Origin of the sequence: Sinobacterium norvegicum (assembly GCF_923077115.1) — a bacterium.
In the GTDB taxonomy this organism is placed as follows: Bacteria; Pseudomonadota; Gammaproteobacteria; order Pseudomonadales; family Sinobacteriaceae; genus Sinobacterium; species Sinobacterium norvegicum.
The window spans coordinates 691,441-749,111 of the sequence record NZ_CAKLPX010000001.1; the positions used below are offsets into that span (position 1 = coordinate 691,441).

At 50.2% G+C, this 57,671-nt stretch carries 40 protein-coding genes and 1 tRNA gene (2 of these 41 only partly in view); 10 read left to right on the forward strand and 31 right to left on the reverse strand.

Translation table 11 applies throughout. The annotated features are described in order from the left end of the window. The 5 genes from L9P87_RS03040 to L9P87_RS03060 all read right to left on the reverse strand — a co-directional run. On the reverse strand, positions 1 to 787 hold the 5' portion of the coding sequence (locus L9P87_RS03040) for a SpoIIE family protein phosphatase (protein ID WP_237443201.1). Its footprint begins 398 nt before the window's first position; 787 of the gene's 1,185 nt are visible here — the first part of the coding sequence; its start codon is at positions 785 to 787; the stop codon falls past the left edge of the window. Between the two features lie 129 nt (positions 788 to 916). Beyond that, positions 917 to 1,675: an MlaA family lipoprotein gene (locus L9P87_RS03045; RefSeq protein WP_237443202.1), complete on the reverse strand. Its 759-nt coding sequence runs from the start codon at positions 1,673 to 1,675 to the stop codon at positions 917 to 919. A gap of 202 nt (positions 1,676 to 1,877) precedes the next feature. After that, on the reverse strand, positions 1,878 to 2,237 hold the full coding sequence (locus L9P87_RS03050) for a hypothetical protein (protein WP_237443203.1): 360 nt from the start codon (positions 2,235 to 2,237) through the stop codon (positions 1,878 to 1,880). A gap of 136 nt (positions 2,238 to 2,373) precedes the next feature. After that, positions 2,374 to 6,309, reverse strand: coding sequence for an ATP-dependent RNA helicase HrpA (gene hrpA, locus L9P87_RS03055; RefSeq protein ID WP_237443204.1), 3,936 nt, complete (start codon positions 6,307 to 6,309; stop codon positions 2,374 to 2,376). Positions 6,310 to 6,454: 145 nt separating this feature from the next. Then, positions 6,455 to 8,113 carry an AMP-binding protein gene (locus L9P87_RS03060; protein WP_237443205.1) on the reverse strand — a complete coding sequence of 553 codons (1,659 nt, stop codon included), beginning with the start codon at positions 8,111 to 8,113 and terminating at the stop codon, positions 6,455 to 6,457. 336 nt (positions 8,114 to 8,449) lie between these two features. On the opposite strand from L9P87_RS03060, the gene L9P87_RS03065 reads away from it, so the two are divergent. Then, complete coding sequence (locus tag L9P87_RS03065; protein ID WP_237443206.1) at positions 8,450 to 8,923, forward strand: MaoC/PaaZ C-terminal domain-containing protein; 474 nt, start codon at positions 8,450 to 8,452, stop codon at positions 8,921 to 8,923. Positions 8,924 to 8,979: 56 nt separating this feature from the next. Here L9P87_RS03065 and L9P87_RS03070 read toward each other — a convergent pair whose 3' ends face one another. Further along, the gene (locus tag L9P87_RS03070) at positions 8,980 to 9,465 is read right to left on the reverse strand and encodes a hypothetical protein (RefSeq protein ID WP_237443207.1); all 486 of its coding nucleotides are present in this window, start codon (positions 9,463 to 9,465) and stop codon (positions 8,980 to 8,982) included. A 399-nt stretch (positions 9,466 to 9,864) separates the two neighbouring features. Between L9P87_RS03070 and L9P87_RS03075 the strand changes: the two genes are divergently transcribed. From L9P87_RS03075 to L9P87_RS03085, 3 genes are all read left to right on the forward strand, one after another. Continuing rightward, positions 9,865 to 10,962 (forward strand): coiled-coil domain-containing protein, encoded by a 1,098-nt coding sequence (locus L9P87_RS03075; protein ID WP_237443208.1) that lies wholly within the window; start codon positions 9,865 to 9,867, stop codon positions 10,960 to 10,962. Between the two features lie 137 nt (positions 10,963 to 11,099). Then, on the forward strand, positions 11,100 to 13,160 hold the full coding sequence (mnmC, locus tag L9P87_RS03080; RefSeq protein WP_237443209.1) for a bifunctional tRNA (5-methylaminomethyl-2-thiouridine)(34)-methyltransferase MnmC2/FAD-dependent 5-carboxymethylaminomethyl-2-thiouridine(34) oxidoreductase MnmC1: 2,061 nt from the start codon (positions 11,100 to 11,102) through the stop codon (positions 13,158 to 13,160). Then, positions 13,160 to 13,972, forward strand: a complete 813-nt coding sequence (locus L9P87_RS03085; protein ID WP_237443210.1) for a glutaminyl-peptide cyclotransferase — start codon at positions 13,160 to 13,162, stop codon at positions 13,970 to 13,972. Before mnmC ends, L9P87_RS03085 begins: the two co-directional genes overlap by 1 nt. A gap of 8 nt (positions 13,973 to 13,980) precedes the next feature. Here L9P87_RS03085 and L9P87_RS03090 read toward each other — a convergent pair whose 3' ends face one another. Beyond that, the gene (locus tag L9P87_RS03090; RefSeq protein WP_237443211.1) at positions 13,981 to 15,057 is read right to left on the reverse strand and encodes a GGDEF domain-containing protein; all 1,077 of its coding nucleotides are present in this window, start codon (positions 15,055 to 15,057) and stop codon (positions 13,981 to 13,983) included. Between the two features lie 388 nt (positions 15,058 to 15,445). On the opposite strand from L9P87_RS03090, the gene L9P87_RS03095 reads away from it, so the two are divergent. Next, the gene (locus L9P87_RS03095) at positions 15,446 to 16,066 is read left to right on the forward strand and encodes a tRNA-uridine aminocarboxypropyltransferase (protein ID WP_237443212.1); all 621 of its coding nucleotides are present in this window, start codon (positions 15,446 to 15,448) and stop codon (positions 16,064 to 16,066) included. A gap of 203 nt (positions 16,067 to 16,269) precedes the next feature. After that, a complete protein-coding gene (locus tag L9P87_RS03100; protein ID WP_237443213.1) occupies positions 16,270 to 19,212 on the forward strand; it encodes an insulinase family protein in 2,943 nt (980 codons plus the stop codon). Positions 19,213 to 19,268: 56 nt separating this feature from the next. Here L9P87_RS03100 and L9P87_RS03105 read toward each other — a convergent pair whose 3' ends face one another. Genes L9P87_RS03105 through L9P87_RS03135 form a run of 7 tightly spaced genes read right to left on the reverse strand, consistent with a single transcriptional unit; the run spans position 19,269 to position 32,333 of the window. Next, positions 19,269 to 19,994: a UPF0149 family protein gene (locus L9P87_RS03105; protein WP_237443214.1), complete on the reverse strand. Its 726-nt coding sequence runs from the start codon at positions 19,992 to 19,994 to the stop codon at positions 19,269 to 19,271. A gap of 15 nt (positions 19,995 to 20,009) precedes the next feature. Continuing rightward, on the reverse strand, positions 20,010 to 20,549 hold the full coding sequence (locus L9P87_RS03110; protein ID WP_237443215.1) for a DUF3087 family protein: 540 nt from the start codon (positions 20,547 to 20,549) through the stop codon (positions 20,010 to 20,012). A gap of 36 nt (positions 20,550 to 20,585) precedes the next feature. Continuing rightward, complete coding sequence (locus L9P87_RS03115) at positions 20,586 to 22,079, reverse strand: sensor domain-containing diguanylate cyclase (RefSeq protein WP_237443216.1); 1,494 nt, start codon at positions 22,077 to 22,079, stop codon at positions 20,586 to 20,588. Positions 22,080 to 22,124: 45 nt separating this feature from the next. Then, entirely contained in the window at positions 22,125 to 27,638 is a 5,514-nt protein-coding gene (locus tag L9P87_RS03120; RefSeq protein WP_237443217.1) for a DUF4347 domain-containing protein, read from the reverse strand. Positions 27,639 to 27,653: 15 nt separating this feature from the next. After that, on the reverse strand, positions 27,654 to 28,475 hold the full coding sequence (locus tag L9P87_RS03125; protein WP_237443218.1) for an efflux RND transporter periplasmic adaptor subunit: 822 nt from the start codon (positions 28,473 to 28,475) through the stop codon (positions 27,654 to 27,656). A 7-nt stretch (positions 28,476 to 28,482) separates the two neighbouring features. After that, positions 28,483 to 30,633 carry an HlyD family secretion protein gene (locus tag L9P87_RS03130; protein WP_237443219.1) on the reverse strand — a complete coding sequence of 717 codons (2,151 nt, stop codon included), beginning with the start codon at positions 30,631 to 30,633 and terminating at the stop codon, positions 28,483 to 28,485. Beyond that, positions 30,630 to 32,333, reverse strand: a complete 1,704-nt coding sequence (locus L9P87_RS03135; protein WP_237443220.1) for an efflux RND transporter periplasmic adaptor subunit — start codon at positions 32,331 to 32,333, stop codon at positions 30,630 to 30,632. Before L9P87_RS03135 ends, L9P87_RS03130 begins: the two co-directional genes overlap by 4 nt. 178 nt (positions 32,334 to 32,511) lie before the next feature. Between L9P87_RS03135 and L9P87_RS03140 the strand changes: the two genes are divergently transcribed. Then, positions 32,512 to 32,793: a hypothetical protein gene (locus L9P87_RS03140; protein ID WP_237443221.1), complete on the forward strand. Its 282-nt coding sequence runs from the start codon at positions 32,512 to 32,514 to the stop codon at positions 32,791 to 32,793. A 124-nt stretch (positions 32,794 to 32,917) separates the two neighbouring features. On the opposite strand, the gene L9P87_RS03145 is transcribed toward L9P87_RS03140, so the two are convergent. From L9P87_RS03145 to L9P87_RS03165, 5 genes are all read right to left on the reverse strand, one after another. After that, positions 32,918 to 32,993, reverse strand: a tRNA-Glu gene (locus L9P87_RS03145). 161 nt (positions 32,994 to 33,154) lie between these two features. Continuing rightward, positions 33,155 to 33,934: an ABC transporter ATP-binding protein gene (locus tag L9P87_RS03150; RefSeq protein WP_237443222.1), complete on the reverse strand. Its 780-nt coding sequence runs from the start codon at positions 33,932 to 33,934 to the stop codon at positions 33,155 to 33,157. Beyond that, positions 33,928 to 34,920 carry a FecCD family ABC transporter permease gene (locus L9P87_RS03155; protein WP_237443223.1) on the reverse strand — a complete coding sequence of 331 codons (993 nt, stop codon included), beginning with the start codon at positions 34,918 to 34,920 and terminating at the stop codon, positions 33,928 to 33,930. Before L9P87_RS03155 ends, L9P87_RS03150 begins: the two co-directional genes overlap by 7 nt. Positions 34,921 to 34,925: 5 nt before the next feature. Further along, the gene (locus L9P87_RS03160) at positions 34,926 to 35,720 is read right to left on the reverse strand and encodes an ABC transporter substrate-binding protein (RefSeq protein ID WP_237443224.1); all 795 of its coding nucleotides are present in this window, start codon (positions 35,718 to 35,720) and stop codon (positions 34,926 to 34,928) included. A 43-nt stretch (positions 35,721 to 35,763) separates the two neighbouring features. Further along, the gene (locus L9P87_RS03165; protein WP_237443225.1) at positions 35,764 to 37,023 is read right to left on the reverse strand and encodes an MFS transporter; all 1,260 of its coding nucleotides are present in this window, start codon (positions 37,021 to 37,023) and stop codon (positions 35,764 to 35,766) included. Positions 37,024 to 37,255: 232 nt separating this feature from the next. Between L9P87_RS03165 and L9P87_RS03170 the strand changes: the two genes are divergently transcribed. Continuing rightward, the gene (locus L9P87_RS03170; protein ID WP_237443226.1) at positions 37,256 to 37,591 is read left to right on the forward strand and encodes a hypothetical protein; all 336 of its coding nucleotides are present in this window, start codon (positions 37,256 to 37,258) and stop codon (positions 37,589 to 37,591) included. 60 nt (positions 37,592 to 37,651) lie between these two features. Continuing rightward, a complete protein-coding gene (locus L9P87_RS03175; protein ID WP_237443227.1) occupies positions 37,652 to 39,484 on the forward strand; it encodes a cation:proton antiporter in 1,833 nt (610 codons plus the stop codon). A gap of 9 nt (positions 39,485 to 39,493) precedes the next feature. Here L9P87_RS03175 and phoR read toward each other — a convergent pair whose 3' ends face one another. The 3 genes from phoR to purU all read right to left on the reverse strand — a co-directional run bounded on the left by phoR (position 39,494) and on the right by purU (position 42,530). Next, positions 39,494 to 40,810: a phosphate regulon sensor histidine kinase PhoR gene (gene phoR, locus L9P87_RS03180; RefSeq protein ID WP_237443228.1), complete on the reverse strand. Its 1,317-nt coding sequence runs from the start codon at positions 40,808 to 40,810 to the stop codon at positions 39,494 to 39,496. 48 nt (positions 40,811 to 40,858) lie between these two features. Then, a complete protein-coding gene (gene phoB, locus L9P87_RS03185) occupies positions 40,859 to 41,581 on the reverse strand; it encodes a phosphate regulon transcriptional regulator PhoB (protein ID WP_237443229.1) in 723 nt (240 codons plus the stop codon). A gap of 94 nt (positions 41,582 to 41,675) precedes the next feature. Then, positions 41,676 to 42,530: a formyltetrahydrofolate deformylase gene (gene purU, locus L9P87_RS03190; RefSeq protein ID WP_237443230.1), complete on the reverse strand. Its 855-nt coding sequence runs from the start codon at positions 42,528 to 42,530 to the stop codon at positions 41,676 to 41,678. 243 nt (positions 42,531 to 42,773) lie between these two features. On the opposite strand from purU, the gene L9P87_RS03195 reads away from it, so the two are divergent. Beyond that, on the forward strand, positions 42,774 to 45,095 hold the full coding sequence (locus tag L9P87_RS03195) for a YgiQ family radical SAM protein (protein ID WP_237443231.1): 2,322 nt from the start codon (positions 42,774 to 42,776) through the stop codon (positions 45,093 to 45,095). Positions 45,096 to 45,167: 72 nt separating this feature from the next. Here L9P87_RS03195 and L9P87_RS03200 read toward each other — a convergent pair whose 3' ends face one another. The 9 genes from L9P87_RS03200 to L9P87_RS03240 form a co-directional block, all read right to left on the reverse strand. Next, entirely contained in the window at positions 45,168 to 46,961 is a 1,794-nt protein-coding gene (locus L9P87_RS03200; protein WP_237443232.1) for an acyclic terpene utilization AtuA family protein, read from the reverse strand. Between the two features lie 10 nt (positions 46,962 to 46,971). Continuing rightward, positions 46,972 to 48,963, reverse strand: coding sequence for an acetyl/propionyl/methylcrotonyl-CoA carboxylase subunit alpha (locus tag L9P87_RS03205; protein ID WP_237443233.1), 1,992 nt, complete (start codon positions 48,961 to 48,963; stop codon positions 46,972 to 46,974). Positions 48,964 to 49,004: 41 nt separating this feature from the next. Further along, positions 49,005 to 49,811: an enoyl-CoA hydratase/isomerase family protein gene (locus tag L9P87_RS03210; protein ID WP_237443234.1), complete on the reverse strand. Its 807-nt coding sequence runs from the start codon at positions 49,809 to 49,811 to the stop codon at positions 49,005 to 49,007. A gap of 9 nt (positions 49,812 to 49,820) precedes the next feature. Continuing rightward, positions 49,821 to 51,434 (reverse strand): acyl-CoA carboxylase subunit beta, encoded by a 1,614-nt coding sequence (locus L9P87_RS03215; protein WP_237443235.1) that lies wholly within the window; start codon positions 51,432 to 51,434, stop codon positions 49,821 to 49,823. A gap of 132 nt (positions 51,435 to 51,566) precedes the next feature. Further along, complete coding sequence (locus L9P87_RS03220) at positions 51,567 to 52,721, reverse strand: acyl-CoA dehydrogenase family protein (RefSeq protein ID WP_237443236.1); 1,155 nt, start codon at positions 52,719 to 52,721, stop codon at positions 51,567 to 51,569. Positions 52,722 to 52,980: 259 nt separating this feature from the next. Next, positions 52,981 to 54,123, reverse strand: coding sequence for an acyl-CoA dehydrogenase family protein (locus L9P87_RS03225; RefSeq protein ID WP_237443237.1), 1,143 nt, complete (start codon positions 54,121 to 54,123; stop codon positions 52,981 to 52,983). Between the two features lie 71 nt (positions 54,124 to 54,194). After that, positions 54,195 to 55,973 (reverse strand): acyl-CoA dehydrogenase C-terminal domain-containing protein, encoded by a 1,779-nt coding sequence (locus L9P87_RS03230; protein WP_237443238.1) that lies wholly within the window; start codon positions 55,971 to 55,973, stop codon positions 54,195 to 54,197. 106 nt (positions 55,974 to 56,079) lie between these two features. Beyond that, on the reverse strand, positions 56,080 to 57,261 hold the full coding sequence (locus L9P87_RS03235; protein WP_237443239.1) for an acetyl-CoA C-acyltransferase: 1,182 nt from the start codon (positions 57,259 to 57,261) through the stop codon (positions 56,080 to 56,082). A gap of 84 nt (positions 57,262 to 57,345) precedes the next feature. Then, positions 57,346 to 57,671, reverse strand: the end of a protein-coding gene (locus L9P87_RS03240) for an SDR family NAD(P)-dependent oxidoreductase (protein ID WP_237443240.1). It continues 595 nt past the right edge of the window; only the last 326 of its 921 coding nucleotides appear in the window; its start codon lies beyond the right edge, outside the window; its stop codon occupies positions 57,346 to 57,348.

Sequence of the window (57,671 nt, forward strand, 5' to 3'; positions counted from 1 at the left end):
CAGACTGCAGCAAAGAACGGTTTACCTTATCCAAGAATATCGTAGGTTCTAAGATGCCACTGGGAACACCGCGTTGAAAATGGCTGAATTGCCGGGCAAAAAAGTTCTTTAATAACGCAGTTATAAAGGCCGAAGAAGCACCATGGCCAGAAATATCAGCAATCAAAAAGGTGATCCAGCGATCATCAATCAGCAGGTAATCGACAAAATCACCGCTGAGATAAAGTGACGGGATAATCTGATGGCTGAGATTATAGTCGCCGTATTGGCAGGGTGATTTGGGCAACAGCTTCTGCTGAATCATTCTGCCGGCCTGTAAATCTTGCTCCAGCAACTGCAGGTTAATCTGTAACTGGTTATTCTTTTGTTCTAACTGATGACGGTACTCGATGTTCTGCTGGCGAAGACGACTCTGCTCTAAGTTTCTAACGATGGAGTGTTCGAGTATTTCAAGGTCAACAATCGGCTTGATAAAGTAATCACAGGCGCCAAGTCGCAGAGCCTCGACGGCATCATTCATACCGCCAGCACCGGAGATTATAATCACTGGCTGACTGGGTACCGCTTCCATGATTGTTTTCAGTACCGTTAAACCGTCGATACCTGGCATGCGAAGATCACTGAGAACAATATCAGGATTATGCTGTTGAAACAGAGCAAGCCCCTGTTCACCATCTTCTGCCTCAATGACGTCAAAGCCACTATCGGCAAGGTAGGCCGCCAGGCTTTGTCGCACACCATCATCGTCATCGATGGTCAAAATCGTCGTACAGCTGTCGTCCGACATAATCGTCTCTTTAAAAGGCCTAATAAGCCGCCACATAGGGTGTTTAAAATAACACTCACCTACTGTAATTGCTTAATATTACGCCGAATTAAATAAAGAGCAACCAGCTTCATCGACGACACAATAAGCCTAGCTGTCCTCCTCTAATATGTCGAAGTCGTCATCGAAATCATCAAAATCTTCCTCGCCGAAATTATCAACCACCTGGCCATCATTGATCAACCATTCTCGACGTTGCAAATAGGCGTCGCGAATAAAGCTATAACGGTCGCCGCTGATTAATTTCTCAACATCCAACACGCCAGCGCGACGACTGACAATATTAGTTGCATAGACGACATTACGGGTGGGCACATGGTTGATGGAGCCTATAATCGGCGCCGCATAGGCATCAGGTATCAAACCAATGCCATCTCTGACCGTGGTACTGCCCCAAAAAGGCAACACCAAATAAGGTCCCGAAGGCATGCCATAATACGCCATGGTCTGACCAAAATCTTCCTGGCGCCGCTGAAAACCTAAGCGACTGGCAACATCAAACACCCCGACAATACCAATCGTGGTATTAATCACTAAGCGGCTGCTGTCATGACCGAGTTCGACAAACTTCAGCTGCAGCAAATCATTGACGATGGTCACCACCTCATAGGTATTACTAAACATGTTGCTGACTCCGCGTTCGACTGGGTCTGGCAGCAAAAAATGATAACCACTGGCAATCGGGCGCAGAAAATAGCGGTCACCGATATCATTAAAGGTAAAAATGGCTCGATTCATCCCCTCCCAAGGGTCTGCTGGGTTGGCATCAATCGCGCTATTAGCGTGCACTGTTGTTAGCGTCGACAAGAGCAGCCAAAGCAGTAATAGTTTTTTTGGTATAGCAATCATTCCCTGACTCTTTAACTTCAATATCAACGCGATCTGTTAAGCGGCTAGCGTCGTTGATTTTTTATTGTATGAACAATAATTATAGCTGGCGTTGACGCGCTATTCTATCCCTTAAAAATAGGGTCTAATAAATTTTTCTGGCGCCCATAAAAAAAGCCTGCTGAACAGCAGGCCTTTGTTTATTCAGCTTTAGCGCAACTCACTAGCTACCGCCGCACTTGCCTTCACCACATTTACCGTCTTTCTTGTCGCCGCCTTTCTTCATATCGCCGCCACATTTACCTTCTTTCATATCGCCGCCACACTTGCCGGCGCCTTCCTTCTTATCACCGCCACACTTACCTTCCTTCATGTCGCCGCCGCACTTAGCGTCGCCTTTTTTCATGTCGCCGCCACATTTACCTTCGCCACACTTACCGTCTTCTTTACCATAGTCAGCATGATCGAGACCGGTGGCCACCTGGTCAATCATAAAGGGGTTGGTCGTCGTTTCTGCCATCGCCGCTGTAGAAAACATAGCTGTAGCAACGATTGCCAATAGAAATTGAGTCAATTTAATCATGTTGTACTCCTAGTATCCGTCTAATTTTGTTTTGTTTTTTAACTGTTCCAACCCTGACACCAAGGTTAGCTCTAATCTATATGACAAACAAATAATATGATAGTTTCTTTAAACAGCCATAAAGATTGAAAATAATTTATGTTTTCACTGCTTTTGTCGTCGCCAACTGCCACGCTTTCTTCAGCCGCTTGTCTGACACCGGCACCGAAGTACCCAGCTGCTGAGCAAACAGTGAGACACGATATTCCTCAAGCAACCAGCGAAACGCATTCAAGTCATGCCCCTCATCCAACAGTGAAAAATCCCCCTCGAGTTTTTTATCCAATGGTAGTAGAAACTCCTCCACCTTCAATACCCCGGCACGATCACGCTGCTCTCCGCCGCCTAGTCGCTCTAAACGTTCCAATATTCCCTTTAGATACCGCGGGTAATGGTGCAGGCGCTGATAATCGACAGTATCGATAAACTGAGGGTAAAACAGCGTTGATAGCTGCCGCTTCACATCGGTGGCACAATAAGCCCAAGCCAGCGAATTCAATGACTTAAGTTTACTGCTGACCTGCTGATTGAGTGAAAGCACCTGTTCAATTAGACGCTCGTAACGATAGCCATTATCGACTAAATCTGCCCGGTATTGCTCAAGTAAGGCGTCAAACTCAGTTTGACTGTGAGGCAATTGCTCAAAATCGTTTATTTTACTGAGAAAAGTTTGACGAAAAACGGCTTTGATCAACGCCTCAAGAAAAGGCCCTTTTTGTGCCACACCGACCAGTGTTAAATTGGCCTTATTGCTTTTTAACAGCTCCTTACGCAAATATTTTATCTGCTGCGGCAAAGCCAACATTAACAACTTAACCACACCCTCTCGACTGCTGAGGTAAGCTTCTTCGGCACTGTCCAACAGTTTAACACTGACACTTTCTCCTCTGTCGACTACAGCGGGATAAGCCGTAATCTTCATGCCAGCTTGCTTGAACTGAAACTGCGCCGGCAAGTCACCAAAATCCCAACCGGTTAAATCGGCCTGCTCGAACGGATTATCCGCCTGCTCTGCCAAGCTCTGCTGAGCAACCTGCTGGTACTGCTGTTTCAGCGCCGTCAGATCTCGCCCGACGGCAATCTCAGCGCCATTATCGTCCAGCAGTTTAAAGTTCATTCGATAGTAATCATCGAGACTGTCGGACTGCCATTGGTCAAGGGGGATTTGGTTGCCAGTTATCTTGCTTAAGGCCGTATTTAACGCCGCAACCAATGAGATATCGTCACGCTGCAACAGGGCTAACGCTCGGCCTACGTAATCGGGGACAGGGACAAAGTTTTTTCGATGCGTCTTAGGTAGACCTTTCACCAAAGCCACGCATTTATCGAACAGCATACCCGGCACCAGCCATTCGAAGTAATATTCTGGCAACCTTGCCAACAGTGTTACCGGAACATGAGCTGTCACGCCATCATAACGACTGCCTGGTTCGAACTGATAGCTTAACGGCACCGATATATCCTGCCATTGCAGACGGTTTGGATACTGCGCCTCACCTGCCTCACTGGCACCGTGACGCATTAAGTAGTCAGGGGTTAAAAACAACTGCTTTGGATCATCCCTCTCAATTGTTTTACGCCACGACTCAAAGCTGATAACAGAGCAAATATCGGCAGGAATCCGCTGATCATAGAAATCGTAAATGACCTGTTCATCAACCAAGATGTCACGGCGTCGGGTCTTGGCCTCGAGTGTATCAATCTCTTTAAGTAGCCTCAGGTTATGCCGTCTGAACTCTGCTTTTTTCTGATAGGCGCCCTCAACCAGCGCCGAGCGAATAAAAATTTCCCGACAAACAACCGGGTCGATATCCGAGTAACGGACACGTTTTTTATCGCTGACAACCAAGCCATAAAGGCTGATTTTCTCATAGGCCATGACCTCACCAGTCTTCACCGCCCAATGGGGCTCACTGTGCTGTCGATTCACCAAATGCTCAGCATATTTAAGCACCCACTCCGGCTGAATAACCCCGACTGTGCGGGCAAAAAGCTTGCTGGTCTCTACCAATTCAGCGGCTACCAGCCATTTAGGCGGCTTCTTATAGGCGGCAGAACCTGGGAACAGATGAAATTTACGATTGCGGGCACCGAAGTATTCTTTGCCCTCATCACGGAAGCCCAACTGACCTAGCAGCCCCGCAATCAACGCACGATGTATTTGATCCGAGCTGGCCGGCGCTTTGTTTTCGGTGAGTTTAAGCTGTTTAATCGCAATCTTGAGCTGATGGTGTATATCCCGCCACTCGCGCATTTTCATGTAAGAAAGATATTCCCGTTTACACATTTTACGCAACTGATTCTGACTCAGCTCTTCACGTTGCTGCTCGTAGTAATTCCACAGACTGACCAGGGTGGTAAAATCAGAGTCGGGCTGTTGAAATCTGCGATGCTTTTCATCGGCGGCTTGTCGTTTTTCAGCTGGTCGCTCGCGGGGGTCTTGCACACTGAGAGCACTGGCAATAATGAGCACCTCTTTGAGGCTGCCCTCACTTGCCGCCGCCAGCACTATGCGGCCAATTTTAGGATCTACAGGGAGGGCCAACAATTGCCGACCCAAGGGTGATAACGCGCCACTTTTCTTCAGCGCACCCAATTCTTCCAGCAACTTTTCACCGTCACGAATTAGGCGACTGTCCGGGGCGTTAATAAAGGGAAAGTTGACGACATCACCCAGACCAAGCCCCTGCATTTGTAGAATAACCGCGGCCAAATTCGTCCGCAAAATTTCTGGGTCGGTGAACTCGCTGCGACCATCGAAATCCACCTCGTCGTATAGCCGTATGCAGGTGCCTTCAGCAATACGGCCGCATCGCCCCTTACGCTGATTGGCGCTGGCCTGTGATATTGCCTCTATCGGCAGGCGCTGAACCTTGGTGCGGTAGCTGTAGCGAGAAATGCGCGCCACTCCACTATCAATGACATAGCGTATGCCTGGCACTGTCAAAGAAGTCTCCGCGACATTGGTTGCCAGTACAATTCTGCGCCCGACGACTTTACCGGGGTTAAAAACCTTATCCTGTTCAGCCACGGTTAAACGGGCATATAACGGCAATACTTCCGCGTGGGCAATATCGGCCCGGCGTAACTTCAGCGCGGCTTCGCGTATCTCTCTCTCACCGGGCAAGAAGACCAGAACATCACCGCGGTTGTGCCCGCGTCCATCGCGCTCTAGTTCTTCAATACGATAAACCGCCTCAACTACTTGCGCGGCAGTGTCGCCGTCTTTAGCATCGCCATCGGCCATATCTGCCGGCGGATAATACTCCACATTGACGGGATACGTACGGCCGCACACCTCAATAATTGGCGCATTGTTAAAATGTTGCGAGAAGCTATCGACGTCGATGGTTGCCGATGTAATAACCACTTTCAAGTCGGGGCGTTTAGGCAATAGCTGTTTAATATAACCGAGTAGAAAATCGATATTGAGACTGCGCTCATGAGCCTCATCGATAATAATCGTATCGTATTGGCGTAGCATCGGATCGTGCTGACTCTCTGCCAGCAAAATACCGTCAGTCATTAACTTAATCAGCGTTTCTGGCTGACTATGATCGGAGAAACGTACCTGATAGCCCACCTGATCACCAAGGGGAACAGACAGCTCTTCAGCAATACGCCCGGCAACTGTTCTGGCCGCAATTCGTCGCGGCTGGGTGTGAGCAATTTTCCCGTATAGTCCCCTCCCCGCTGCCAGACAAATTTTCGGCAACTGGGTTGTCTTACCCGAGCCGGTCTCACCGGCAACTATAACCACCTGACTAGTACAAATAGCCTGTTGAATTTTATCGTGAAGCTGACTGACAGGGAGTTGTTCGGGGTAACTGATTAGCGGTATTCGTTGACGGCGTTTTTCCACCATTGCCAAAGACTGTTCAACTTGCTGCTGACACTGGCCTAATACACGATCGAATGGCTTATTTTGCTTAGCTAACGATTTCACTTTGGCTATTTTTTTGGACACGGAGAGGCGGTCCAACAACATCAATTCACCCAATTTGTTCGTTAGCTCACGCAACTGCTCAGACACTTTTTTACCTCGGTCATCAATAAGGACACGCCAACAGCGACAATGTTGCCGACATAAAAAAGCCCCAACACTTTGAGGCTTAATTTATTAATTATAACTGGATTTCCAGCAATAGACATCCAGTCAATAACACCAAGGCGAGGTATTAGTCGCGCAGGTCCTTACGCAGGACTTTACCGACATTAGACTTGGGAAGCTCTTCACGGAACTCAAAATACTTCGGCACTTTATAAGCCGCCAAGCCTTCTTTACAGTAATGCTTTAATGCCTTGGCATCAACACTGTCATCGTTTAGCACCACAAAGGCCTTCGGAGCTTCGCCGCTTTTGTCATCAGTCACACCAATAACCGCACACTCAACAACCGCAGGGTGAGTCGCCAACACATCTTCCACCTCGTTGGGAAAGACATTGAAACCCGACACGATAATCATATCTTTCTTGCGATCGACAATACGCAGATAACCATCATCCTGAATGACGGCAATATCACCGGTGGTAAAGAAGCCATCTTCGTCGAAGACCTCAGCCGTGGCTTCAGGACGCTGCCAGTAACCCTGCATCACCTGTGGCCCACTCGCACACAATTCGCCCGCTTCTCCACGTGGTAATGTATTACCTTGATCATCGACTACTTTGAGCACAGTGCCTGGTACTGGCAATCCGATAGTACCCACTTGGTTGGCCTCACCACCGGGATTAACCGTTAAAACAGGTGCCGTCTCAGTCAGGCCGTAGCCTTCATAGATAGGGCAACCGGTGACCTGCTCCCAACGCTTAGCCGCATCTCCTGTCAAAGCCATGCCGCCGGAAATAGTGGCCTTCAGAGCTGAAAAATCCAACCCTTTGAACGCCTCGTCATTGCACAGCGCCACAAACAGTGTATTGAGCCCTGAAAACATAGTGAAAGGCTGCGAGGTCATCGCCTTGACCACACTTGGCAGGTCACGGGGATTTGGAATTAACAAGGTATGGTTACCGGTTTGGGCGATGACCAGCGATACGGTAAAGGCATAGATATGGTAAAGAGGTAAAGGTAGAACCAACGACTCACCGCCCTCATTGATGCCATAGCTTTGGAACATTTCAGCGCACTGCAACGAATTCGCGACGACGTTACCATGGGACAATATGGCCCCCTTGGCAACACCGGTTGTGCCACCGGTGTATTGCAACATTGCCGTATCTGTTGGCTTAGGCTGACAAATAACCGGGGCTTTTTTAGAACCTAACTTTAATGCTTCTAAAAAGGTAGTGTGGCCTGGCAAACTGTATGCTGGCACCATTTTTTTAATGTACTTAGCGGCAAGGTTAACCACCGTTCGCTTGAGAGCTGGATGAAAATCAGCAATCTGAGTGACGATAACATTCTTAACCTGCGTTTCAGCTACAACAGCCTCAACATCGGCAGCCATATTCGCCAATACCAGCACGGCTTGCACATCCGCATCATTGAACTGATGGACGATTTCACGATGACTGTAAAGAGGGTTGGTATTCACCACCACCATGCCGGCCTGTAAAATACCAAAAACCGCGGCGGGGTATTGCAGGATGTTGGGCATCATAATGGCGACCCGATCACCCGGTTTTAAGTCCGTATGGTTCTGCAAGTAACTGGTGAACTGAGCCGCTCTTTCGAACATCTCAGAAAAATTAAGCGTATGACCCAGACAAGTATATGCATCACTACCGGCAAACCGTGTACAGCTATCGGCAAACATCTCAACCAAATTGTTAAAACGCTGGGTGTCGATACCCTCGCCAATAGCCATTGAGTGATTCTGTTCGGTAACTGTATCCATTACTTCTCCTAGCGGCCTAAAGGCCTTTAATTATTGTGCTATAGCACTTCAACCACGGGTAGATTGTCATACCTATAGCCCCAAGGTAATGACAATTAATTCACCTATCGAGCTGATGACACAACTCTTGATCCAGTAGCTTGCTAAAATATTACGGCACGGATGTTAACACCGGCAACTTAATGAGAGCAAGAAATTATCCCGCCAAACCATACTGAAGCCAGTGAAATCACAATGATTCAGTAGCTTGCACATTGGCTGCTACGGTACAATTCTGCTCATCAACCACAACTGAATACGCTACCGCCTATTCATAGACAATAATAGAGGTATTTTGTGACTACACTAGAGAACGTAACGTTTGACGAGATCTCCATAGGTCAAAGCGCCAGCTATACAAAACCGGTGACCGAAAAAGACATTCTGCTGTTCGCGGCCGTATCCGGCGATGTGAATCCTGTTCATCTCGATGCAGAATTTGCCGCCTCTACCATGTTTGGCGAGCGTATTGCTCACGGTATGTTTACTGGCGCACTGGTATCGGCAGCCCTAGCCTTAGAGCTGCCGGGGCCTGGCTGCATCTATCTTGGCCAAAATCTCAGTTTTCGCGCACCGGTATTGATTGGCGATACAATTACAGTCAATTTGGAAGTGACTGCCAAGCGTGACGATAGAAAATATGTAACGTTGAAGTGCGTGGCAGTAAACCAACACGGTAAGAAGGTTGCCACCGGCGAGGCCAATGTCATCGCGCCGACGGAAAAGCTGGTCATTACCGCGCCGCAACTCCCCGAGGTCACTGTTGGCTAATAGTTTACAGTGCTTATCATCGCCCGTTGTTGCAACGGGCGATGATACAGTATGGTTTATTCTTGCGGCTTAATACCCTGTGCCTTAGGATCTAAATAGTTGAGGCTGTAAAGAATTCTACCGGGGGCCTGTGTCGACATACCCAACATCAAAATATTCAACCTTTCCCCATCTTGCATCATCGCCGGAATATTAAACAAGTGATTAGCACCCTCGCTATCGCTGCGCATATTGACTCGATCCGGTGCTGCCGATTTCAAGCGCTGGTCTATACGCGCCACCAACAACTCAAGCTGTTTCTTAAAGATACTAAAATTGAGCTTACCTTGATAATGCTCGCGGTACATTTTCACATCGACCTTTAGCTCGGTGCCATCTTCCATTTTAACCGTGACGATAAAGGCCGTTTTTCCTTCCAGCAAACCAGCGTAAAGGCGCTTGGCCTGAACCCGAGAAGCCTCGAGAAATGCTTTGTAAATGAGGTTATTACCCAGTGCCAATAGTTTTTCAGGAGTCAGTGAATGCTCTACAAAGTCGCTCATACAACGGTATCTCTTATTAGTATCGGTAAATTATTCGGTTAACTGTATGACTGTTTTATACAACACCTTGCTAGCAACACCAAGTGTTTTCACTCTCCTCCATCCCCGCCTCCTCAATACAAGCCAGCAATCCAGCCTAATCTATTAGATGAATCTGTTACCAATGGGTAACACCACTGTTTATCCGTCGCCCGCTTTGTGAGCCAATCCCACCACAAACAGCCAACGGCTCGACAGATCGACGTTACTGCGCCAACAAAAAGGCCGATTTGTTGATGCAATCTTCAACAAAAAATAGCACAATAGTGCCAATAACAATCAAAGCAGTTATGGCTAACGTTTAACCTAGGAGACGTGGCTGCTCCGGTTCAAGTGAACCCAGCAGGCCAAACAATAAATATGTTTAACAAAATCTTCAAAACTTTTGCTAGTTGCGCCGCCTTTATTTTAGCCTCTTCCTCTTTTGCCGGTACCCTCGCGCAAGAACAGGTGCAACTCAAACAATATCAGAACGAAATCGCCGAACTCTCCTCGGTCAACGGTGATATCGCACAAAACATTACCGAGCTCGAGCAGGATATCGCCAAGCTTAACAAGAAGATGCCGGCCATTGAGTCCTCCTACCTAGAACAACAGAAAGCACTTAAAGAGGCCGAGGAAACAGCAAAAAACAACCCCAGCAGCTCGACGGAAGGCAAGGCCAAGAATGCCAGCTTTAAATTCTATCTGGCAGAGAGAAAGTACAAAAAACTTGATAACAACATCGCACAAGCCGAGCAGCAGTTAAGCGAGATGCAGGTGGCTCTAGCCTCGAACAAAAAGCAGATTGAACAAAATAAGTCCCGCATTGTTATCAGCGATGAGTACATTAAAAAACTTCAGTATGATCAGAAAAATCAGTTACAAGCCTCTGAAGCAGCGAAATCTCGTCGCCAACAGGAACTCCAACGCGTGCAGCAAGATCAACTGGCGGCAGAAAAAGAAATTGAAGCATTAAAAGAACAGCTACGCCTCGCCGAACTCAAGGCTCAAAACACTGCAAAGCAAGTCGCACAGCCAAAAGCACGGCCCGCTTTCCCTGATGCTGTTGTTGAAGAGGCTGCCCCTGTCGCGGCAGTCGTGCCCGATGTGGTTAAGCAATCTCCAACACTGATTACCGACAGAGACGAGGCGAGCAAAGCACTGGAAGCCCTTGACCAGCGAGTTGCAGCCGACAATAGCCGCAGCAAGAAGATTAACAAGATTCTTCACATCAAAACCTACAGCAACAACGAACTCATCAAACAGAGTTCACACACCATGAAATACCTCAGTAATGATCAGTACCGTGCCAAGGCTCAGGTACGACCCGGCACCAATAAGTTAATTATCGGTAGCAATAGCTGGACAGTGGAAATCCCAAGCGAAGATAAACGTGATAATTACTATTTCATTTTGGATAACCGCGAAGCCGCCAAGCCAGAGTTTAAAGCGTATAACAGCAGCTTGGTAAAATAACCTCACAAGGCTTGGGCTATTCCCAAGCCTGTGTCTGCCAGACTTTTCCGACCAGCATCAAACTGCTAAAATTGACATAGCCGCCAAGTGTACGAAGACACTGGCATTCGCTCTCGACCGCCTATGCAGCCCTGTTTATGTCAGCCAGCACCAGCACTATATCCCCTGCCACCATCTGTTTCGATAATGACGGCACCCCTGTGTCGACGATGTATGATGATTTTTACTTCTCCACCGACAACGGTTATCAAGAATCCCAATATACTTTTCTTGAGGGCAATCAGCTGGCAGAGCGATGGCAGCAGCTCAAACATCAACAACGCGGTAACTTTGTTATTGCCGAAGCGGGTTTTGGCAGTGGCCTCAATTTTTTGGCTGCAGCCGAACTTTGGCTGAAAACAGCACCAGAACACTGGCAACTGCACTTTATCAGCAGCGAAAAACACCCATTATCCAAGGCCGATTTAACGGCGGCACTAGCCCTTTGGCCTTCACTGTCCACGCTAAGCCAAGCACTCATCAACAATTATCCACCGCTGGTCCCAGGCATACACTGCATACCGCTATTTAACGGACGGATACATTTACAACTTGGTTTTGGCGACAGCAGTGAAATATTTGAGCAGTTTTCTGACACTGACTTTGCCGCCAGCATTGGCCGTCGACGTCGCGCCGTCGATGCTTGGTTTCTCGATGGTTTTTCACCGGCAAAAAACCCTGACATGTGGCGTGATGACGTTTTTTCAGCCATTGCCCTGCTCTCTCAGCCCGGCACGACACTGGCGACTTTTACCGCCGCCAGCCAGGTCAGAAAACAACTGAGCCGCCACGGCTTTACTGTCTCGAAACGTCGGGGCTACGGTGTGAAGCGTGAGATGCTAACGGCCTCGATGGATGCCGCACACTGCCGCTGGCCAGCCATCACGGCGAAGGCAAGAGCCCCTTGGTATTTATCGCCACCGCAGAGCGAGCCAATAGCCGGCCAGCAGGTTACTGTGATTGGTGCCGGGATTGCTGGCATGCAAACAGCTTATTCTCTCGCCAATCGCGGCATTGACGTTACTGTACTTGAGGCCAAAAGCGAGCCCGCCAGTGTCGCCTCGGGCAACCCTCAGGGCATTTTATATACTCGCCTCTCACCGGGCCAAGGTGAACTCAGCCAATTTGCCATGTTGAGCTACATTTACGCAACCAACCAGTACAAACAACTGTTTGCCAAAAACTCACTGCAAAGCCCACGTGACGGGCAGTTATGCGGCACATTGCAGCTGGCCTTTAACGCTAAAGAACTGCGTCAGGCTGAGAAAATTGCTGATAGCTTTAGCCACCAAGATGATTTGGTACAGTTTCAATCAGCCGATCAAGCCAGCTTAACTGCAGGTACCACTTGCGAACACGGCGGTTTGTTTTACCCGGCTTCTGGATGGCTGCACCCGAAGTCTGCCTGCCTAGCCCTGAGTCAACACCCTCGAATTAAAGTAATCACCGAGACACGGGTAAGCCAATTAGAACACACCGGGTCTCAGTGGCAGCTTCACTGCCAGGGGCAACAGAGTCGTCAGGCCGACACGGTCGTCATTGCCACCGCCGAATTCATCCAGCAGTTTGCACAAACTGAGCGACTACCGGTAAAGCCTATTCGCGGCCAAATCACTAAATTTAACAGCAGTAACCATAGTGAAAAACTCAGCTGCGTCGTCTGCCATGAAGGCTATCTAACCCCTTCGCTGAACCACAGCCATACTATTGGCGCCAGTTTCAACCAAGATGACGACAGCACGATACTGAACCCAAGAGACCACCTCAGTAACATCGCCAAACTGCAACAGGCAATGCCCAGTTTCAGTGCCGGCATCGACTTCCAGCAACCGCTGTCAGGACGCGCAGGGTTTCGCTGCACCACGCCGGATTACTTACCGATTGTTGGCCCTGTGGCTGACTATCAGCAGAGCAAGACCACATTACAGCCGCTGGCTAAAAACGCCAAAGCCCGCCTACCGATCAGTGCCAATTTCTACCCCAATCTTTATATCAATATCGGCCACGGCTCTAGAGGCCTGACCTCGACACCGCTATGCGGCGAATTGATAGCCAGCTATATTTGCCACAGCCCCAGTCCGATTAGCTGGCAGTTGTCACGCGCTCTTAACCCGGCTCGTTTTCTGGTCCGGGCCATCTGCCGCAAAGAAGCAGTCTGATGACCACCGTTGCAACAGCACTGTGTCGCCTCTTCAAGCCAGCACTGCTGGCCGGTATGTTATTACTGGTATCACAAGCGAGTCTGGCCGACTGGCGCAGGGTAATAGTTACCGATAACTTGACGCTCACTCCTCTGGCCAGAATCAACAAGAATCATGGTTTTTTTACGCAAGGTTTAACCGTCGATAATAATGTTTTTTTTGAGAGCAACGGCCAGTATGGTCAATCGACACTCTGTCGCAGCAAAATATTAAACCAAAATTTAACCCAGCCCCAATGCCACTCGATTAGAGCGGACTTCTTCGCTGAGGGAATCACCATCATCAACGACAGTGTGTTTCAACTCACCTGGCGTGAGAACACGTTGATTGAGTATCACAAAAAAACATTGGAACCGATCAAAAGTTATCACTACAGTGGACAAGGCTGGGGGCTAACAAACAACAAACGTTATTTCATCATGAGTGACGGCAGCAGCAGTATTCAGCTGAGGAATTTAGCCACCTTTAACACAGAACGAACACTGCCCATTCGCCACAATGACAAGCCGCTCAGCAAGATCAACGAACTGGAATGGATTAACAACAGACTTTGGGCAAACCAGTGGCACAGTGATTCTATTTTTCTTATTGACCTGAGCAACGGCCAAGTTGATGAAGTCATCGACTTTAGTCACTTATTAGCCACAAAACTCAGACCTCATTCACAGGCCGTACTCAATGGTATTGCCTTTGATAAGGCGAATAACCAACTTTATATTACCGGCAAGCATTGGCCATATTACTACCTGTATCAATTAACTGAACATTGAACTGATCGTCAGGCCTGCAGTACACGAGTGCTGCACACTTTATTACGACCGTTAGATTTAGCTTGATACAGAGCATTGTCAGCACTGTGAACCAACCACTGCCCCATCCGCTGAAAGCCACTGTCCTGTGTCTCATGAATGTGACAGGTGGCAACGCCCACCGAGACAGATATTTTAAACGGTATGGTATCGGGCACATCGATCAAACGATTACTCACCGTTTGACGAATACGCTCCGCAATCTCTAAGGCGTCGCTCATGCCACAACTGGGCAGCAGCACAGCAAACTCCTCACCACCATAACGAGCCAACAAATCACTTTGACGTAGCTGAGACTGGATTCTATCGACCACCTGTTGCAGCGCCATATCGCCAACACAGTGACCATAGCTGTCATTAATCATCTTAAAAAAATCGATATCAATAAAGAGGCATGACAAACAATCACCGCTTCGACAGGCCCGCCCCACCTCACGCAACAAATCGATTTCAAACCCCCGCCGATTCCTTACCTTAGTTAATACATCGATAACACTCAAATGAGCTAGGTACTGCTGATTAATACAGTTGTCCAACGATGCCGCAATCACAGCGCTGAGATGATTGAGCAGCTGCTCACTGGCCTCAGATAATGTCACCACACCCGGGGCGACACTGTATTGCAAGCTGCCAATCAACTGCTTGCCCCGTAGCAGAGGTAGCAGCAGAGTATCTGTTGAAAGAGCATCTTCATCAGCGGTGATAATTTGAGCCTTAAAGTCCCCTTGGTAGAGCGGTTTAAAGCTTTCATCAGTGCGATACACATAGAGCCCGGCAATCACGCTCCCCTCTTCCTCCTCAGCCATCAACAACTCTATATTTTCAGTTTCCCTGTCGACAAGGTGCAAACTGGCTCCGAGCAGTTCAAACCGCTGCGGCACGACCTCAAGTAATAATTGGGCAATATGATGAATGGATTGGCAGGCCAGTAACTCCATCTCTATATCGTGATAGTAATTAAACAGCGTCAAGTATTGCCGGTCGAGGCTCATCAAATCGCCGAGGAACTTATTGGCCAGATTGTGGTTTTGTTGCTGATCATCCATGGCTACCTACCTAAAAACTGTCGGTGGCGTTGAACGCGTGTCAGCACCTTTACGATGCCGCCATACAGTCAATACCAATATGGGCAATAATGGTAGAGCCTTCCTAGCCCGTACCTCAGTGGTAAAAATGGCTTCTTACAGCCGCAACCCATTGTGTTTTAGTGTTTTATTATATTTTAAACGTCACGTTTACTATTAACTTAAAGATAGCCTATCTACTGTTTAATAACAGTCCGGCTAACCGCCGTTTGCTCACTTTTTTTTAAGCCTTTATAATTGCTGCCATTAACAAGGATTGATATTTGTTAATATTGCGCGGTTTAGCTAAATTTTGACTATACCTCCCCCCTCATTTCAGTACGATACCACTGCAGGGCCAAGATCGACTATGAGCCAACACTCCCCTAAAAGGCCACACTGCAACAACTGCCAACGCCCTGCCAGCGTCTGCCTTTGTCACCACATTACCGCCATAAACAATACCCTCAATGTAATTATTTATCGCCACCCCAGCGAACGTTCGAAGGCTGTTGGCACTGCTGCACTCACCTCTCTCAGTCTTCAGCACTGTCAACTCATCGATGGCGAACAGGTCAATCTTGCCGCCGACATCGATGCCGACGAGTGTCTGCTGGTCTTCCCTGAAGTAGAGCTGCCTAAAAACATGACGCCAGTGGATACTCAAAACAGCAACCAACAAGCCCACACGATCAAACATTTGATCTTTCTCGATGGTACTTGGAAAAAAGCACGTAAGATGTATTATCTCAGCCCCGCCTTACACACGCTGAAAAAGCTGACCCTAGACCTCTCAAACACCCATGCTAACTACCAGATTCGCAAGGCGGAAAAGCCGGGCCAGCTATCGACCTTAGAAGCGGTTGCCTGCGCCCTTAGTCAACTCGAGCAAAAACCCGACAAATATCAGCCACTGTTAGCGCTACAACAGGCAATGGTCGAACAACAACTCGCCGCGATGCCCGCAGAGATAAAACACCGGTACCCTTGATAAGCTACTGAGCCGTCTCCATATTGATACTAATTCATACTTTGGCAGGCAATCGCTGCTAGAATAGGTCGCAGACGCCATATTCACTGCTTTTTCACGCGGTGAACAGACTCTTTCGGTGACAGCCGAGCACCGACTTCAGCACCACTAGCCACCGTGCCACTAAACTTAACGACCGACTTATACCGGGGAATACTAAACTGATGAGCAGTGCAACTAACGCCTCAGCCCACAGCAGCTTTGAATTTATCCGCCAGCAGCGTATTGAATCGCTAAACCTCACCATTGAACACTATCAGCACCGTGTCACTGGCGCTGTGCACTACCACCTCAATGCAGAACTCGATGAAAACGTCTTTTTGGTGGCCTTGAGAACGGTGCCAGAGGACTCCTCCGGTGTGGCTCATATTCTTGAACACACCGCACTCTGTGGCAGCGAGAAATACCCCGTACGCGACCCATTCTTTATGATGATTCGCCGCTCGCTCAATACGTTTATGAATGCGTTCACCTCCAGCGACTGGACTGCATACCCCTTTGCCAGCCAAAATAAAAAAGACTTCGACAATCTGTTGCAGGTGTATCTTGACGCCGTTTTCTGTTCCCGCCTCGACGAGCTTGATTTCGCCCAAGAGGGGCACCGAGTTGAATTCAGTGAGGCCGGCAATACCGATTCAGAGCTCGAGTACAAGGGTGTTGTATTCAATGAAATGAAAGGCGCCATGAGTTCCGTCTCATCGACGTTATGGCAGACTCTCAGTAAATACCTGTTCCCTAACACTACCTACCACTTTAACAGTGGTGGCGAGCCAGACTGCATTCCTGATTTAAGTTACCAAGAGCTGAAAGATTTTTATCACAGCCACTACCATCCCTCTAATGCCATCTTCATGACCTTTGGCAACATTGAGGCGGCGGAACATCAGGAAAAGTTTGAAACTCTTGCCCTGAATAAATTTTCCGCCCTCGATGAACAGATTTCCGTTGGCCGCGAGCAGCGCTTTAATGCGCCGATCAAGGTTGAGGATTACTATGCCCTTGACGGTGATGATGATACCAGTAATAAAACCCACCTCGTCATGGCTTGGCTCTGGGGCCAAAATACCAACCTCGATGACTTATTGGAAGGGCAATTACTGAGCGGACTATTACTCGACAACAGTGCTTCACCACTGCGTAAAGTTTTGGAAACCAGCGAATACGGTTCAGCCCCCTCACCGATGTGCGGCCTCGAAGACTCTAACCACGAACTCACCTTTGCCTGTGGTGTTGAAGGTGGCGAAGCCGGCAACAGCGAAGCCTTTGAGCAACTGATTCTCGACACCCTAAAAGACGTACAGAAAAACGGTATTGAACAACAGCAAATTGACGCGGTATTGCACCAACTGGAGCTTCATCAGCGTGAGATCGGTGGCGATGGCTACCCCTATGGCCTGCAGTTGATCATGCAGATCATTTCAACAGCGGCACACCGTGGCGACCCGATCTCTATGCTGGATCTTGACCCAGCATTAGAAAATCTCCGCCTCAAGGCTGCCCAACCCCACTATGTCAGCGACTTAATCCAACGGTTACTACTGGATAACCAACACCGCTTAACTCTGGTCATGAAACCAGACACCGAGCTTTCTGAGCGCAAAAACGCTGCCGAGAAACAACGCTTGGCAGCCTTAAAATTGACGCTGAGCGATGATCAAAAAAACGCTATTGTCGAACAAACTGACGCGTTAAATCAGCGCCAGATGCAGGTTGACGACGAGTCCATTCTCCCCAAGGTTGGGCTGGAAGATGTTCCCGCTATTGCACCGGCGCCAGAATCAACCAACCAAGGGCTGGGTGAACTCAACCTCACCAATTACAGCGTGGGTACCAACGGCTTGGTTTACCAGCAATTGATTGTTGAGCTACCCAAATTAACCGATCGAGAAAACTGGTTATTGCCCTACTACTGCCGCTGTCTGACCGAACTAGGCCTGGGCGACAACGATTACCTTGAAAGCCAACAGCGCCAGGCGAATGTTGTCGGCAGCATCAGCGCCTTCAACAGCATGCGTGGCAAGGCGAATGACGAGCAGGATGTGACCGGCTACTTTGTGCTCTCTAGCAAGGCGCTGACGCGAAACCACCGCGAGCAAACCCAGTTGATGTACGACACCTTCTTCGAGGTCAAGTTTACCGAGCATAATCGCATCAGAGAGCTTATCGCCCAGGCCCGCGGCCGACGCGAGCAAGGTATTACCGGTAACGGTCATGGCCTTGCAATGCTGGCTGCCTCACATAAACTCAGCCCTATTGCCTCGTTATCACACAAAACCTCAGGCCTCGAAGGGCTGAAGTCATTAAAAGCGTTAGATGAAGCTATTAAGGATAATCAGGCATTAGCCGACTTTGCTAACGAGCTAAACCAGCTGCATGAGAAACTGAAAAACAGCCCGCGACAGTTACTCGAAGTCGCCGATGGCGATGCTGCCGGTCAACTTAGCAGCGAACTGGCCAGCATCTGGCAACAGGACAACCCCAGCGCTGAACAGCCTTTCGCTCTGGCCGCCACACGCCAAACCAGCCATCAGGTTTGGTCAGTTAACAGCCAGGTAAACTTTTGTGCAAAGGCTTACCCTACGGTGCCCGTTGACCATGTCGATGCCGCGCCGCTGACAGTACTAGGTGGCTTTCTGCGCAACGGTCACTTACACCGCGCCATACGTGAGCAAGGTGGCGCTTATGGCGCTGGTGCCAGTCAGGAATCCAGCCAGGCTATTTTCCGTTTCTTCTCATACCGCGACCCTCGCACCGAGGAAACTCTGGCCGATTTCGATGCTGCTGTTAGCTGGTTACTCGATAACGACCACGAGTGGCAAAAGGTAGAAGAGGCAATTCTAGGGGTGATCGGTAGCTTAGATAAACCGGGGTCGCCAGCGGGCGAAGCCAAGGCACACTTCCACAATGAGTTATTCGGTCGCAGCAGCGATCAACGCCAACGCTTTAGAGAACGTATTTTGGCCGTCAAAATCGACGATTTAAAACGAGTCGCCAGGCAATATTTAATGGCTGAAAACGAATCTGTAGCGATTGTCACCAATGCAACGACTGCCGAGAAACTCGCCGACTTTATCAAGCGTGAAAACGCCGAGTTGATAAAAATCTAAACGCTTGGCCGCTTAGATTTGCAAAAAAAAGCCTGCATCGATGCAGGCTTTTTTGCTTAACCACAACATTTTTTGTATTTCTTACCGCTGCCACAGGGGCAGCTCTCATTCCGGCCCACCACCTTGGTCGATGTTGCGGGCTCGGCTTCCTCAGAAAAGCGCTGCTGAACCTCAGGCCGATGCGTCATCATCCAGCGAGACAAGGCCTGACCCAGTGTCGCCAAATACTGTAACTGAGCCGGTAGGTTAATAAATTGATTAGCGATTTGTTGCTCAGTAACCCCCTGTTGCTCAGCGAAACCGGCATCGGCAACAACCGAGATACACTCCAGCGCGTTATCCAACACCGCCTCAAAGGCATCAGCGCCCTCATCAGTACAGCCATCGAGTAACTCTTCCCACTCTTTTTCCACCACAATATAGCCCTGCATAAAGCCCCGGCACCACTGCTCGGCATCGATACGCTTTGCTTTATCGGTGGTGTAACGAGAGTGGAATAAAACATCACACTCCGAGGCGGCCACCTGTAAACGATGAAAATCTAACAATGCCTCCAAATCCTCTGCCAATTGCTGCTTTTGTGCCTCATCCCTACAGCGTGGTGTTTTACCGGCAAAGATCAACTCACTGTAAAAGCTGCGACCCAGCCGCACTGGCGCGCTGGCGACTGCCCGCAGGTAACCATCGAGCTGCTCGATATTCATGCTGTGCTCATGGCATTGCTTAGAGCTCAAAAATTTTGCTAACCGCTCAAGCGGCTCCGACGGCCTGATCAATGACATCGATTGCCCCTCCTATTATTTAAAGGCCGTTAATAAATCAGGGTGATAACACTCCACATCTAACACCACGCCGGCCGCATCAGCTTGTCGATTTAAGACGGTAATAGCAGCGTCTAATTCTTCCATGTTAATGGTGTTGTCATCCAAGGTGTAAAGCTGACGCGAAGCCATATAACTGTAGTTCAACGCCTGCATGGCATCAGCATCGCCCTGCTCTGCTGCACTGGCTACTTTTCGGAGGTAACGGTTAATCAGGTTAATTGACTTCTTCAGTTGCCAGACATACATCACCTCGTATAGATAAGGCTCGTAGCGTACTACCCGCAATATCAAGAGAACGACCAGCACGGCGGACACCACACCGGCCAAATTAAAGCGAAAATTACTGCCGTCATCGACACCAAAGAAGCTAATCAAAGTCGTCGAGGTCACTAACGAAACCACTACTAAAGTAATAATGACCGCCGCGATAACTCGGTTTAAATGCTTGCGGTATCGTGCTTTATCAATCTGTTGCAGTTTCATAGCGGCCTTGTAGACAGAGGAAAACACCATTATAACCCGATTTCACATCGACCACAGGCTATTGCTCTATTGCGATGAAAGCGCTGGCGCAACAGACTCTTTGACGCAATTTCGGCCACTGTTCTTAGCCCGATAAAGCGCTTGGTCGGCAATATTAATTAATGCCTCCGGGGTCATTGCACCGCAATACGTACTACTGACGCCAAAGCTGCAGGTCACTTTTAACCCTTGAGAGTCGCCGTCATCAATAATCTGTCGACAGCGCTCAGCCACTGCCGCAGCCTCTGCTGCGGAGGTATTTGGTAGCATAATACAAAATTCCTCACCGCCATAACGCCCTATTTGATCGGTATCACGCATGCCGTGATTAAGCGACGACACCACAAATTTAATCACTTCGTCTCCAGCCGCATGGCCATACGTATCGTTGACTCGCTTAAAGAAATCAATATCAGTCATAATACAGGCTAGGGTATTTTGCTTTTTTTTCGATTGCTCTCGTGCTGCGTTAAACAGTTGAAAGAAAGCCCGCCGATTGAAACAACCGGTCAGTGAATCGTGGTTTGCCAAATAATGCAGTTCAGTATTTTGCTGCTCAACCTGCTCCTTGGAAAAACTCAGCTCATTAACCAAATTCTTTAGCCGATTATTTTTATGCTCAAGTTCAGTAATATCATCAAAACTAATCATGCTGCCTAATCGCTGGCTGCTATCATCCCCAATCTGTGAACAATTAACGCGCAAAATAACGTATAAATCACTTTCAGTCTGCAGTGACACCACTTTATTATGGACGCTTTTCTCACCCTGACTTTGACTCCATGGCAGCTGATCTTTGGCTATTGCCTGCCCCGTTTTAGGGTCTACCCAATGCAAAGATGAAACTTTCTTGCCGGTTAACGCCGTAACACTAACATCGGCAAATTCACTGAAGCGTTGATTACAGAGCACTACGCGTTCAGCGTAATCGATAATGACCACGCCGTTGGTCAACACATCCAAGGCCGCACGAACTCGCTCCGGAATAACGGCATTAGGGTCCAAGTACATCAGGCTACGACGGATTAGCAACCAGTAAAACAAACCACCAATAATGGCGACAAACAATAATAATGTCGTCAACGTTCCAATTTGAAGCCCCCACAGTCCCTGCTCACCCAAGGGCTTAAACAATAATTCAACCGCACCATAACTTCGTTGATTAACAATAATTGGCAGCTGCATACTCTCGCTGTTATTGTGCTGCCCCATCCCCTGCCAAAGGTCACCGTGATCACCGAACGTAACCAGCAGCTCCCCTCCCTTGCGACGGAAACCCGCCGAGATGATTTCGGGGTTTCGCTTAACAGCCGTGAGCAGCAAACTTTTAAACGCAGTGCTATTTTTCTGTTCTGCCGCAACCGTTAACTGTACTGCTAACATTTCAGTAAAGTGCTGGCGCTGCTGTATTATCCCGTCTTCGGCATTGGGCGTCATGCCGAGGAAATCAGCCATTAAAATAAGACTAATAGTAAGACTTAATATGGCAAAGGTGATTCTGACCGCCGGTGTCACCCTCATAATCCCTGCCCCATTGTTTGCTTGATGGCCAGATCAGCGCCATTATTACTTTGCAAAAAACTGATCAACGTCATCCTCCTCTTCCTCGATGTCCGACAGTGAATTGTCTGTATTTTTTTGCTTGAGTACGGCAACCGGGTCGAAGCTACTCCAGACAGGTAAGACGGCTGCCAGTGACGAACCAATAGCCGCAGCTCTTAGCAGCCAGGCTGAGGCCAGGCTCATCACCCCCATGCCAATCGCCTTAACATTTAACAGGACCTGCTTATCATCAACCTGACTCTGTCGAAGCTCGTCTTCGAAAACATTGAGACTCTGCCATAATAGGTGGCTATCTATCGCCTCCCCATCACCGCTGAGAAAACCCGTCAGACGCTGCTTTTCGACATTCTGAAGTAACACATCCAATTCTCTCGACGTCACTACAACGGCCGCTATATCGTCATCTGTCAACGATTCAAAACCGGCTAACTCGGTAACGGGTATTACAATACTGTCCAGACTTAACAGCGCCTTCAGCGAGGGGATTAAGCCGTCATCTGATAGTATCTCGGCATGCTCAGACACCGGTTCATCGGTGGCGGCCAAGGCGGCCTGACCATCAGATGCAACGGCGGCATCAACGCCAGCCACAGTTTCGCTAATCGGCCCGGGGGCTAAGGCGCCGCCCTGCCCGGTAGTGTCGGGCGGTACGAAATTATCACTCTGATTGCTCTCATCGCTTTGACTGTCTTCAACACGGATTCCTACTTCATCATCAGTAGCCGAACCAGCGATCTCTTCCTCTGCACTCGGCCATGATAAACTCTCAGTCGCCAACAGGGTAATCACGATATCACGCTGTTGACCATCAGAGGCGGTCACAACAAAGCGTTCTTCGACCTGACTACCCGCCGCCATTCCATCAACCAACTCCGCAGACACCTGATACTGCCATTGATTATTCACCAGAGTGAATCGGCCAAATAAACCCTCCGCCTCGCTGTCAAAAAACAACGGGGTATGACGGACGTCGATATCCTCAATAGCGATATCAGCTGACAGCATTGCAATATTATCTAAATTATCGAGACTGATAGTGGCTGAAAAAACGCCGCTGACAACGGCCGTATCGTCCAACCCTTCAATCATAATCGTCACCGTCTGGGCTTCACTAACCCCGCCCTGACTGTCGACCACTTGATACTGGAACTGAACCTGCCCTGTTTCTCCTGCAGTCAGGCCATTAAACTGCTGTTGCGGATCAAAGTTAAAAACACCGTTATCAGAGAGACTTAATGAACCCTGACTCACCGTGTGCAGCAACTGATAAGTCATCGGGTCGCCATCGATATCGATGGCAGCGGGCAATTGCTGATCCTGCAATATGGTGTTTTGATCGGTGGTGACAAGAGTTTCAACGCCCACCTGTGGCGACTCGTTAACACCGACGACGGTAATCGTCATCAATTGACTATCGCTGACAAAACCAAAATTATCACTGGCGGTAAAGCGAAAACTCACCTCAACAGACTCACCCACGGCCAGATAATCAAAATCATTGGCCGGGTCAAACTCAAAGCTACCATCGCTGTTTACTAATAACTGGCCATTACCCGCATTGTTATCGAACAGAGCTGCAAGCTGATAGCCCAAAGGGTTGAGATTACCATCGCCATCCGTTGCTGTCGGCAGCTGTGCTGTCAGCACTACATCAGCCAGTACAGAGCTGCTGCCCGGCTGGACAACAGGTGCAGTATCGACCGCCATATTAAAACTATCGGTGGCAAAATATCCACTGTACAAAGTAGTTATATCCTGCGCATTGAGGGCCGTATTGTATATTCTCAGGTCATCATACAGCCCCTGATGTGGGCTTTTCATTACCCGGTCGTTGATATTTTCTGTACTCTGGGCGCCGAGATAAAATTGCTGATTAGATGCCTGGTCAGCATCGATAAGAATACTGTTACCGGTCGATAGCTCAACAGTATCACCCTGGGCATCAGTCACTAATTGACCATCGACATAGAGGCGAAGTACGCTGCCGTCGTTGCTGACACTAATCATATGCCAGGCGTCATCAGCGACGGCAATATTGGTCACGACCTTCTCATCTATAGCACCATTGAGACCGTGAAATACGGCCAAGTAACCGTTCTCTGTAGTAATCGAAAAGTCATTATTACCGACGCCATTATTACTGGCGCCAAATAAGGTAGGGTTGCTTTGATAGTCATCAGCCATGGTCAATTGCTGACTTTTCAACCAAAAACTCACGGTAAAAGAGGATAACATCTCTGTTGCTGTCGAGGGTATTTCAATGTATTGCGTTACGCCATCGAGACTGACAACCTGCCCCCTGTCGGAATCATTGACAATGGCAGCACCATTGACGGCAATCGCATTAGCTTGCGTTCCTGTGACATCGGCCAACACGGTATTTTCGAAATTATACTTAGCAACAATATTGCTGCCCGTATCTAATATCGGGTGATTTAAACTATTGTCGAAGTCGATGGTGGTTATCGTCAACTTGGCTTGATCGCCAAGGTAATCTGTTGTCGGGGTAAAGCGCATCGCTGCCAACGTCGAATTAATATCGCTGACAGTGCCTGTAAACTTCAGCACAGTATCGCCGGTAACATCGCCCTGCAGAAGCGTGATACTCCCAGACAACGGCATCGACAGTGTCAATTGCCCCTGCTCCACTGTCAATTCAATCGATAACAGGCCTGTACCCACGGTATTGTCGGCAACGCTTAATTGATAATCATCGGTAAACATAACCGTGCTATTTTGCAGCATTACCACCGCAGAGCTGGGCAGATGATTAATCGGGGAGTCATTTACATGACTGACTGTAATTGCCAGCACTTCGCCACTGCTGGTATTACCGTCGTTGTCCTGTACGCTGAAAACAACAGCATCGGCACCGCCACTATCGCCGCTATGGCTATACGTTAGCAAGCCCTTATTAATATCATCTTGACTAAAGTTATCACCGTTGAGTAAAGCAATACCAGACAACATCAATTGACCATGGCCGGGGCTTGAAGTGATGGTATAAAGTAGTTCAGAGTCATTCGACAGCAAGTCTTGTGCCTGCAAATCACCACTGCCTATTACCGTTGTATGATTATTTGCCACCAACAAACTTTGGTTCACTAACACAGGCGGTAGCACATCGGCAGCCGGCGTAATAGTCAATTGCTCGCTGGCAAATAGCACACCTTTATTACTGTTATCATCACTGGACATAGCCAGCACTTCGCTGGCAGATAGCGCAGCGCTAAACACCTGCAGCGAATCAAAATAGGCGGCAACCCCCTGCGAGGCAGATGCCCCGCCTTGCAAGCCACCCACAGCGATATCACGCACCAGCATAGTATCACCAGAAGCAACACTGGCTCGTTCAATGCCATCGATAAAAACACGGAGCTGATCAGCATCGTTAGAAATAACAATATGATGCCATTGGCCATCGTTAATTTTGATGCCGGTTGCAGTATTGGTAGCCAACAGATTGTCATCATTAAAATTACTGCGTAAGACGACTTCACCGTTAGTATTTAGCCATAACCCCAGGCTTCCTTGATTGGACAGCGAGCCATCGGCACCGATTAAATACGGGCTATTCCATTCGAATGCCGTGCCGGCATCGACAGTATTTACGGCAAAGGCAACACTAAAAACATCTCTCTGCTGATCGAACACCTCACTGGCAATGGCAACCGTATTGGGATTATTGAAATCAGAGGTTTGAATGACTTTATTGCCTGCATCCAACGGATCTTCGACGTGCTGAGCACCACTATTGAGCAAATCATGATTGCTGAACTCAACACTTTCTAGTGTTGTTTCAAAGCTGGCTGTCAGTATTGTCGAGGTTGAGCCGACAACGATATTCAATTGCGCTGCGCTGCCGTTATCCGCAATAAAGGCAAGACCTTCTAAGGCAACATTAATATCAATCAGACTGCCGGAGAACGACATCGTCGCATCATTGTCTCCGTCACCCACACTGAAACTCAAGCCTGCAGTATCTGCAAGGGTCAATACACCGCTGTCGACTGTTAGCGTCATAAACGCATCATCAGTATCAGGATCAACCACCATAATGGCATTACCGTTGGCCGCTGAAAAAATCAAATCACTGTTCAAACCAATCCATTGGTTTTCTGGTACGAATAGTGATGGGGCGTCATCCACGCTGGCCACCGTTACTTGATGGGTTGTTCCCTGCGCGGACCAATCATCACCATCAAAAACGCTGAAATCAAAGCCGGTACTACCAGACCATTGCGCATCGGCTAAAAACTGCAGTTCACCACTGGCTATTTGTGCGGCGGTGAATAGATCGCCGGTAGACACTTCTTGTGACTGATGAATCAGTACGCCATTAAGCGGCAAGCTTTCTATACGATAAGCCTCCAAGGCATCACCATTATCGGGCTCCAGCCCCTGTAGTATAATCGGTGTCAGCCTGTCCTCAATGGTCACCGTTGTCGATGATACTGCCACGGGGGCGGTTTGTTCCGTGTAAAAGACACGGGCAGATATATAATTAATTTCCGCAGACTTATTGTGCTCCCATGACTCGCCGACATTTACCGCAGTCACCCGTATTTGAAAATCTGCAGGATCAAAATCTACCGCCGTCCAATCACGGCCCCACAGGAAATCCTCAGACTGACCAATGGTGTCAGTATCGAAACCTATCCCAGCCAGCCACTCGGTCGTTTCAGCCGTCGTCCAACTGGCACCACCATCGGATGATAATTCAAAACTCAACTCGGTCCGCTTAACCAGGCTTTCACCTTCAACCTTAATCTTTATGCCATTAATGTGACTTCGGCCGTCCAGTTGAAAATCAAAGCCCGAGAGTATCAATACTTCGCCTTCGGCACCGATGGCGACAGCGTTATTATCGGCCAGTATGTTATCGCCATTCAGCCAGCCATCATCGTGATTACCGGCATAGGTTTTGGCCGTTTTTGCCAAACTGGTTGTCATCGCCGACAACCCCGCAGCATCGATCACATGGGGATGATCACGCTCACTATCACTGCTGTATTCCAACAGCCAATCACCACCGAAGCCTGTGGTGTCATCTGAGGCATACACCGTCGTCTGAGTCAGCGCTGCCAGCTGATCGACAAAGTCTCGTCCCCCTTGACCGCTGGCAACATCACAGCCATACAACGCTATTTCACCCTCCGGCCGCATCAATTGCTGCAGCGTATATAGGGCTGATGAAGACTGCTCAAGAGTGCTGCTATTGAGCCCATTCTCGCCAAGCTCAATCCCGCCATTACTGCCGTGGGAGACAATCGATAAGGTATCAATTTTCTGCTCTGTATCCGCCGTCCACTGTCTCAGCTGCTCAACAATACTGTCTAGCGACTGCTGCTGACCATCATAAGCAAGTAAGTAATCAGCTTCAGCTGCAGCCTGTTCGAGCAATTGATAATCGGTCAAACCACTGTCGATAACCACCACATCAATTGTTGCGGAATAGAGCAGACGCTGATCAAAAATCTCAATGACTGCCGGCTCTTCACTCGTATTCACTGCCATAAGCAACCCCCGAATTTACAGCTGACTGGCGACCGATTGACTATCAGTGCTGAAGACGACATGACACTTTAAACCACTGGGCAGAGAAAAATCTGGATTGGCCAGCTCTAGCTGGACGCCAAAAGTGCCACTGGCAACATCGATACCACGATCAACGACAACGACTTCTGCCTGGTACTGCTCATCATCTAGTGGGGCAAATAATTGCAGCTGTGCATATTCACCTGCGTTCACGCTGCCAAATTTCTCAACCGGTAGTAATACCTGCACCCGTAATGGATCCATTTGCTCTAATACCAAGACCGGCTCATCTTTAACATACTCACCCTCAGCACGAATCAATTCTGTGACCACCCCATCAATCGGGCTGGTCACTGTTCGACGCGCTAACAACTGCTGCGCAATTGACAAATCTAACGCCGCTAAGTGGCGATTACTGTTGGCAGTGTTGAGGCGTTGGTTGGCAACCTCAGCCTCAGTTTTTGCTTCGTCATAAACCGAAAAAGGCACGGCCTTCTTACCATAAAGACCTTCTATACGCTGTAGGTTTCGACGGGCATATTGTAAGCTGGCGGTCGCCACGGCAACCTCCTGTTTCATGGCCGCCTTAGCCGAACGCAGATCGACCGTAGCCTGCTCTAAGCCAGATTTCAGTGTCGCCAGTTTTTCACCCTGACTGACACGCTGACTACGTTCCACTTCGATAGTCTCGATCAATCCCTTATCATCAAAGCTGATTTCAACCCGTTGCCATGGCTCCACCAGACAATCATAGCTCTGCGCCAACACCGGTGTTGATGCCGTCAACGATATCATGATCGCAAGTACTCTCTTCATAGTGCCTCTATCGCGGTATAATGCTAATAAACAACTGTGCAAATTGACGCTGCAACTGCTGCAACAGAGTCTGCGGCGGATAATCAACCCTTACCCAGGCCCGCCCTCCAGGAAAGGCCTTCAGGGAAGACACACTGTTTTCAACAGCAATTTCAATTTGATAAAAGTCCACCAAGGCTTCTGTCGCAGAATCATTATCCCCTGCCTCGATGGCTATATCGCCACCGAAGGCTGCGCCTAAAACTGGGCTGGGAAGCGTTTTTTTTGCCTGCGGACTTATCGCCACAATATGCCCAACAAATTGATTTGTTGGATAGTTTGCAAGTTTAATCAGCGCCTCACTGGATAACTTATGCTCAAACATAGCGATATCTTCCTTCGCTACAACCGCCTTGATTATTATTGTTGTGGGTTCAATCACATAAGCCAGAAGCTCACCTTTAGTAACATAACGATTATCATTGTCTGCGGCAAGCGGATCGGGATAAAAAACACCGCCTCTACTGCTGACTAACTCCAGCGATGACTGTTCCTTCAATAATTGCTGATATTGCTCTCTGGCCAGCACTTTTTCGACCTTCAATGCCCCCGCATCACGTAAACTTTTTGCCCGCCGGCTATCATACTGCGCCTCCGCTTTCATAACGGCGGCCTCAGCCAACGCCAGCTTTGTCGCCAGCAAATCGTCTGAGAGCTTAAGCAGTGGCATACCAGCCAAGACATCTGCCCCCGATGGCATATAACGCTCGACTAAATAGCCACTCTCACTGGCAACGACGCGACTATTGTCAGGCAAGGACACAACACCATTGAGCACCTGGCTGACAGGCATCGGTACCACGGTGACAACGACGACCAAACTGAATATCAGGGTGTAGAATATTTTGGCCTTAGAGGAATTGAACGTGCGACGCTGTTCCGTGTGGAGGCAGTAAGACAGCAACTGACCCATGGGGCGAATGACGAACTGCAGCAGCATCCAGCAACCAACAGTAATACCGAGAAACCAGTGAAACTGCAGCGCTATATAGCAAATACTAATAAGTAAAAAATACCGATAAAAGCCAGCTAATAGGCCATACGAAAAAAACCAGACTCGCTCTTTTGGTGTTGCAACAAAGCATCGAGAGCGCTCCAGAAACACATAGCGGCAGAAAAAATAACGCCAATACAGTGTTGACCGCGTCGCCAGATTGGGAATTTCAATGATGTCAGCCAGCAAGTAATAACCGTCGAATCGCATCAGAGGATTGGCATTAAAAAATAGCGTCGACACACTGCATAACCAGAAAGTGTTATAGGCAATCTGACTCACCAGCCCTGGCTCAACCAACAACCAGAGCATCAGTGCCAACAAAGCGACCACAAGCTCAACCGCCATCCCCGCCCCGTCGACAACCATACGGCAATATTTATTATCAAATGCATTCGCTGCCGAGGCATCGACATACGGTATGGGCAGACCATACATAAAAACAATACCAATCTCAGAAACCCTACCGCCCCATTTTTTCACGGCTAATGCATGGGATAATTCATGCAACAATTTACTGATGGGATAAATGATTGCCAACCAGAACACATTCTCTGGCCGAAAAATTGTATCAATAACATTACTGCTAAGTGGCTGGAAAGACTCAGCAATAAAAAAAAGCAACAACAGCATCGACAGGCACCAGACGGCCATCGTCGACCGACTAAACAACTGATCAGCAAAGCCAATATAACGGTCCAACCATGCGTCAGGGTCGATTAATGGCAGCCGAAAGCCCATTGGGTTAGCCCACATCCGCGACAGTAAACCAGCGGGCCTCAACCCTTGTTGCTGCTCGCTGTTGAACAATATATTTTGTTGCAGCAGTTGGTTACTCAACGACATCACAGCGACGGAGTCTATTGGCACACCATCGCGCTGCAGCAATGAAAATATTTGACCAAGATTCCGCTCACCATCACACAACATTAGCAACTGCCAGGCCTGGTGATTAATACGTAATAACTGAGCATGCCCGACTAACTGCACCACGTACCAGCGCTGACCGCGATAGTCTCGCCGCGACAGGCTAACCCCCTGAGCTAGCTGCGGCACAAACCCCTGGGCCTGCTGCCAGGGTGACTGAAACAATGACGCCGCTTGCGCTGTATCAGTCGAACTCATAGTTGCCACCACCAAACACTAAACCATTGGAAGAAACGGTGAGACAGACGCCACCACAGAGGTTTTTGCCCAACTGCTACACGGCCGACGCCAGTCATTCCAACCGTTAGAACCTGATCAACATTAGCCAGCGCCGCCTCTACCGGATAAAAACTACGGCCACCTTCTACCACTGCCACAGGACTGAGCTGGCTAACGGATAAATTCATCACAGTGCCGGGAATACTAGTCAACAAGACATCCCCATGCTGGCCAACATCAATCAATGCAATGTCTTTTTCATCGACACGTAATTGCAGCTGCAGCGGCTCTATTGGGCCGATCACATAAAGCGCCTCACCTCGGCTAACCGGTGCCCCAAGGCGAGTGTTCAACTCACCACTGAGCACAACACCGGTGATTGGCGAGCGGATTTCGCTTCGCTCTAACTGAAACGCCAGCTGATTAAGCTGCGCTTGCGCCTGTGCCAACTGCGCCTTGGCAATGTTAATTTCATCGCGCTTTCCCTGTGCCAAGGCCTTATCATAGGCCTTCATATACTGCCGATGTTTGGCCTGCCACTTATTACGCTCCAATAGCAAATCGCTGGTATCGAGTGTCGCCAATAACTGCCCCAGCATAACCTGATCGCCAGGCCGTACATGAGCCGCCTGCAAGAAACCATCGGCGGAGACTGATACCTGACGTTGATGCTCGCTGACAACCGTGGCATCAGCATCAACATACATTGTCATCGGTGTGAACAGCAGCAACAGTATCGACATCAGAGCAGCTGAGGCCAGCCACTTTGACCTCAGTGTGAAGCGATGCCAATACTGCACCGGCGTGACACGCTTTGTCTTGGTTGGCAATCGCAGGTGTATAATAGGGGCCAACATCAATCCCAGCTGCTCTAACGATCGTACGGTTTCCGACGGGATTTCAGCCGTACCTGACAAGGCCAAACTGGCAACCATTTCTCGCTGATGAAACAACGGTATATGCAATACGTTAGTTTGATTTTCATGGCGCAGCCACGTTTGATGACGAACAAACTCATCGCTTTTCGATGTGGTCGCTATAGTAGCGACATGGCGAGCCAACTCCTCATGGGCCGCCAGCAGCAACTGCTGCGCATAGCTGTCACTTTGACTCTGTGATGTCGCCAACAACAGCGGCTTAGCGTTACTGTGCAACACTAGCTGCACAGTGTTACAGTCGATACGCTGCGCGATTGAGTTCACCAGCGGCTGCCAGCCAGCTTGATCATCAGAGGTATTGAGAGCATAGGCCAGCGATTCAAGCAAGCCTTGCAATAATGTATCCTTTTGGCGAGATTGCTGCCTCTCACCGGCCAACCAATGAAACCAGTCGTTAGCATTGAACAGCTGAGTACTAACAAATTGAATCGTCTGAGGTCGGTGGCTGTGCAATCGCAGACAAACACTGCCATAACAACGCTGATCAATAATAATTGGCGAACAGACAGTGGCCTGTCCCTCGGCCAACAAATGAAACTGTGGTCGTGTTTGACTCGCGTTTAAATGGGCGTAGGCTTTATCCAGTAACTGAGTATTTGGCTGCTGATGTTCAGGCCAGCAAGCAACCGGTTCAACCTCTTGGCCATCGGCATGCCCCAAGATGACAACGCCTTCGACGACATCGGGTAATTGACGGCATTGAATCTGCAGCCAACCCTGGGTGGTATTATCTCTATTCACAACATACCGCTCTTATCATTATTATTGTTGCTGCGCGGCAGAGTCGGTGCTCTGCTAACGGTTAGAATATGTTGATTTGAAATCTTGCGCAATAGCCACACCAGTAAACGGGTTATCTATCGCTGAAACAATCCGCTATTATTGTTACCCTACAACCTCAAAACATACTGAGTCATCCATGATACGCCTGTCAAAAACCCTGTTTAAAGCCCTCGATTTCGCCTCATTCAAAGCAGAGTGTAAGATCGCCGATAACATTCAAGTACAGGCAGTCAAGAGGTCTGAGCGAGATGGTATTCAGTGGCTGTTCGATAGCGCCTTTATTGACAAAAAAGCCGATAAGGTCAGCGCTATTTATGTCAATGTTGACGCACCCGATGATGATGCATTCAACCTGACCTATTCGGCCAAATCTAGCGACCAATGGCGGCTGGTGGAATTTTGCAGCCTCGACGAGTAGTCATTCCAACACCCCGACGCTTATCCAGCATGTATGTTGATCAAACATTGTGGCCACCAAGTGCGACCCAATATTCAAACAAAAAAAAGCCCGCTTATATTGCTATAAGCGGGCTTTTTAAAAATGGCATCCCGTAGGGGACTCGAACCCCTGTTACTGCCGTGAAAGGGCAGTGTCCTAGGCCTCTAGACGAACGGGACGCGATGCCTTGCTGGATCTTCAACAGCGATTAAAGCAGTTTCCAATCCTGCGTTAAGGAGGCCAACTCCTTAAGACGAGGCGAATAATATAGGACTTGTTTTTTATTGCAAGCATTATTTTTCAACAACTATATAAACCCTTTAAATAAAGGCCCATATGGCTAGCGCTGACGACAAACCACAACATCACCAACGCTGGTTTGCTCAATTGTAATCAGCAAATTATAGGCCTTGGACAACTGCTCGCTGACGATAACATCCGCCGCCTCACCAATCATCAATAAGCGCCCATCCACAATCAACGCCAACCGCTGGCAATAGCGCAACGCCAGGTTTAAATCATGCAAAACCACTGCTACTGGCCCTACTAATTCGGCGTGCTCTGACAGTAATCGCATTACTTCTAACTGATGCGCTGGATCTAATGCAGCCACAGGCTCATCCGCTAAAATAACCGCCGGCTCTCCGGCCAATAGACGCGCTAACATCACGCGCATCTGCTCACCGCCTGATAACTGATTCGCTGGCCGGTGCCGCAGATGAAGCACATCTGTCGCCTGCATAGCCCACTCAATAGCCTGACCATCCTTGGCACTTAAACGGCTGTGAATCGACTGGTGCGGCAAGCGCCCCAATGTCACCACTCGCTCGACTGTAACAGGCCAAGCTATCGGTGCCTGCTGGGCCAGATAACCAATTTTCTTGGCCCACTGCTTTCGCCCCCTGGAAGATATTGTCTCACCCTGCAAAGAAACTCTGCCAGAGGCCGCCTGATTAACACCGGCTAACAGTTTTACCAAGCTGCTCTTACCGGCACCATTGGGTCCGATAATGCCTAACATCTCGTTACCGCCTATATCGATTGATATATCGTTAACAACAGGGTTATCCGTGGATGGCCAGCAGAGCTTCTCCGCTGCAATAATCGACGGTTTTACCATGATTGGTCTCCTCCGCGATACTTCATCACCAGCCACAAGAAAAATGGCGCTCCCATTAATGTCGTGATAACGCCAACCTGAAGCGGCTGACTACCAATAGTTCGGCTGGCGATATCCGCAGCCAACAACAAAATTGCACCCGCAAGAGCACTGACCGGCAGTAATTTAGCCGGCTGATATGCTACTAATGGCCGCATAATATGCGGAACAACCAGTCCGATAAAAGCAATGTTGCCACTGACCGATACCGCCGAACCCACAATCATGGCAACTCCGACAATCAATAGTAAACGCTGTCGATCTACCGCCACACCGAGAGAGTTGGCGGTCTCCTCACCCAACGTCATCGCGTCCAGTAAACGGCCACTCGATAACACCAGCAGCCAACCAATAACCATAAACGGCAGCACAAAATAGACATCGCCAAGGCTACGGTTAGCCAGCGACCCCATCAACCAAAGTACCATTTCATTGAGGGCAAACGGGCTGGGCGCCAGATACAGCGCCAGCGCCAGCAGCGAACCCGCCAAGGCATTAATGGCCACACCGGCCAGAATAAGGCTGCCACCACCACGGGCCAGCGCCAACACCACAATCACGGCCAGCAAGCCTCCGATCACGCCGGCCAGCGGCATAATCAACCAGTGAATTGAAAACAGACCAAAATATAAGGCGATTACTGCTCCAAACGCACTGCAACTCGACACCCCCAAAAGCTCTGGTGACGCCAGCGGGTTGCGCAACAACCCCTGCAATGCCGCGCCACAAAGCGCCAGGCCACTGCCGATCATGATGGCCAGCAATGTTCGTGGCAGACGCAGCTCAACCACTACCAACTGACTCAGACTACCCTCTGTTTGCAGCAAGATGCCTGGAAGCTCCACAATCGACAGAGGTATCTCACCAATCGACAGTGAAAACAGCGCCAACAGCACCATAATCATAAATAGCAGCGGGATCAAACCCACCTCAACTAGCCGTTTCAAATTCTTTACTGCCCCTCGTAGTACATAATCTGCTGCTTGATTGTCTCGGCAGCATCCATCAGTTCAGGACCTGCGCATATCCATTGTTTGGCCGGCACATCGATAAATTGTGAGCGGCTTAGCGCGGTTCTCATCACACGATGATTCAGCACCTGCTCCGCCCTCGATGCGCCGTTAGCACTGTCGCGCTGTAAAATAATATAATCGGGCTGCCAATGCAGTAATTGCTCGAGGGAAATATAACCCCAGCCACTGGTCAGCGTTGACGCCGCAGCGTTAACAGCCCCCATCCGGCTGAGAATTTGATCGGGGAAAGTCCCCTTACCTGCCACATAAAGATTAGCCGCAATGACAACAACAGACACCGGCGGCAACACAGCCTCAATCAATGTCAGGCGCTGATTATACTGTTCAGCAAGCTTTTCGCCGCTTTTCTCACGGCCTAAGCGAGCCGCCACATCGACGATATAGTCATCCACCGCCACCAGGGTATCCGGTAAGGTATAGGCTTTAATCGGGTAGTCAAACCGACGCAGCCAATTACTCAACACCGGATCAGTATAATTAGTCGCCAAAATAAGGTCGGGCATAAAGCCGGCTATCTGTTCTGCATCTTTACCAACCTGGGGATACCGCTTGGCCTGCTCCACATAATTTGACAGCAAGGGGTCATCAGCCAGCGTCGACACCGCCACTATTTGCTCCGGAGCCGCCAGCGCCAATAGGATTTGATCGGTGCACAGATTCACCGACAACACTCTTTGCGGCGCCTCGGCATGTACGCCGATAGATAACAGCATAAGACACGGCAACAATAAAAGCTTATTGGTATAACGAATAAAGTTAGCGGCGAAAACGAAGGATGGAAAACACACCCAAGATGACCACCACGATGGCCGCCGCCCAATACGGAAAAGTGACATCAACACTATAAAGCCAACCACCTAATAATGGGCCCACCACATAACCCAAACCTGGGGCCGCAGATAATAAACCCGCCAGAGCACCCTGCTCATGTGCCTCGACGGTCAACGTTGCACTGGCATTATAACCCGGCGCTGCCAATCCCATACCAAAACCAAAAACAGCCATAGCCACGGCCAACAGCTGAAAATCGACGCTGAACACTAACATTAAATAACCGATGGCCGCCACCGGTAAACCCAACATTAACAATCCCTGTGGTCGCCCCCGCCAACGCTGTACAACAATCAATTGCGCCACCAGCATAGCGCCGGAAGAGCACATCATACCGATGGAGAAATATTTCGCCGCCTCAACACTCGTCAGACCCAGCCTATCCTGAAAATAATAGCCCAAAGTCTGCTGCACCATCCCCATCATGGTAAACATCGACAAGCCAAGAAACAGGTAAATAGCAAAACGGGGATCAGAAAACTGCAGCTTACTTGTCTTACGTCCTAGGTTAGGCTGCGGACTCTGCGGTAAATAGAGCGCTATTACCAGCGCCACAGAGGCAGTAATCACCGCCTGAATATACAGTGGCGCCAAAAAACTGATGGTGGCAAACCAGGCCAAAGCTGGCCCTACCATAATGCCAATACCATTGGCAGCACTCAGCCGGCTGACACCCCGTGTACGTGTTGCCGGCGTCGTACAGTCAGCCATATAAGCCATCGACGCGGGGAAAGTCCCCGACATTACCAGCGAATGAGCTGCTCGACTGAGTAGCAACACTGCCAGCATCAGCCAACCACTGAGAATTGCCGCATAGGCCATATGCACCACGGCGTTAAACAACAACATACCGAAGGAATAACCGAGTAGGCCGATCAAAATCACTTTCTTACGGCCAATCACATCAGAACGACGTCCCCAGAAAGGGGTCACCAAGAAATATGTCAACGATGAGGTGGCAATCAAGGTGTTCACCAACAGCTCTGGCGGCGGGTTATATTGCCAAGCTCCGAAAGTGATCTGCCAATGCTCAGCAGCAAATAACTCCCTTCCCAGCATAGGGATGATCGCAAAGACAACCGTCTGCCCCATACCCATGGCAAAGGTAGCCAGCAATAATAAATTAAGACGGCCGCTGGGCATCTGGTCAGCGAGAGGGGCAGCCTCAGGGAAGGAATTAGACACGGATCTCTTCTTATCGTCATTAAAAACAGAAAGCTACAGCGATAGAATTTATAATTCAAGCAACCTTTTATCAAATCAGAAGCAAATCACCTCTTAGTGAAAGCAGCCTGTTCGACGATAACGCCTTCGACAACACAAGTTTAACCGCCATAATGTCACTTAAAGCGTTGGCAGCCTTACTAATTCCTGTTACTGTTAAAGAGTTCATAAAAACAAAATAAGAGTATGAATTATGCCGACTAAGACAGTGATTTTTATGTCGTTTATCATGGCATCCTGCTATTCCTTCGCCGACTGCATCGACCCCCAAACCCCCTCAGTCGTCGACGGCAATACCGCCAGCAAGGAAGCAATGATTGAGTACAAAAACAACATTAAAAACTATATGTTTCTCTCAAAGAGCTATCTCACCTGCCTTCAACAGGCTGAGCAGAGCGACGAGTTATCGAAGCCTAAAATTCAGGGCGGCTATACTGAACACTCTTCGAGTTATGTCGATAAAGTCAGCCAAATGGAAGCGGTGAAAAACGATTTCAAACAGCAGGTTAGCAACTTTAAAAGCCGCTAAACTGAATTGTCAGACTGCGACCAAACACCTCTATCCAGATAACCACAACGGGTATGCTGTATGTCTGAAACACAAATCACCCTCACAATCGCCGCCATCGGCGTTACCGGTTTCGCCTGCCAGTGGGCCGCCTGGCGACTAAAACTGCCCGCCATTTTATTGCTTCTGGTGGCCGGCATTCTGGCCGGCCCAGTCACCGGCCTGCTGACACCGAGTCATTTGTTTGGTGAACTATTATTCCCCCTGGTATCACTCTGTGTTGCCATAATTCTGTTTGAAGGCAGCCTGACACTTGAGTTTTCTGAACTCAAAGGCGTTGGCTCCGTGGTAAAGAATTTAATCAGCCTGGGCGCCCTATTCAGCTGGGGCAGCATTGCTGCCGCCTGTCATTTCTTACTCGGCTTCGACTGGGGGCTATCACTGCTGTTTGGTAGCCTGACTATTGTTACCGGCCCGACGGTCATCACCCCACTGTTAAGAACCGTGCGACCCAACAATAAAATTGCCAACATCCTACGCTGGGAGGGTATTCTCATCGACCCCATCGGCGCCCTGCTAGCCGTACTGGTCTACGAGTTTATGACGCTCAGCGGCGACAATGCCATCAGCCATACGCTGATTACCTTGTTTGAAATGATATTGATTGGCTTGACCAGCGGTATCGCCGCGGGCTGGGGGCTTTCTCGCATGCTGAAAAAACAGTGGCTACCGGAATACCTGCATAACATTGCCACGCTAAATATCATGCTGATGATTTTCGTACTATCCAATATGCTAGCCTCAGAATCCGGCTTATTATCGGTCACCGTTTTTGGTATTTGGCTGGCCAACGCCAAGGATATAAAAGTCGATCAAATTCTCCACTTCAAAGAAAACCTCACACTGTTCTTGATCTCCGGTTTATTTATTGTGCTGGCGGCCAGAATAGAGTGGCAGGACTTACTGGTTTTGGGCCTTCCCATGCTGGCACTGCTGATGGTTATTCAACTGTTGGTCCGCCCTTTGGCAGTCCTCATCAGCAGCATTGGCAGCTCGTTAAATTGGCGTGAAAAAGCCCTGCTTGCCTGGGTGGCTCCACGGGGCATTGTTGCCGCGGCTGTCAGTGCCTTATTTGCCCTCAAACTTGTCGAACGCGACCACCCTCATGCTCAGCTGCTCGTGGCGGCAACCTTCGCTGTTATTATAGCCACTGTTATTTTACAGAGCCTGACAGCGGCACAACTGGCCAAATGGCTGAAGGTTGCCGATCCATCACCCAGTGGTTTTCTGATAATCGGCGCCAATAATCTCGCCATCGACATCGGCTCGACATTGAACAAGGCGGGGTTTCGAGTACTGCTGGCTGATGCCAACTGGGATCATATCTCCGCCGCACGGTTAGCCGGCCTAGAGATATATTATGGCAACCCTCTATCGAGTCACGCAGAAGAGTATTTAGATTTAATTGGTATTGGGCATCTACTGGCGATCACACCCAATCGTCACCTTAACGTCATGGCCGGCATGCGCTTTATGCATGAACTCGGTCACCACAAGGTCTTTTGCATCAACAGCAACACCAACGACACGGCAAAGCTGAGAGCGGCGGATGATTACCGCGGCAAAACCCTGTTCAGCGGTCAGGTCAGTTACCGCCAACTGGCCAGCCTTCACGCTCAGGGAGCGACACTCAAAACGACCAAGCTTTCCGACGCCTATAGCTACCAACAATACCTCAGCCAGCAGGGCAACACGACGATTCCCATGTTTGCCATCGACGGCGAAAAACACATTCACGTCTTCGCCGAAGGCGGCGACATCAAACCCGACAGTGGCTGGTCAGTCATCAGCTTGGTTAGCAGCAAGAGTGCCGCCACCGACACCAACAGACTCGATAACGGCAAAACCACCTGACAGCTTAATCTATTGGCGAGACACTCTATTGGCCGGGAAAATACAGCTGAAGGTAGAGCCAACACCCTCCTCACTGCAGACCTGCAATTCGGCCCCGTGTCGCATCAAAACATGCTTAACAATCGCCAGACCAAGACCGGTTCCACCGGTGGCGATTGACCGGCTGGTATCCACCCGATAGAAACGCTCAGTCAACCGAGACAAATGCTCCTCGGCGATACCAAAACCATTATCAGAGACCGAAAAAATCGCGCCGCCCGCATCATTAAGCCGCCAATCGATACGAATAACGCCATCGTCATCGGTGTATTTACACGCATTTACCACCAAGTTATTCAGCGCGCTACGCACCTCTTTAAACTCACCAATCAAGCTGATCGAATCATCGACGTTGACTTCAAAAATCTTACCTTGACCGGCTCTGTGGACAGAGGCTTCCTCAGCCATCTCTCTTGAAATCGCCGCCACCGCAACCGGCGTATTCGAGTCCTCCTGCGGCACAGATTCCAACCGCGACAGCCACATCAAATCAGTAATCAGATGCTCCATCCGCTCAGCCTGCTCTTGCATTTGCAACAATGGCCGCTCCCAGCGCGAATTTTCACCCTCAATATGGGTTGAAATAACCTCTAAATAGCCCTTAATAACGGTCAGCGGTGTGCGCAACTCATGGGACATATTGCCGATAAAGTCTTGGCGAATTTTTTCGAGGTGGCGGATTTTTGAAATGTTTCGGACAAAAATAAGTCGGTTGCCGGCACCAAAAAAGGTCATACTAATACTTAAGGTAAGATGCGGTAAAACCGGTGAGGCTATCTCCAATGGCTCACCATATTCACAGCAATCAAAGTAGTCTATAAAGCATTTATCGCTGACCAGATTGACCAATAATTTGCGATAATGGCGCGGGAAACCCACGCCCAAAAATTCTGCTGCCGCCTTGTTAGACCAGGTTAAACTGCCCCCTGCCGCAACCACTATGACGCCATCAGACAGCGATGATGCCGCCTCCTGCAGATAACTTTCCGCCACACTCAAGCGGCGGCTCTGTTCAACATGCCGCGTCCGCAGGCGGCTATAATCCATTGCCACCTCTCGCATCATGCCGAATTTTTTATCCGCAGAAGAGAGATCACTAATCCCCTCAGTATCTTCTAACCAACGTCTTAATCGATGAATCCGAAAAAGATAATCGGCAATAAAACACAGACTGCCAATTAACATCGCCAAGGCGAGTTCGCCCGTCATGCCGCCAACAACGGCAATAGGAATCAAAAACAATAAAACACGAAGTACTTCGCGGTTGAACGCTGGTTGGTAGTTCACTCAATCATCTCAATTTTAAAAGCATAAATAACTGGCGATATCGCCCAATCACTGGACTGACTCAACCACCACACCCTGCTCTGAAAAACGGTAGCCAGCGCCACGGACAGTTTGAATATACTGACCAAAATCACGACCATCATCCAACAACAACGCCTTGCGCAGACGGCGAATATGGACATCGACAGTGCGTTCTTCAACATAGACGTTACCACCCCAAACACGGTCGAGTAACTGGGCACGGGAATAGACACGCTCTTGGTGGGTCATAAAAAAGTTGAGCAAACGGTACTCTGTCGGCCCCAGATTAATACTGCTATTGGCCAACGTGACACGGTGGCTGTCCGGCTCCATCACCAACTCACCGACAGAAATTTTATCACTCTGAGCAACACCGGCACTGCGGCGCAACACCGCATTGACACGGGCGATTAACTCGCGGGGCGAAAATGGCTTGGTAATATAATCATCGACACCGCCCTCAAGACCTTGAATCTTATTTCCCTCATCGGCCTTGGCAGTCAGCATGATGACCGGCACATCCTTGGTGGCCTCATCCTTCTTCAGCCGGCGTACCAATTCGATCCCACTGGTGCCTGGCAACATCCAGTCCAGCAAGACCAACTGAGGTAATTCATCGACAATCAGGCCATGGGCCTCAATGGCGTCGGCGGCCTCTACACAGTCAAAGCCGGACAATTCTAGGTTCATTCTTAACATTTCACGAATTGCGGCTTCATCGTCCACAATCAGAATTTTGGCACTGGTCATAGTTTACTCTCCAAACAATGAACGCATTAAATACTGAATAGATGAACATTTAACGACATTTTTGTGACAGCCTCATTACAACCTAAATATAATGCTAATCGAATATGACGGTTTTATTACCCTGCACCACTATGCGGTCTTGCAGGTGCGCACGTAACCCCCTGGCTAAGACTTGCTGCTCCACATCCTTACCCAAGCGCACCATGTCCTCCTTGCTGTCACGGTGGCTGACGCGGATCACATCCTGATCCAGTATCGGCCCCTCATCGAGCTGCTCGGTCACATAGTGGCAGGTTGCGCCGACCAGCTTAACACCCCGGTCGAAGGCCTTCTGATAAGGGTTGGCGCCGACAAAAGAGGGCAAGAAACTGTGATGGATATTGATCATTCGGCCATGGTACTGCTGACAAAGACTGGCGGGGATGATTTGCATATAGCGAGCCAACACCACCACATCCGGTGCCATGGTGGCTAACGTGGCCTCCACCTCGGCATTCGCCTCGGCTTTTTCACGGTCTTTAAAGTTAATAAAGTGATAGGGGATTTTGTGCCACTCGACCATCGACCGGAGATTCTCATGATTGGCCACCACACCCACAATGTCACACTCAAGCTCACCACTGTGCCAACGGTGCAAGATATCAGCCAAACAGTGAGAGGCATGGGAGGCCATCAAAACGACCTTCTTGCGCACATCGGAGTCACTGAATTGCCACTGCATGTCAAAACCATCGGCGAGCACAGCAAAGTCCGCGCGGAATTGCTCGCTATCCACCGACAGGCTTTGCGCTAAGATCTCGCTGCGCATAAAGAATTGCCCCGTATCGCGGTCGGCGTGATAGTTAGCCTCAGTCATCCAACCGCCGCGCTGGGCAATAAAATCACTGACCGCCGCAACAATCCCTACTTTATCGGGGCATGAGATCAACAATCGAATAGTACGATCCATAAAAAAACCTTTTGTTATCATTTACTCACTGGCATCTGCCCTGCCATTCATTAACGTTATTATATGCCTTGCACGGTCTCGCCTCCACCGTTGTCGGTCACCATGACAATTTATTGACACAATGATCAGCTATTTTCACCAGGCAATGACCCGCATCATGATATTTTCGCCAGATTCTATCTCTTTAGCCATAATAGGCGTATAATATGCGCCCACTTTGTAAGCTATCGGTCACTTCGCCTTATGTCAGCCGCCACCTCACTTTTTTCCTACCGCAAACACTGGGCGGAATGCTTTGGTCCCGCTCCCTTCCTGCCCATGAGCAGAAAGGAAATGGACGACTTAGGCTGGGATAGCTGCGATGTCATCATCGTTACCGGCGATGCCTATGTCGACCACCCCAGTTTTGGCATGGCTGTTATCGGGCGTTTACTGGAGGCTCAGGGTTTTCGTGTCGGCATTATTTCTCAGCCCGACTGGACCAAGAAAGAAGACTTTATGACCCTCGGCAAGCCCAATTTATTCTGGGGTATTGCCTCGGGTAATATGGACTCGATGATCAATCGCTATACCGCCGATAAAAAACTGCGCCACGACGATGCCTATACCGCCGGTAATGTCGGCGGTAAACGCCCTGACCGCGCCGTCACCGTCTACGCCCAAAAGGTTCGCGAGTGTTACAAGGGCGTGCCTGTAGTCATCGGCTCGATAGAAGCCAGCCTGCGCCGTATCGCCCATTATGATTACTGGAGCGATACCGTCAAACGCTCGGTACTGGTCGATTCCAAGGCCGACATGCTGCTCTATGGTAACGCCGACAGAGCCATTGTCGATGTCGCTCACCGCCTCAACAATGGCGAGACCATCGGCCAAATACGCGACATTCGTGGCACCGCCTATATCGCCAAAGAACTGCCCAAGGGCTGGGTCGAGATAGACTCCACCGATGTCGACCGCCCCGGCAAGGTCGACACCTTACACAGCCCCTATCAGACCGAAGAAGAGACCGAAGGCTGCGTCAAGAATGACGCTGACGCGGCAATGCCAGCCGAGGAAGAGGTTCAGGTACTGAAGATCTTCGACCTCAACCCACCGAAGGATGTCGCACCCCGCGACCGCAGTTTTGTCCGCATCCCCAGTTTTGAAACCGTCAGCAAAGACCCGGTTCTGTATGCCCACGCCTCGCGCGTGCTGCACCTTGAAACCAACCCCGGCAACGCCCGCGCCCTGGTTCAGCGCCACGGTAACCGAGATGTTTGGTTGACCCCCCCACCGATTCCGCTGACCACCGACGAACTCGACGGCGTCTTCGCCCTGCCCTATGCCCGCAACCCACATCCGGTTTATCAGGGTAAGAAAATTACCGCCTTTGAGATGATCCGCTTCTCAATCAACATTATGCGTGGCTGCTTTGGTGGCTGTAGTTTCTGCTCGATTACCGAACACGAGGGGCGCATTATCCAAAACCGCTCTGAGGATTCGATTATTGCCGAGGTCGAGGCCATCCGAGATAAGACCGAGGGCTTTACCGGCACCATCTCCGACCTCGGCGGACCGACTGCCAATATGTGGCGACTGGCCTGTAAGAGTAAGGAGATTGAGGAAAGCTGTCGCCGCCTGAGTTGTGTCCACCCCGGCATCTGTAAAAACCTCAAAACCGATCAGACACCGCTGATCAGCCTCTATCGTCGCGCTCGAAATGTCAGCGGCGTTAAGCGTGTGCTGATTGCCTCTGGTCTGCGCTACGACCTGGCCGTCAAGACACCAGAATATGTCGAAGAGCTGGTGACTCACCACGTCGGTGGCTACCTTAAAATTGCCCCCGAGCATACTGAAGACGGCCCCCTGTCAAAGATGATGAAGCCAAGCATCGAGAGCTACGATGCTTTTAAGAAAATGTTCGAGAAATACTCCAAAGCTGCGGGCAAAGAACAATATTTGATCCCCTATTTTATTGCCGCCCACCCCGGCACCACCACCGAGGATATGATGAACCTGGCGCTGTGGCTCAAGGGTAATGGCTTTAGAGCTGATCAGGTACAGGCGTTTTATCCTTCACCGATGGCCAACGCCACCACCATGTATCACAGCGAGCGTAACCCGCTAAACGCCATCAGCCGCAACCGTGGTGAGGAAGTGATCACCGCCAAGGGTCTTCGCGCTCGCCGCTTGCACAAGGCCTTCCTGCGCTACCATGATGCCGATAACTGGCCAATGCTGCGTGAGGCACTGACAGAGATGGGCCGAACCGATCTGATCGGCAACAGCAAAAAACATCTGATCCCCCGTGAGCAGCCTCGCAGCTGGGTACTGGAGCAGGCCAAAAAAGGTAAGCATATTGCCACCCAGCATAACGGCCTACCGCGCAACCCGCGTGACAACAACAGCAGCAGCGACCGCCGCAAGAGCAAAAAGACCGGCACCGGTCCCAATGCGGCCTCGGTGAACCGAACCAGCAACAATCACTACAGTGATGGTGAAGGTCCAGCTCGCAACACTAACAGCCGTGGCAAAAAACGTGTTAATACCAGCAAGCCGGCCCGGGGCAACTTCCGCCGCCGCTAGTGTTATCAGCACCATAAAAAAGGCCTGCACCCCTGGGTGTCGGCCTTTTTTTATGATGCTTACCAGCCAGCCTTACAACAACTCTCTCGGCACTTGAACTCTCATCGACAACAACATCTGCCCCAGCGTTTTGCCCTGGGCATCAACCTGTATCGATGCCGTCCCGCCACCACCTAGTGCTTGTGTTAGCAAAAAGTTTAGGGCATCAAACCCCGGTATTTCAAAACGCGTGACCTCACCTTTGATGGTATGGGCAAAGTAATCAGCCAAGGCCTGCTCGGTGAGTTGTTGCTTTAATATCGGTAAGTATTCCGGTTTGCGGGCAATAACACCTATATTGGCATTATCGCCCTTGTCGCCACTACGAGCATAGGCCAGAGTTTCAAGGCTGACCTCTACCCAATCCTGTTGCGGCGTTGCGGCAGTTACCTGCTCAGCGCTCAGCATGATAACACCAGCACTGGCAGATTCTGACTGCTGCTGAGTCTCATAACAACGCTCGATAATTGTTTCGCTACCAAGCTGGACAGTAACCGGCACATCACCCTTACTGATCAAGGTTGAATGCACCCGCATCAATGGCTGAGGTTTGGCACGGCCTGCACCAAAGGCCGTCATGCCCGGCGCCCCTGAGGTGGCGAGATAAGCCAATTCCGCCGAGGCGAAGTTTAACGCTTCACGACTATCATGATGTAGACCAAATTTACCCATCGCCTCTCGCGTCTTGTTAGCCTCACCGTGGGGACCATAGGTGTCCTCGGCGCCAACAATCTCGATGCTTACTCGGCGGTAACCGGGCAGGCCTTTTTGCTTTATCGCCTTCTCGGTGCGTCGCACCCAGGCATCCAACCCTACCCTCGCCTTGTCGGCAACACGCAGACCGGCAATATAGAACGAGCCAATCAGACGATACCCATCGACATAAGTGGCACAGACTTTATAGTCATTACCCGGCGCACGCCCCTTGGCATTGCTGACCCGAACCTGATCCTTGGCCACTTGCTCCAAGGCAACATTACTCCAATCACAGAACACGTCAGGTAACAGATAGTTGGCGGGGTCACCGATCTCATAGACGATTTGTTCAGCCACCGTGGCCACTGTGACCATGCCGCCGGTTGCTGGCGGTATGCTGACCACAAAGCTGCCATCCTCGCTGACCTCCGCTATCGGATAACTCATATCGGAAAAATCTGGCACCAGATGCCAGTCGGTAAAGTTACCGCCAGTACACTGAGCGCCACACTCAAGTACATGACCAACCAACGAGCCCTGAGACAACTTATCATATTCGTTATGCTGCCAACCGAACTCATGCATCAGCGGCGCCAGCATCACTGCACTGTCCACAACCCGACCGGTAACAATCACATCGGCACCCGCGTCCAGCGCATCGGCGATCGGTCGTGCCCCTAAATAAGCGTTAATACTGGCGAGTTTTTCTGGCAACACCTCACCACTCTGCGCCTCGCTCATCGCCTGATGGTCTAGCTGTGTTGTCATCGGCGCCAAGTTGTCGCCGTAGACACCGGCTATTTTTAGTGAAATATTGAGTTCTTCACACAGCTGCTGCAGTGCCGAAATACAACTCGGCACGTTAACACCGCCAGCATTGGCAATCACCTTAATACCTTTTTTGGCACAATCGGCCAAAACATCCCGCATCGCCACGGTGACAAAGTCGACGGCATAGCCGTAGTTTTCGTTTTTCATTTTTGCCCGAGACAAAATAGCCATGGTCACTTCGGCGAGATAATCAAACACCAGATACTCAATATCCCCCTTGTCGACAAGCTGTCTGGCCGACAGCTGACTGTCGCCATAAAAGGCCGAGGCACAACCAATTCTTACTTTTTTATCACTCATCATCTCACCCTTACTCGCTGTCGCTAACAGCAATATTGACCAGTAATTGCTTGGACTTCACCTGTTGTCCAGCCTGTGCTGAAATCGATTCGACAACGCCACTAACCGCCGCTTTCAAGCGGTGTTCCATCTTCATGGCCTCGAGTATAACCATCGTCTGCCCCTCCTCCACCACCTGACCAAGCTCAACCATTACCTCGACAATAGCGCCATCCATCGACGCCTTCACCTGGCCGCTACCGGCGCCGCCGGCGGCAACTGCCGGTAAATGCGCGACATCGTCAAAACGGAAATGGCCACGGCCGTCGTCGAGATACAGGCTGTGGCCGTCGAAGGCATAGGCATAACTATTGCGCACACCGTCTTCGCTCATGACACACTGGAAATCGTCTGTGCTGTGCAACTCAATCGAGATCGTTTGATCCAGGGCTTTAATCACATAACGCTGCTGATCTGCCAGTAACGTGACGCTGTAAGGTTTACCGTCGAATTCCAATTTGGCTAGGTAGCGCTTACCGGCCGAACTACTCCAGTTGGCCGCGCGATATTGCTGCTGCGCGACTGCCCCGCGCTGACAATATAAAACTGCCGCCCGCGCCAATGTCGCTGCGCTTGGCGTCGTCTCAGTCATCGAGCTGTCAGCACTGAAATGCTGTTCGATAAAGGCAGTGGTCGCCTCACCGGCGGCAAAGACCGAATGGCGCAACACCCGCTGCAGAAACAGCTTATTATGGTTGACCCCTAGCAACTGCGTGTCCTCAACCGCCGAGGCTAGTCGACGAATGGCAATATCACGATTCTCGCCAAAGGCAATAACCTTGGCCAGCATGGGGTCGTAAAATGGGCTGACGACCTGCCCCTGCTGAATACCATGATCGACACGAATACCCTCACGTGCTGGGTTTTCATCCACCGGTGTCTGCCACTGCACAACCTGACCAGTCTGCGGCATAAAGTCGTTGCGCGGATCCTCGGCATACAACCGCACTTCGACGGCGTGACCGGTTAAGGTCACCTGATCCTGAGTCAGTGGTAACGGCTCGCCCGCGGCCACTCTCAGCTGCCATTCGACGAGGTCGAGACCGGTTATTAATTCGGTGACGGGGTGCTCAACCTGTAGCCGAGTATTCATTTCTAAAAAATAAAAATTCTTATCGGCATCGACTAAAAACTCTACCGTACCGGCGCCGCGATAATCACAGGATTTAGCCGCATCAACCGCCGCCACCCCCATCCGCTGACGCAGCCCCTCATCGACAAATGGCGAGGGGGCCTCCTCGACCACTTTTTGATGGCGACGCTGAATCGAGCAATCGCGCTCGCCGAGATAGACACAGTTGCCATGGTTGTCGGCAAAGACTTGAATCTCGATATGACGAGGTTCCAAAACGGCCCGTTCCAGAATCAATTCGCCGCTGCCGAAGGCGGTCAATGCCTCGGAACGAGCAGTGCTGATACTCTCATCGAGCTCACTGGCATCGAAGACTAAACGCATACCACGGCCGCCACCACCTGCGGAGGCCTTGACCATCAGAGGAAAGCCAACCTCTGCGGCCTTCTCAAGCAGACAGTTTAGCTCTTGATTTTCACCTTGATAGCCGGGAATACAGGGCACACCGGCTTGCAACATGGCAATTTTTGATAACCGCTTGCTGCCCATCAGTTCGATGGCAGCAGCATCGGGACCGATAAAGGTAATGCCGGCATCGCTACAGGCCTGTGAAAAAGCCGCATTCTCCGACAAAAAACCGTAACCGGGGTGAACAGCATCGGCACCGGTCAGTGTTGCCGCGGCAATGATTTTATCGGCCACTAAATACGATTCGCCAACATTGGCTGCGCCAATACAAACGGCTTGGTCGGCTTCACCGACATGCAGCGCACCGGCATCGGCCTCACTGTAGACGGCGACTGTACGAAAACCGAGTTTGCGCGCGCTACGGATAACCCGCACGGCGATCTCACCTCGGTTAGCGATTAATATTTTATTTATTTTTTTCATAATTCAGCTCGTTTACCACGATAAATATAAGCGGGTAGCGTTTACTCTGCCCATGCTGGCAGGCGTTTTTCTAAAAACGCTCTAGTCCCTTCTTGCCCCTCCGGGCCGCGCATAGAATCGCAGAACAGATCGGCGGCCTGATCGAGTAACGCCTCTTGCTCGACATGGCCCACCTGCAACATCAATTGTTTGGTCATCGCATTGGCCTCCGGTGCGCAGCGCCTTACGCTGGCTAATACCATCTGCAATTTTTCTGTCATGGCTTCAGCACCGTCGGTGACAAAATGCACAATGCCTAATTGTCGTGCTTGCTCACCATTGATACGCTCTCCCAACAACGCCAAACGTCGCGCCTGGGTTAAACCGATCCGTGTCACCACAAACGGGGCAATTTGTGCGGGAATAATGCCCAGCCCAGTTTCCGGCATGGCGAATTTTGCTTTTTTATCTGCTATCGCAACATCAGAGATGCAGGCCAGCCCAAAGCCACCCCCTAATACCGAACCCTCACACAGGGTAATCACCACCTGAGGTGCGCTGTTAGCCTTAGTTATCATGTGACCAAAGACCCGGTTAAAATCCCATACCGCTTTCGCCGCAGTGGCCTCATCCTGCGCGTCACTGTTCATGCCAGAGATATCACCACCAGCGCAAAAATGACCGCCCTCACCGCGTATCACAATGGCTCGAACACTGCGGTCATCTGCCACCGCATCGAATACTGCCATCACTTCTTTGACCAGTGCACTGTTCATTGCATTGCGTTTCTTTGGGCGGTTAAGGCTAATCGTTAGCACACCGCCATCAGTGTCAAGTAACAGCTCCTGACAGGTGGGTAAATTCATCATGATACTCCTCTAGAAACGGGCAATGCCGAAGTTATTGCTATTGACGCAACGCTGATCCGCCTCGCGGCAGACACTCAACACAAAGCCAATAATAGCCCGAGTATCGCGAGGGTCTATGATGCCGTCATCCCACAATCTGGCGGTGTTAGCCAGCGCGTGAGACTTCGATTCCATGCTGGTAATTGTCTGTTGTTCAAGCCCATCCAACATGGCTTCATCAACCTTGCCGGCTCTGGCCATTTTTGCCGCCGCAATGGTCCGCATGACACTGCCCGCCTGCGGCGGCCCCATCACCGACACAACAGTGCGCGGCCAGGCGAACATAAAGCGTGGCCCAATGCCGCGACCGCACATGGCATAGTTACCGGCGCCGTATGAACCTCCCACGACGACACTGATTTTTGGCACGGTGGCGTTGGTTACCGCTTGAATTAATTTGGCGCCATGTTTAATAATGCCGGCCTGCTCAGATTCGGTGCCGACTAAAAAGCCTGTGGTATTATGCAAAAATAATATTGGTGTACCCGACTGCTCGCAGAGCTGAACAAACTGCCCCGCCTTAGCCGCACCGTTAGCAGTAATCGGGCCGTTGTTGCCAATCACGCCACAGGGGTACCCCTGCATATCGATGTGACCACAAACCGTGCCAATATCGTAGTCGGCTTTGAAATCGACAAAGTCAGAACCGTCGCCAATACGACCAATAATTTCGCGGACATCGTAGGGCACCTTAGCATCCTCGGGCACCACACCGAGCAGCTCCTGAGCCCCATAGGCAGGTTCTAAATAGTCTGTTTTTACCGTGTTGCTGACCTTGCCAGGCCAGCCGAGTTTGGCGGTGACTTCACGGGCGATACGAATACCGTCGGCATCGTTCTCGGCTAAGTAATCGGCAGTACCTGCCACCTCACTGTGCATTTCAGCGCCGCCGATTTCTTCGTCGGTGGCAATTTCGCCGGTGGCCGCTTTCAATAATGGAGGACCAGCCAAATACACCGTCGATTGCTTGCGTATCATGATGACATAATCAGAGAGCCCGGGTTGATAGGCTCCACCAGCAGTGGCACTGCCGTGAACCACGGTAATCTGCGGAATACCGGCCGCCGATAGCTTCGCCTGGGTGGCAAATCCTGCACCGGAAAAAGCAAACCAATCACCCAGTTGCTGCAGGTTGCCGCCGCCACTCTGGGCCAGCGTCACCAATGGTAATTTATTATCGAGGGCGATCTCCATCATGCGCTGACGCTTGGTACTGCCCAACTGCGAGATGCTGCCGCCCTTGGTCAGGTAGTCATCAACCATGACCATGCAGCGGGTACCGCTGACATAGCCAATACCGCTGATACAACCGCCGCCAGCGGCGGAGCCATCGGTGTCATCCTCCTGCATATAGCCACAAAGCGTCGATAGCTCTAAAAACGGTGCGCCAGCATCCAGCAACTGGCTGAGACGCTCTCGTGGCGGCAACAATCCTTTCTTAATATAGCGAGGCGCCTTGGCCTCGGCGGCATCGATCACCCGCTGCTCGATGTCTCTGAATGCCTGGGTAGAAGACGCCATTACTGCGGCGTTACTGTGGAACTGCTCAGACTGATTGTCCAGCTGTGTTTCAATCACGGCCATCACTGCCACCTGTCTTTAATCATTGTTATTTAACGGCTATTGTCGTTATAAGGAATTGCTGGTGTGTTTATCATAGCTCGGTGAATACGAGGGTGCATTCACCGAGGCAACACCCAATAGACGGCTTGCTTACTACTTTCTCTTGCCGGAAATGCCCAACTGCTTGGCAATAATACCCAGCATGACCTCATCGGCACCGCCGCCAATAGAAGACAGTCGGGTATCACGGTAGGCGCGAGACACCGAGTTATCCCACATAAAGCCCATACCGCCCCAGTACTGTAGGCAGGCATCGGTCACCTCCCGTACTAAGCGACCGGTTTTAAGCTTGGCCATCGAGGCCTTGAGAGTGACATCATCGCCATGGATATAATCCTCAACGGCACAATAGACCAGTGCTCGCAGCGCCTCGACCTCGGTTTGCAATTCGCTGAGGCGAAAGGCAACCGCCTGATTAGCAATAATTGGCTTACCGAAGGCCTGACGCTGAGAGGTGTACTCGATGGTGTCTTGAATACAATATTCCATGGTTTTTAAGTTGCCGGCAGCAACAAACATGCGCTCTTCTTGGAACTGCTGCATCTGGTAGACAAAGCCCATACCCTCGTCGCCAATAAGGTTAGCCTGCGGCACACGTACGTCGTCGAAGAATATCTGTGCGGTGTCGGAGGAATGCATGCCGAGCTTTTTCAACGGCTCAGAAAAACTAACACCCGGGGTGTTGGTCGGTACAATCACCAACGACTTATTCATGTGGATATTATCGCCGCCGGTATTGACCAACAGACAGAGGTAATCGGCCTGAGTGGCGTTGGTAATCCACATCTTGGTGCCATTAATGACATAGTCATCGCCATCTTTCACGGCTGTAGTCTTGATCGCTGCCACATCTGAGCCAGCTTGTGGCTCACTGACTGCGACGGAAAAGACTGCCTCGCCACGGATCGCCTTGGCCAGGTACTTTTGGCGTAGTTCATCGCTGCCAAAGCGCGCCAGTGCGGGCGTCGCCATGTCGGTCTGTACACCAATGGCCATCGATACGCCGCCGCATCGAATACGTCCCAGCTCTTCAGAAAAGATAATTTGGTAGCTGTAATCCAGCCCCATGCCGCCATATTCTTCCGGCTTGGCAATGCCCAGCAAACCTAAGTCGCCCATTTTCTTAAACAATGCGTGAGCGGGGAAAATGCCCTGCTCCTCCCATTCCTCGACGTAGGGGTTGATTTCCTTATCGATAAACTGGCGAATTGTTTGACGGATTGCCTGGTGTTCTTCTGTAAAACGCATATGAAACCACTCTTAACGATTATTATTATTGCCTGCCCGCATAACAACACCCTATATACGCTAAGGGGTATAGTGAGCCAGCCAATCGGGCTGATCAAATAGTACGACAAACACCCAATGGTTACACTGTCACCATCTGTGTATTGGGTGAAAAAATATACGTCTATGTCGGGATTCGTGAGAATCATCCACCGACGAGACATATGCAACTATTTTCATAGCGATTACAATAAAGCTTATCGTTAAGAACAGCAACTTTTTATCGGCCCAACAAATTGCGGGCAATCACCTCCTTCATAATTTCAGAGCTGCCGCCATAGATAGTTTGTACACGGGCATCACGATAAAAACGTGAGATGGGGTACTCATCGGTATATCCGTAGCCGCCAAATAATTGCAGACATTCATTGACCATACGCAACTGCATCTCTGTCGTGGCCAGTTTGATCAACGCAGCGTCTTCACCGGTCATCTCGCCGCGGGCAAACTTCAGCGTGTGTTTTTCCAACAGTGCCCGCGACATTTCAAGCTCTGTTTTACACTCGGCAAGTTTGAAGCGGGTATTTTGAAATTGGCTGACTTGCTGACCAAAGGCCTTGCGCTCCTGCACATAGGCGGCGGTGAGATCCAGCGCACCCTGGGCATGACCGACGGCCTGTACCGCACAACCTAAGCGTTCACGGGGCAGCTCCTCCATCATATGAAAGAAGCCTCTGCCCTCCTCACCGAGCAAGGCTGAGGCCGGCACGCGCAAGTTGTCGAAGAACAATTCGGCAGTATCACTACAATGTTGACCGATTTTTTCGATCTGTTTACCCGTGGCAAAACCAGGCAACGAGGTATCGACCAGAAACAGGGAAATACCCTTGGCACCAGCAGCGGCATCCGTTTTTGCTGCTAAAACGACGAGACCGGCCTGCATGCCGTTGGTAATAAACGTTTTAGAGCCATTGATGACAAACTCATCACCATCGCGGGTCGCCGAGGTGCGCATACCAGCCAAATCACTGCCGGCACCGGGTTCGGTCATCGCCAACGCACCAATCACCTCTCCCGAGGCCATCTTAGGCAGCCACTGCTGCTTTTGCTGCTCCGTGCCCAGGTTGTTGATATAGGGCCCGACAATATTGGTATGAATGCCATAGGCGGTGCTAAGGCCATGGAAGCCCCTGTGGTTCATCTCTTCCTGAATCATCATGCAAACCGCGAAGCTGGCACCGGCACCGCCATACTGCTCCGGCATATCGACAATCAATAAACCGGCCTCAGCCATCACCATCCAAAAATCACGGTCAATCAGGTGATTTTTCTCCCAAGCCTCATATTTCGGCGTCACTTCTTTATCTAAGAAGCGAACCACCATATCGCGAAACAATGCCAACTCTTCGTTATGTTCACTCATTGTCTAACTCTCTCCCGCTGTATTGCTATCACTTTAAGCGCTACAGGGTAGCGCTCTGCCTTGTTTAAAGCTTAACGATTAAGCTCACGGAAATCATCATCACTCACCGCCATTAAGACCTCAGCACCGGTCTCGATGGTCGCTTTGTGTGCCGCGGTTCTTGGCAGCAGCTTTTGGAAGTAGAACTGTGCGGTGCCGTACTTAACGCGATAAAAGGCATCTTGATTGGGCTGATTCTTAGCCACGGTGCCCATTTTCCCCCAGAACCACGCCAACACCACATAACCTGAATACATCAGATAATCGACAGAGGCGGCGCCTAACTCATCCAAGTTTTGCTGCGTCTTGGCACCGATCAAGGCGGTAAGTTCAGCCCATTCAGCCAATGCCTGCTGTAACGGTTCGGCGAATTCTGGCGCCATCTGTTGGCTTTCTTCTGTCACCATGGCAACAAATTGACCAAAGTTCGCACCGCCGTCAGACATCACCTTGCGGGCCAGTAAATCCAAGCCCTGAATACCGGTGGTGCCTTCATACAATGTTGAGATACGAGCATCACGCAGGTTTTGCTCCATGCCCCACTCGCGAATATAACCGTGACCACCGTAAACCTGAACACCGAGATTGGAGGCTTCTAATCCGGTTTCCGTCATAAAGCCCTTGGCAATCGGCGTTAATAACGACAGTAGGTCGAGAGCTGTTTTTTGATCGTCGCCCTCGCTGCGCCATTCACGGTCACTCATCTGCGCTAAGAAATAACTGAAGGCACGGTTGCCCTCGGCAAAGGCGCGAATGGTCTGCAACATGCGACGAACGTCGGCATGAACAATCAACTGATCTGCCGGGCGATCCGGTGATTTAACACCGGTCAACGAGCGACCCGCCTCACGATCGAGCGCGTAATTCATCGCTCCTTGCAGGGCAACCTCTGAGTGACACATACCCTGTAACGAGGTGCCGATACGAGCAGTATTCATAAAGGTAAACATGCAATTGAGGCCACGGTTAGCCTCGCCAATCAAGTAGCCCTTGGCGCCGTCAAAGTTTAATACGCAGGTGGCGTTACCGTGAATACCCATTTTATGCTCGATCGAGCCACAACTAACAGTATTGCGCTCGCCCAGGCTGCCATCGTCATTAGGCATCACCTTGGGCACGATAAACAGTGAAATCCCCTTGGTGCCAGCAGGCGCATCCGGTAGCCGCGCCAGTACGATATGGATAATATTCTCAGCCATATCATGATCACCGGAACTGATGAAAATCTTGGTACCGGTAATGTCGTAAGAGCCATCGGCGTTGTCTTCCGCCTTGGTGCGCAGAAAACTCAGGTCGCTGCCACACTGTGGTTCCGTCAGACACATAGTGCCTGTCCATTCACCGGAAACCAGTTTATGTAAATAAGTTTCACGCTGTTCGTCGGTGCCGTGAGCAACCAGTGTGGCGCGACAACCAGCACTCAAGCCCGGATACATTGACCAGGCGTGATTGGCTTGACATACCATCTCACTGACCGCCAAATCGATTGACAACGGCAGGTTTTGACCGCCGAATTGCTCCGGCATACTCAATCCTGGCCAGCCGCCTTCGACATACTGGTGATAGGCGGCGGCAAAGCCAGTAGGCGTTGTCACACCCTGTTCTGACCACGTACAACCCTCTTCATCCCCTACTCGACGCAAGGGCGACAGGGTATGTTCGGTAAATTTTGCCGCCTCATTAAAAATGGCATCGCGCAGCTCGAGGCTAAAATCTTCTGAGCCGGGTAGATTTTTATAATGCGTTTCACTGTCTAGAATTTCATCGAAAACGAATTGTATATCGCGTAATGGAGCCTTGTAATTAGCCATTATTATCTCCTGAATAAATCCAATTTAAACTCGACGTCAACCCTGCCGCCAAGCAAACGTGCTGACGCCAGTCAACACGCTGCCTCTGGCGGCTAATCAACACTGATTAGCACACCTCGAACAGACCTGCAGCCCCCATTCCGCCGCCCACACACATGGTAACCACCACGTATTTAACACCGCGACGCTTACCTTCGATCAGGGCGTGCATGACCATACGTGCGCCACTCATACCGTAGGGGTGACCAATAGAAATAGCGCCACCATTAACGTTCAAACGGTCGTAGGGAATACCGAGTTTGTCGGCACAATAAACAACCTGCACAGCAAACGCTTCATTCAGTTCCCACAGACCGATATCATCCATCTTCAAACCGTTGCGCTGTAACAGCTTTGGAATGGCATAAATCGGGCCAATGCCCATTTCATCCGGTTCACAACCGGCAACAGCCATACCGCGGTAAACACCCAGTGGTGCCAGGTTACGCTTTTCCGCCAGTTGACGATCCATCATCACCACGGCAGCAGCACCGTCGGATAATTGTGAGGCGTTGCCACCGGTGATCGAACCGCCCTCACGAACAACACGAAGACCTGCCAAACCCTCAAGATTGGTACTCGGACGGTTGCCCTCATCCTGGGTCAGGGTAACCTCTTCTTCGCTGACCGCACCGGTTTCACGGTCGGTGACCAGCTTGGTCGCTGTCACGGGCACAATTTCGTCATCGAAACGGCCGGCGTCCTGAGCTGCGGCAGTTCGCAACTGCGACTCTAGGGCATATTCGTCCTGGCGCTGACGCGAGATATTGTAGCGATTAGCGACCACCTCGGCGGTATCCAGCATCGGCATGTGAATTGACGGTGCGTGGGCTATCGCCTTCGGGTCGACAATTCTATGCATATTCATGTGTTCGTTTTGTACCAAGCTGATCGACTCACAACCACCGGCAACAACGATCGGTGAACCGTCCATCACAATCTGCTTAGCACCGTGGGCAATCGTCATCAAACCAGAAGAACATTGACGATCCATGCTCATGCCGGCGACAGAGACAGGCAGACCAGAGGCCATGGCAACCTGACGACCTAGGTTAGCCGCCTGAGAACCCTGCTGCAACGAGGCACCGAAGATAACATCATCGATTTCACCCGGATCAATACCGGCACGTTCAACAGCTGCTTGCACAGCAAAAGATGACAGTGATGGGGCTTCAAGGTTGTTGAAGGCACCGCGATAGGCCTTGCCAATAGGGGTACGTGCGACCGAGACAATAACGGCTTCTTTCATGTTGATTTCCTTTATCCAAAAAAAGGGCAGGTGTTAATACCTGCCTAAGGCTTTTTATTTATTGGCTTTTTATTTATTGGCTTTTTATTTATTGGCTTCTAATGAGGCCATCGCCTTCATTAAGAACTTCTGTGTTTGAAAAGCACCTGACTCAGGAGACACTTGATCATCGGTATTGGTCACCGCGTCCCATTGAGCGGCTACCGCATCGACACTCTGCTCTTCCTCTGAAAGGAAGATACCGTCAGTCTCAAAGATCGTAGCGCTGGCATAGCCACCGGCACCGGCGCACAAAATGTTACCGTTAGGCGCTGCGTGCTCATCACACAAAACCAGCGCGCCAGCAGTGACAGACTCCGGTGTCAGCAGCTTCAAGAAGTCTTCTGGCATGATGTCTTCTGTCATACGCG

Bases quoted from the DNA above. Each gene is read 5' to 3' on its own strand.
- L9P87_RS03095 (WP_237443212.1), top strand. From the start codon at position 15,446: ATGAGCCAACACTCCCCTAAAAGGCCACACTGCAACAACTGCCAACGC.
- purU (WP_237443230.1), bottom strand. From the start codon at position 42,530: ATGGATCGTACTATTCGATTGTTGATCTCATGCCCCGATAAAGTAGGG.
- L9P87_RS03205 (WP_237443233.1), bottom strand. From the start codon at position 48,963: ATGAAAAAAATAAATAAAATATTAATCGCTAACCGAGGTGAGATCGCC.
- L9P87_RS03100 (WP_237443213.1), top strand. From the start codon at position 16,270: ATGAGCAGTGCAACTAACGCCTCAGCCCACAGCAGCTTTGAATTTATC.
- L9P87_RS03200 (WP_237443232.1), bottom strand. From the start codon at position 46,961: ATGAGTGATAAAAAAGTAAGAATTGGTTGTGCCTCGGCCTTTTATGGC.
- L9P87_RS03050 (WP_237443203.1), bottom strand. From the start codon at position 2,237: ATGATTAAATTGACTCAATTTCTATTGGCAATCGTTGCTACAGCTATG.
- L9P87_RS03085 (WP_237443210.1), top strand. From the start codon at position 13,160: ATGACCACCGTTGCAACAGCACTGTGTCGCCTCTTCAAGCCAGCACTG.
- L9P87_RS03210 (WP_237443234.1), bottom strand. From the start codon at position 49,811: ATGATGAATTTACCCACCTGTCAGGAGCTGTTACTTGACACTGATGGC.
- L9P87_RS03230 (WP_237443238.1), bottom strand. From the start codon at position 55,973: ATGGCTAATTACAAGGCTCCATTACGCGATATACAATTCGTTTTCGAT.
- L9P87_RS03220 (WP_237443236.1), bottom strand. From the start codon at position 52,721: ATGCGTTTTACAGAAGAACACCAGGCAATCCGTCAAACAATTCGCCAG.
- L9P87_RS03105 (WP_237443214.1), bottom strand. From the start codon at position 19,994: ATGTCATTGATCAGGCCGTCGGAGCCGCTTGAGCGGTTAGCAAAATTT.
- L9P87_RS03175 (WP_237443227.1), top strand. From the start codon at position 37,652: ATGTCTGAAACACAAATCACCCTCACAATCGCCGCCATCGGCGTTACC.
- L9P87_RS03070 (WP_237443207.1), bottom strand. From the start codon at position 9,465: ATGAGCGACTTTGTAGAGCATTCACTGACTCCTGAAAAACTATTGGCA.
- L9P87_RS03160 (WP_237443224.1), bottom strand. From the start codon at position 35,720: ATGCTGTTATCTATCGGCGTACATGCCGAGGCGCCGCAAAGAGTGTTG.
- L9P87_RS03225 (WP_237443237.1), bottom strand. From the start codon at position 54,123: ATGAGTGAACATAACGAAGAGTTGGCATTGTTTCGCGATATGGTGGTT.
- L9P87_RS03090 (WP_237443211.1), bottom strand. From the start codon at position 15,057: ATGGATGATCAGCAACAAAACCACAATCTGGCCAATAAGTTCCTCGGC.
- L9P87_RS03060 (WP_237443205.1), bottom strand. From the start codon at position 8,113: ATGGATACAGTTACCGAACAGAATCACTCAATGGCTATTGGCGAGGGT.
- L9P87_RS03045 (WP_237443202.1), bottom strand. From the start codon at position 1,675: ATGATTGCTATACCAAAAAAACTATTACTGCTTTGGCTGCTCTTGTCG.
- L9P87_RS03215 (WP_237443235.1), bottom strand. From the start codon at position 51,434: ATGGCCGTGATTGAAACACAGCTGGACAATCAGTCTGAGCAGTTCCAC.
- L9P87_RS03115 (WP_237443216.1), bottom strand. From the start codon at position 22,079: ATGAGGGTGACACCGGCGGTCAGAATCACCTTTGCCATATTAAGTCTT.
- L9P87_RS03170 (WP_237443226.1), top strand. From the start codon at position 37,256: ATGCCGACTAAGACAGTGATTTTTATGTCGTTTATCATGGCATCCTGC.
- L9P87_RS03125 (WP_237443218.1), bottom strand. From the start codon at position 28,475: ATGAAGAGAGTACTTGCGATCATGATATCGTTGACGGCATCAACACCG.
- phoB (WP_237443229.1), bottom strand. From the start codon at position 41,581: ATGACCAGTGCCAAAATTCTGATTGTGGACGATGAAGCCGCAATTCGT.
- L9P87_RS03110 (WP_237443215.1), bottom strand. From the start codon at position 20,549: ATGGTGTTTTCCTCTGTCTACAAGGCCGCTATGAAACTGCAACAGATT.
- L9P87_RS03120 (WP_237443217.1), bottom strand. From the start codon at position 27,638: ATGGCAGTGAATACGAGTGAAGAGCCGGCAGTCATTGAGATTTTTGAT.
- L9P87_RS03130 (WP_237443219.1), bottom strand. From the start codon at position 30,633: ATGAGTTCGACTGATACAGCGCAAGCGGCGTCATTGTTTCAGTCACCC.
- L9P87_RS03140 (WP_237443221.1), top strand. From the start codon at position 32,512: ATGATACGCCTGTCAAAAACCCTGTTTAAAGCCCTCGATTTCGCCTCA.
- mnmC (WP_237443209.1), top strand. From the start codon at position 11,100: ATGTCAGCCAGCACCAGCACTATATCCCCTGCCACCATCTGTTTCGAT.
- L9P87_RS03235 (WP_237443239.1), bottom strand. From the start codon at position 57,261: ATGAAAGAAGCCGTTATTGTCTCGGTCGCACGTACCCCTATTGGCAAG.
- L9P87_RS03150 (WP_237443222.1), bottom strand. From the start codon at position 33,934: ATGGTAAAACCGTCGATTATTGCAGCGGAGAAGCTCTGCTGGCCATCC.
- L9P87_RS03075 (WP_237443208.1), top strand. From the start codon at position 9,865: ATGTTTAACAAAATCTTCAAAACTTTTGCTAGTTGCGCCGCCTTTATT.
- L9P87_RS03195 (WP_237443231.1), top strand. From the start codon at position 42,774: ATGTCAGCCGCCACCTCACTTTTTTCCTACCGCAAACACTGGGCGGAA.